The organism is Paenibacillus sp. 2TAB19, assembly GCF_052115185.1.
Taxonomy (GTDB): Bacteria; Bacillota; Bacilli; order Paenibacillales; family Paenibacillaceae; genus Pristimantibacillus.
The window spans coordinates 1-57,671 of the sequence record NZ_JBFRGE010000003.1 but is presented as its reverse complement, the minus strand read 5'-3'; the positions used below and the strand labels follow the sequence as shown (position 1 = coordinate 57,671).

Annotated in this window: 47 protein-coding genes and 1 pseudogene (1 of these 48 running past the window's edge); 36 read left to right on the top strand and 12 right to left on the bottom strand. The window is 50.2% G+C overall.

Annotated features, from left to right (window positions below):
* Both AB4Z33_RS02075 and AB4Z33_RS02070 read right to left on the bottom strand, forming a co-directional pair.
* Positions 1-784, bottom strand: partial view of an AGE family epimerase/isomerase gene (locus AB4Z33_RS02075; RefSeq protein ID WP_442048296.1) — the 5' portion only. Its footprint begins 413 nt before the window's first position; only the first 784 of its 1,197 coding nucleotides appear in the window; the start codon lies at positions 782-784; its stop codon lies beyond the left edge, outside the window.
* Complete coding sequence (locus tag AB4Z33_RS02070; RefSeq protein WP_442048295.1) at positions 781-1,764, bottom strand: glycoside hydrolase family 113; 984 nt, start codon at positions 1,762-1,764, stop codon at positions 781-783. Before AB4Z33_RS02070 ends, AB4Z33_RS02075 begins: the two co-directional genes overlap by 4 nt.
* Before the next feature lie 326 nt (positions 1,765-2,090).
* Here AB4Z33_RS02070 and AB4Z33_RS02065 point away from each other — a divergent pair, with 326 nt between their 5' ends.
* The 5 genes from AB4Z33_RS02065 (at position 2,091) to AB4Z33_RS02045 (ending at position 8,019) form a co-directional block, all read left to right on the top strand.
* Entirely contained in the window at positions 2,091-3,413 is a 1,323-nt protein-coding gene (locus AB4Z33_RS02065) for an ABC transporter substrate-binding protein (protein ID WP_442048294.1), read from the top strand.
* Between the two features lie 93 nt (positions 3,414-3,506).
* Positions 3,507-4,397 (top strand): carbohydrate ABC transporter permease, encoded by an 891-nt coding sequence (locus AB4Z33_RS02060; RefSeq protein WP_442048293.1) that lies wholly within the window; start codon positions 3,507-3,509, stop codon positions 4,395-4,397.
* A gap of 3 nt (positions 4,398-4,400) precedes the next feature.
* The gene (locus AB4Z33_RS02055; RefSeq protein ID WP_442048292.1) at positions 4,401-5,231 is read left to right on the top strand and encodes a carbohydrate ABC transporter permease; all 831 of its coding nucleotides are present in this window, start codon (positions 4,401-4,403) and stop codon (positions 5,229-5,231) included.
* 92 nt (positions 5,232-5,323) lie between these two features.
* Positions 5,324-6,082 carry a response regulator gene (locus AB4Z33_RS02050; protein ID WP_442048291.1) on the top strand — a complete coding sequence of 253 codons (759 nt, stop codon included), beginning with the start codon at positions 5,324-5,326 and terminating at the stop codon, positions 6,080-6,082.
* Between the two features lie 125 nt (positions 6,083-6,207).
* Positions 6,208-8,019, top strand: a complete 1,812-nt coding sequence (locus tag AB4Z33_RS02045; RefSeq protein ID WP_442048290.1) for an ABC transporter ATP-binding protein — start codon at positions 6,208-6,210, stop codon at positions 8,017-8,019.
* A 224-nt stretch (positions 8,020-8,243) separates the two neighbouring features.
* Here AB4Z33_RS02045 and AB4Z33_RS02040 read toward each other — a convergent pair whose 3' ends face one another.
* Positions 8,244-9,080: a LysM peptidoglycan-binding domain-containing protein gene (locus AB4Z33_RS02040; protein WP_442048289.1), complete on the bottom strand. Its 837-nt coding sequence runs from the start codon at positions 9,078-9,080 to the stop codon at positions 8,244-8,246.
* Positions 9,081-9,310: 230 nt separating this feature from the next.
* Here AB4Z33_RS02040 and AB4Z33_RS02035 point away from each other — a divergent pair, with 230 nt between their 5' ends.
* Complete coding sequence (locus tag AB4Z33_RS02035; RefSeq protein ID WP_442048288.1) at positions 9,311-12,418, top strand: glycoside hydrolase family 2 TIM barrel-domain containing protein; 3,108 nt, start codon at positions 9,311-9,313, stop codon at positions 12,416-12,418.
* Between the two features lie 43 nt (positions 12,419-12,461).
* Here the strand turns inward: AB4Z33_RS02035 and AB4Z33_RS02030 are convergent, their stop codons facing one another.
* Both AB4Z33_RS02030 and AB4Z33_RS02025 read right to left on the bottom strand, forming a co-directional pair.
* Positions 12,462-13,154 (bottom strand): AIM24 family protein, encoded by a 693-nt coding sequence (locus AB4Z33_RS02030; protein ID WP_442048287.1) that lies wholly within the window; start codon positions 13,152-13,154, stop codon positions 12,462-12,464.
* On the bottom strand, positions 13,151-13,636 hold the full coding sequence (locus AB4Z33_RS02025) for a hypothetical protein (RefSeq protein ID WP_442048286.1): 486 nt from the start codon (positions 13,634-13,636) through the stop codon (positions 13,151-13,153). The genes AB4Z33_RS02030 and AB4Z33_RS02025 overlap by 4 nt, the downstream gene beginning before the upstream one ends.
* A 180-nt stretch (positions 13,637-13,816) precedes the next feature.
* Here AB4Z33_RS02025 and AB4Z33_RS02020 point away from each other — a divergent pair, with 180 nt between their 5' ends.
* Together AB4Z33_RS02020 and AB4Z33_RS02015 are read left to right on the top strand one after the other, a co-directional pair.
* Positions 13,817-14,425: a GNAT family N-acetyltransferase gene (locus tag AB4Z33_RS02020; RefSeq protein ID WP_442048285.1), complete on the top strand. Its 609-nt coding sequence runs from the start codon at positions 13,817-13,819 to the stop codon at positions 14,423-14,425.
* Entirely contained in the window at positions 14,406-14,948 is a 543-nt protein-coding gene (locus AB4Z33_RS02015; RefSeq protein ID WP_442048284.1) for a GNAT family N-acetyltransferase, read from the top strand. The genes AB4Z33_RS02020 and AB4Z33_RS02015 overlap by 20 nt, the downstream gene beginning before the upstream one ends.
* A gap of 65 nt (positions 14,949-15,013) precedes the next feature.
* On the opposite strand, the gene AB4Z33_RS02010 is transcribed toward AB4Z33_RS02015, so the two are convergent.
* Both AB4Z33_RS02010 and AB4Z33_RS02005 read right to left on the bottom strand, forming a co-directional pair.
* Positions 15,014-16,012 carry an aldose 1-epimerase gene (locus tag AB4Z33_RS02010; protein ID WP_442048283.1) on the bottom strand — a complete coding sequence of 333 codons (999 nt, stop codon included), beginning with the start codon at positions 16,010-16,012 and terminating at the stop codon, positions 15,014-15,016.
* A 130-nt stretch (positions 16,013-16,142) separates the two neighbouring features.
* Positions 16,143-16,505: a LytTR family transcriptional regulator DNA-binding domain-containing protein gene (locus tag AB4Z33_RS02005; protein ID WP_442048282.1), complete on the bottom strand. Its 363-nt coding sequence runs from the start codon at positions 16,503-16,505 to the stop codon at positions 16,143-16,145.
* A gap of 163 nt (positions 16,506-16,668) precedes the next feature.
* On the opposite strand from AB4Z33_RS02005, the gene AB4Z33_RS02000 reads away from it, so the two are divergent.
* The 9 genes and pseudogenes from AB4Z33_RS02000 to AB4Z33_RS01960 all read left to right on the top strand — a co-directional run bounded on the left by AB4Z33_RS02000 (position 16,669) and on the right by AB4Z33_RS01960 (position 29,894).
* A complete protein-coding gene (locus tag AB4Z33_RS02000) occupies positions 16,669-17,769 on the top strand; it encodes a lactonase family protein (RefSeq protein WP_442048281.1) in 1,101 nt (366 codons plus the stop codon).
* 38 nt (positions 17,770-17,807) lie between these two features.
* Entirely contained in the window at positions 17,808-19,046 is a 1,239-nt protein-coding gene (locus AB4Z33_RS01995) for an MFS transporter (protein ID WP_442048280.1), read from the top strand.
* A 190-nt stretch (positions 19,047-19,236) separates the two neighbouring features.
* On the top strand, positions 19,237-20,007 hold the full coding sequence (locus tag AB4Z33_RS01990) for a DUF2087 domain-containing protein (protein ID WP_442048279.1): 771 nt from the start codon (positions 19,237-19,239) through the stop codon (positions 20,005-20,007).
* Positions 20,008-20,034: 27 nt separating this feature from the next.
* A complete protein-coding gene (locus AB4Z33_RS01985) occupies positions 20,035-20,463 on the top strand; it encodes a GIY-YIG nuclease family protein (protein ID WP_442048278.1) in 429 nt (142 codons plus the stop codon).
* A 29-nt stretch (positions 20,464-20,492) separates the two neighbouring features.
* A complete protein-coding gene (locus tag AB4Z33_RS01980) occupies positions 20,493-21,743 on the top strand; it encodes an MFS transporter (protein WP_442048277.1) in 1,251 nt (416 codons plus the stop codon).
* A 137-nt stretch (positions 21,744-21,880) separates the two neighbouring features.
* Positions 21,881-22,858 carry an S-layer homology domain-containing protein gene (locus tag AB4Z33_RS01975; RefSeq protein WP_442048276.1) on the top strand — a complete coding sequence of 326 codons (978 nt, stop codon included), beginning with the start codon at positions 21,881-21,883 and terminating at the stop codon, positions 22,856-22,858.
* 16 nt (positions 22,859-22,874) lie between these two features.
* Positions 22,875-24,146 carry an S-layer homology domain-containing protein gene (locus tag AB4Z33_RS01970; protein WP_442048275.1) on the top strand — a complete coding sequence of 424 codons (1,272 nt, stop codon included), beginning with the start codon at positions 22,875-22,877 and terminating at the stop codon, positions 24,144-24,146.
* Between the two features lie 321 nt (positions 24,147-24,467).
* Positions 24,468-25,043: pseudogene (locus tag AB4Z33_RS01965) on the top strand (Athe_2463 domain-containing protein); the annotation flags it as partial.
* 12 nt (positions 25,044-25,055) lie between these two features.
* Complete coding sequence (locus tag AB4Z33_RS01960) at positions 25,056-29,894, top strand: hypothetical protein (RefSeq protein WP_442048394.1); 4,839 nt, start codon at positions 25,056-25,058, stop codon at positions 29,892-29,894.
* 369 nt (positions 29,895-30,263) lie between these two features.
* On the opposite strand, the gene AB4Z33_RS01955 is transcribed toward AB4Z33_RS01960, so the two are convergent.
* A complete protein-coding gene (locus AB4Z33_RS01955; RefSeq protein WP_442048274.1) occupies positions 30,264-31,424 on the bottom strand; it encodes an ROK family transcriptional regulator in 1,161 nt (386 codons plus the stop codon).
* A 243-nt stretch (positions 31,425-31,667) separates the two neighbouring features.
* Here AB4Z33_RS01955 and xylA point away from each other — a divergent pair, with 243 nt between their 5' ends.
* The 3 genes from xylA to AB4Z33_RS01940 all read left to right on the top strand — a co-directional run bounded on the left by xylA (position 31,668) and on the right by AB4Z33_RS01940 (position 36,518).
* The gene (gene xylA, locus AB4Z33_RS01950; RefSeq protein ID WP_442048273.1) at positions 31,668-32,981 is read left to right on the top strand and encodes a xylose isomerase; all 1,314 of its coding nucleotides are present in this window, start codon (positions 31,668-31,670) and stop codon (positions 32,979-32,981) included.
* A gap of 21 nt (positions 32,982-33,002) precedes the next feature.
* Positions 33,003-34,502, top strand: coding sequence for a xylulokinase (gene xylB / locus AB4Z33_RS01945; protein ID WP_442048272.1), 1,500 nt, complete (start codon positions 33,003-33,005; stop codon positions 34,500-34,502).
* 273 nt (positions 34,503-34,775) lie between these two features.
* The gene (locus AB4Z33_RS01940; RefSeq protein WP_442048271.1) at positions 34,776-36,518 is read left to right on the top strand and encodes a methyl-accepting chemotaxis protein; all 1,743 of its coding nucleotides are present in this window, start codon (positions 34,776-34,778) and stop codon (positions 36,516-36,518) included.
* On the opposite strand, the gene AB4Z33_RS01935 is transcribed toward AB4Z33_RS01940, so the two are convergent.
* Positions 36,519-37,424, bottom strand: coding sequence for a helix-turn-helix domain-containing protein (locus tag AB4Z33_RS01935; protein ID WP_442048270.1), 906 nt, complete (start codon positions 37,422-37,424; stop codon positions 36,519-36,521). It abuts the gene before it with no gap.
* A 176-nt stretch (positions 37,425-37,600) separates the two neighbouring features.
* Here AB4Z33_RS01935 and AB4Z33_RS01930 point away from each other — a divergent pair, with 176 nt between their 5' ends.
* Complete coding sequence (locus AB4Z33_RS01930) at positions 37,601-38,023, top strand: hypothetical protein (protein ID WP_442048269.1); 423 nt, start codon at positions 37,601-37,603, stop codon at positions 38,021-38,023.
* On the opposite strand, the gene AB4Z33_RS01925 is transcribed toward AB4Z33_RS01930, so the two are convergent.
* The gene (locus tag AB4Z33_RS01925) at positions 38,024-39,322 is read right to left on the bottom strand and encodes an NAD(P)/FAD-dependent oxidoreductase (RefSeq protein WP_442048268.1); all 1,299 of its coding nucleotides are present in this window, start codon (positions 39,320-39,322) and stop codon (positions 38,024-38,026) included. It lies immediately after the preceding gene.
* 225 nt (positions 39,323-39,547) lie between these two features.
* On the opposite strand from AB4Z33_RS01925, the gene AB4Z33_RS01920 reads away from it, so the two are divergent.
* The 6 genes from AB4Z33_RS01920 to nadE all read left to right on the top strand — a co-directional run bounded on the left by AB4Z33_RS01920 (position 39,548) and on the right by nadE (position 44,192).
* Entirely contained in the window at positions 39,548-40,402 is an 855-nt protein-coding gene (locus AB4Z33_RS01920; protein WP_442048267.1) for an alpha/beta hydrolase, read from the top strand.
* Positions 40,403-40,516: 114 nt separating this feature from the next.
* Positions 40,517-42,193 (top strand): ATP-binding protein, encoded by a 1,677-nt coding sequence (locus AB4Z33_RS01915; RefSeq protein WP_442048390.1) that lies wholly within the window; start codon positions 40,517-40,519, stop codon positions 42,191-42,193.
* Between the two features lie 89 nt (positions 42,194-42,282).
* Positions 42,283-42,426: a hypothetical protein gene (locus AB4Z33_RS01910; protein ID WP_442048266.1), complete on the top strand. Its 144-nt coding sequence runs from the start codon at positions 42,283-42,285 to the stop codon at positions 42,424-42,426.
* 17 nt (positions 42,427-42,443) lie between these two features.
* Positions 42,444-42,851, top strand: a complete 408-nt coding sequence (locus tag AB4Z33_RS01905) for a DUF3905 domain-containing protein (RefSeq protein WP_442048265.1) — start codon at positions 42,444-42,446, stop codon at positions 42,849-42,851.
* Between the two features lie 78 nt (positions 42,852-42,929).
* A complete protein-coding gene (locus tag AB4Z33_RS01900) occupies positions 42,930-43,364 on the top strand; it encodes a BrxA/BrxB family bacilliredoxin (RefSeq protein ID WP_442048264.1) in 435 nt (144 codons plus the stop codon).
* Positions 43,365-43,382: 18 nt separating this feature from the next.
* The gene (gene nadE / locus AB4Z33_RS01895) at positions 43,383-44,192 is read left to right on the top strand and encodes an ammonia-dependent NAD(+) synthetase (protein WP_442048263.1); all 810 of its coding nucleotides are present in this window, start codon (positions 43,383-43,385) and stop codon (positions 44,190-44,192) included.
* A 67-nt stretch (positions 44,193-44,259) separates the two neighbouring features.
* Here nadE and AB4Z33_RS01890 read toward each other — a convergent pair whose 3' ends face one another.
* On the bottom strand, positions 44,260-45,399 hold the full coding sequence (locus AB4Z33_RS01890; protein WP_442048262.1) for an SGNH/GDSL hydrolase family protein: 1,140 nt from the start codon (positions 45,397-45,399) through the stop codon (positions 44,260-44,262).
* 176 nt (positions 45,400-45,575) lie between these two features.
* Here AB4Z33_RS01890 and AB4Z33_RS01885 point away from each other — a divergent pair, with 176 nt between their 5' ends.
* The 5 genes from AB4Z33_RS01885 (at position 45,576) to AB4Z33_RS01865 (ending at position 52,653) form a co-directional block, all read left to right on the top strand.
* Positions 45,576-48,584 (top strand): EAL domain-containing protein, encoded by a 3,009-nt coding sequence (locus AB4Z33_RS01885; RefSeq protein WP_442048261.1) that lies wholly within the window; start codon positions 45,576-45,578, stop codon positions 48,582-48,584.
* A 128-nt stretch (positions 48,585-48,712) separates the two neighbouring features.
* Positions 48,713-49,798: a DUF4198 domain-containing protein gene (locus AB4Z33_RS01880; RefSeq protein ID WP_442048260.1), complete on the top strand. Its 1,086-nt coding sequence runs from the start codon at positions 48,713-48,715 to the stop codon at positions 49,796-49,798.
* A gap of 14 nt (positions 49,799-49,812) precedes the next feature.
* Complete coding sequence (locus tag AB4Z33_RS01875; protein ID WP_442048259.1) at positions 49,813-51,909, top strand: copper resistance protein CopC; 2,097 nt, start codon at positions 49,813-49,815, stop codon at positions 51,907-51,909.
* 52 nt (positions 51,910-51,961) lie between these two features.
* Entirely contained in the window at positions 51,962-52,354 is a 393-nt protein-coding gene (gene acpS / locus AB4Z33_RS01870) for a holo-ACP synthase (RefSeq protein WP_442048258.1), read from the top strand.
* A gap of 68 nt (positions 52,355-52,422) precedes the next feature.
* The gene (locus tag AB4Z33_RS01865; RefSeq protein WP_442048257.1) at positions 52,423-52,653 is read left to right on the top strand and encodes a hypothetical protein; all 231 of its coding nucleotides are present in this window, start codon (positions 52,423-52,425) and stop codon (positions 52,651-52,653) included.
* 244 nt (positions 52,654-52,897) lie between these two features.
* Here the strand turns inward: AB4Z33_RS01865 and AB4Z33_RS01860 are convergent, their stop codons facing one another.
* Positions 52,898-53,248, bottom strand: a complete 351-nt coding sequence (locus AB4Z33_RS01860) for a c-type cytochrome (RefSeq protein ID WP_442048256.1) — start codon at positions 53,246-53,248, stop codon at positions 52,898-52,900.
* 210 nt (positions 53,249-53,458) lie between these two features.
* Between AB4Z33_RS01860 and AB4Z33_RS01855 the strand changes: the two genes are divergently transcribed.
* From AB4Z33_RS01855 to AB4Z33_RS01840, 4 genes are read left to right on the top strand one after another with little or no spacing between them, the layout of a single operon-like run.
* The gene (locus AB4Z33_RS01855) at positions 53,459-54,352 is read left to right on the top strand and encodes an AraC family transcriptional regulator (RefSeq protein ID WP_442048255.1); all 894 of its coding nucleotides are present in this window, start codon (positions 53,459-53,461) and stop codon (positions 54,350-54,352) included.
* A gap of 8 nt (positions 54,353-54,360) precedes the next feature.
* Complete coding sequence (gene mutY, locus AB4Z33_RS01850; RefSeq protein ID WP_442048389.1) at positions 54,361-55,644, top strand: A/G-specific adenine glycosylase; 1,284 nt, start codon at positions 54,361-54,363, stop codon at positions 55,642-55,644.
* A gap of 25 nt (positions 55,645-55,669) precedes the next feature.
* Positions 55,670-56,308, top strand: a complete 639-nt coding sequence (locus AB4Z33_RS01845) for a bifunctional 4-hydroxy-2-oxoglutarate aldolase/2-dehydro-3-deoxy-phosphogluconate aldolase (RefSeq protein ID WP_442048254.1) — start codon at positions 55,670-55,672, stop codon at positions 56,306-56,308.
* Between the two features lie 15 nt (positions 56,309-56,323).
* Positions 56,324-57,268, top strand: a complete 945-nt coding sequence (locus tag AB4Z33_RS01840; RefSeq protein ID WP_442048253.1) for an alpha/beta hydrolase — start codon at positions 56,324-56,326, stop codon at positions 57,266-57,268.
* Positions 57,269-57,671: the final 403 nt, after the last annotated feature.

Sequence of the window (57,671 nt, the reverse complement as noted above, 5' to 3'; positions counted from 1 at the left end):
CAACGAGCAGCCAACTGCCCTCGATGTCATGCCCGTAAGAGACGTGCTCGGACTTGCTGTTCCATTCCTCGTCGAAGAAAAGCAGGAAGTGCGCGCTGTCGGCATCGATAATATGCTGGATCGTGACTTCGATTAGCTCCTTCAGCTTCGCGCTAAGCTCATCCGACTTCCATACGCGGTACAGATTCGTGTACGCCTCCAGCACATGCAGATGCGTATTCATTGATTTTTTTTCGTTCAAATCTTTGTTGCTTAAGGAAAGATCATCGGTTTGCTCCCATTCGCGGGACAACGCTTCGACATAACCTTTATGGATAGTGTCGTAGCCGTGCTTCTCCAGCACAGAGAAGAGCTCGATGGCTTGTGCGAGCGCCGGCTCGTGCCCGGTGGCGCGATAATATTCGGTCAGCGCATAGATAGCGAACGCTTGACCGTAAATCTGCTTCTTAGACTGGGACGGGCTACCTTCCGCATCCACCATCCAGTACAAGCCGCCGTATTCGCGATCGATGAAATGCTCGGTTACGTAGGCATATGCACGCTCGGCTATTCGCAAATATTGCTCGTCTTTGTAAATGCGATAGGCGGAAGCGAATGTCCATAAAATGCGAGTATTGAGCACCGAGCTTTTGTCTGCCGAGGCATCCGCTTCAAGCTCGCGGCTGATGTAGCCGTAGAAGCCGCCTTTCTTTTCGTCAATGGAATGCTTCATCCAGAAGCCGAGAATATTATCTTTCAGCTCCGTCTCAATGGCAGGCAGCCATTGCTGTTTCCAGTCGCTCATTTAGTTGCCGCCCCTTTCGCCGGTTGCTTTGTTTTGACTGTGTAATAGGAACGAACAGTGCTCTCCGCTTGCTTGCCGTACATGCAGTAATCGTCGTTGGCACCGGCTTCGCTTTCTTCATAAAGCTTTGCTGGCCAATCCCATAACATGAAGCCGCCTACCCAGTCACGCTTGTCGCAAGCCGAGAACATCGCTTCGTAGAAGCTGCGCTGCGCTTCTTCGCTCGGTGCCCCTGCAAGTCCCCAATCGTTCGGGATATAAGGCGAGCCCTCGCGGCTCGGACAGCCCGCTTCCATGAAGAAAAATGGCTTATCATGAGCAGCCACAACACGTTCGATGCGATCAAGCTGCTCCTCCCAATTGTCAATCGGATAGTATCCGCTCGAAGAGATGACGTCGACGGCATCCCACCATTTCACATTGGCTTCCTGATATTTATCGCAGTTGTAAGTAATGATGCCGGAGTAAACGCCTCGAACCTCGGCGATAAGCTTACGCCATTCTTGCTCACGGCGATCCGTCTGTACCATCTCGCAGCCGATACAGAGCATCTCGCAGCCCGTCTCCTCGGCGATTCTTGCATAATGAACGATAAATGCGGTATAGGAGGCGAACCATTCCGACCACTTCGGTTCACAGGGCACGTCGACATCGAAGAAGTTAATATGGGCGCGCCAAGTGCCGTTGGCACAGTTCACGACAGGCTTCATTACAACTTGAAGCCCAAGCTCCTTCGCCTTGCGAATGGCAGAGCGCACCTCGTCATCGGTTACAGTCGGCGCTTCCTTATATTTGATTTCAGTTGCTTGAGGATGATCTTGCAATGCCCCGAGCGTGATGGCCGTCCAGTTCACGTTAAGGCGGCTGGCCATAAGCTCCATCGATTTATCGGCTTGCTCGCCAGTCCAAGTTCCGCGAACGCCGGTCCAACCCCAGGTCATTCCTCCGATGTAGGAGGGTAAAGTGGATAAAGTTGACATAGAATCGCCTCGCTTTGCTGTTAGGTAGATTTGTTATCATAATTAATTAGTTTGTTATATAACAAGTAAACATGATAAACAGGCGTTTTGGCAATACCTTAGTCGCGAAACGAGTAAATTTTATTTTTTCTTCAATAAACGATGCGATATGAAAGCTAAAATCGCACTTAAAGCGATTACATTAAATAAATGTTAGTTAGAAATGAAATTTATGAAGATGTCATTTGAAGACTATAAATCGCATTTTAAACCATTTGCGAACGCTTACGAGTGAGGTAAACTCAATTTGCAAGCGTTACCAAACGATGAACAGGGGGAAATACGAAATGAAGAAAATTGCATCGTTAGCTTTAGTGTCTGCTGTTATGCTAACAACGTTGGCTGCATGTGGCGGAAACAATGGGGACAATGAAACGAACAAAGCGACAAACGCACCGGCAAGCGAGAACACGGCAACGAACAAACCGAGCAACRGCGGGGGCGAGGAGGCTGCTCCCAACATTACCGGCGAGGTTRTGTTCCTAACGAACCGTACCGACATGGTTGACAAGGAGTATGTTGATTACGAGAAACGATTCGAAGAGAAATACCCGGGCGTTGACCTGAAGTTCGAAGCGATCCTCGACTACGACAAGACGCTTAAGATCCGTATCGCTTCCGGCGATTTCCCGGACGTCGTATTCACGCCAACCATTCCGAACAACGAGCTGTCGAACTACTTTGCTCCGCTTGACGACATTCAATTTTCCGACGAGATCTATTTCAAAGACTTGAAATCGTTCGAAAACAAAATGTACGGCGTATCCTCCGGCGGTTCTACAGTAGGTATCGTTTATAACAAAAAAGCGTTCGAGAAAGCCGGCATTACGGCAATTCCAAAAACGTATGACGAGTTCCTTGCGGCTGCGCAGAAGCTGAAGGATGCAGGCATCGTGCCGCTCGCTTCCAACTTCAAGGACAAATGGCCGCTTGATGCATGGGTATATGACGTGACTACGATCGTAGGCGAGGACCCGGCTCACCAGAACAAACGCGCTGAAACGGATACGCCTTACACGCTTGACAACGCATACGGCAAATCATGGGGCATCCTGCGCGAACTGTACGAAAAAGGCTTCCTTGAGAAAGACGTTAACTCGACGAACTGGGAGCAATCGAAGAAGGACGTCGCATCGGGCAACTTCGGCATGTATCTGCTTGGCAACTGGGTTATCAACCAAGTTATCGAGAACGGCGCTGCTGCCGAGGACGTAGGCTTCTTCCCATTCCCTGCCGACAACAGCGGCGTAGCGAAAGCACCTCTTAACCCGGACTTCTTCTACGCGGTTAACAAAAACGGCAACGTAGAAGCGGCTAAAGCCTTCGTGAAATGGATGATTGAAGAATCAGGCTTCGACGACTTCGCGGGCTTCATCCCGACGCTCAAAGGCAAAGAACCAAAATTGCCACAGCTTGCGGAATTCAACACGTACTCGCCGAAATACTTCGAGCCGGCGCAACCAGTGGATGCGGCAACGCAAATCCAGAACAAAGCGCAGCTTGACCAAGCGGCTGTCGTTCAAGAGTTCGTATTGTCGAAGGATCCGCAGAAAGTATTCGATAAGGTGAACACGGCTTGGGCGAAAGCGAAGAAGGACTTAGGTCTGTAACTGTAATTGTTATTCATTAGATAACGAGGCGCGGGCGGATGATCGGGTTGTGGGATCATCCGTCCTAGTCTTTCGGGAAGGAAGGGATACCGTATGTTCAGCAGGCTTTCTTTTAATACGCAGAAGAAGCTCATCATCACTCTGTTCGTGTCGGTGCCGCTGCTGCTGCTTCTGACATTTGCTTATTACCCGGCGCTCGAGCTGTTTCGCATCAGCTTCACGAGCTGGGACGGCTTAAGTCCGGACCGGTCATGGATCGGCTTTGACAACTATAAGGAGGTTTTCTCCAATCCGGGCATCTTCGGCGTGTTCAAGCATAACCTTGCTTACTTCGTCGTCGGTATCGTTCAGAACATCCTGGCTATTTATTTCGCGGTTGTACTTAACAGCAAGCTGAAGGGACGCAACTTCTTCCGACTGCTGCTATTCTTGCCTTATATTCTTAACGGCGTTGCCGTCGCCTACTTATTCGGATACGTATTCGATAYGACGAACGGCTCGCTTAATTACTTATTGGGACAGCTGGGCTTCGGAGCTTTGTCCGAAACGAGCTGGCTTGGCAATGGTTCATTCGTTAACTATACGTTGGCTTCTATCGGCCTATGGAGATTCATGGGCTTCAATATGGTTATTTACTTAGCAGCGCTTCAATCGATCCCTAGTGACCTATACGAGGCCGCATCGATCGACGGAGCGAACGGCTGGAAGCAATTTTTGCATATTACGCTGCCAAACATCTATAAGATTATCGAGTTGAACTTGTTCTTAACCGTTACGGGAGCCTTGGAAGTATTCGATCTACCTTTCGTATTGACGAAGGGCGGACCGGCCGGAGCAAGCGAAACCTTCGTTATGAAAATTATCGAGACCGCATTCCAGTTCAACAACTACGGCCTAGCATCGGCAATGAGTGTAGTCTTGTTGTTATTTGTAGTCATCGTGTTATCGATTCAGCGCTTCCTGTTGAATAGAAAGGGGGAATAAAGGATGCAGCGATCTAGCCGAATCTGGGATAGCGTCAAATATTTATCGCTCCTCGCAGCCGCCTTTGCGATATTGTTCCCGCCATATATTATTATCGTCAATGCGTTCAAGACGAAGGAAGAGTTCCAAACGAAGTCTTCCATCTCCTTGCCGGACAGCTTCCTTAACTTCAGCAACTTCGGCGCGGCATTCAAGTCCGCGGACATGACGACGGCCTTCGGCAATACGATTATTATTATCGTGGTTACGCTCGTGCTTAATATTTTGATCGGCTCGGCTTTCTGTTATGCGGTTGGACGATTCAACTTTAAGTTCAAAGGCGCGCTTGTCGGACTGTTCCTGTTCGCGACAATTATTCCGTCCATTACGACGCAGGTTGTCAATTACAAGACGATTCAAGCGCTGGAGCTGACGAACAATCTGATGGGGCCGGTACTGATCTATGTCGGCGCCGATATTTTGCAAATCTATATTTTCTTGCAATTCATTCGCAACATCCCTTATGAGCTCGATGAGAGCGCCATGCTGGAGGGAGCTTCATTGTTCAGGATCTTCCGCTCGATCATCTTCCCGCTGCTTGCCCCGGCGACAGCGACGATCGTGATCTTGAAGACGATCAGCATCTACAATGATATGTTCATTCCGTACTTGTACTTGCCACGGCCCGAGCATGTCGTCGTATCGACCTCGCTTATGCGCTTCTTCGGCGTCAACAGCGGCGACTGGCAGATGATTTCATCGGCAATCCTGATTATTATGATTCCTACGGCAATCCTCTACATGTTCCTTCAAAAATATATTTTCGCAGGTGTGACAAGCGGCGCGGTGAAGTAACCGCCCGCTTGTTTTTCTTGCAAGCGCTGAGGAAGGGAAGATTGAAGTTTTGCGGATTTTGGCTCAAACTACGAGGGAGGAGCTGAAGTGGTATGAACATCATCATCGTAGACGACGAAGAATTTATTAGGCTCGGTTTGCAAAAGATTTTGCTGAAAATGGACCTCGACATACAAGTGATCGGCTCGTTCAGCAACGGGATGGACGCTTGGACGCATATTGCCAAGCTTGCTCCCGGCGAGCTTGACGTCCTGATTACCGATATAAAGATGCCGATGATGGACGGCTTCCGTCTCATCGAACATATACGCGACAAGTCGATCGCTATGATCGTGCTTAGCGGTTTCAGCGAATTCGAATACGCCCGCAAGGCGCTTAGGCAAGGGGTAAGGGACTATCTGCTGAAGCCGATCGATAAAGCGCAGCTGTACGAACTGCTCACTAGGCTGAAGAGCGAGAGGCAAACGGCGAAGGAGCAGGAGCAGCTAGCCGAAGAAGCGTCGTCGCAATCCCTGTCTGCCGACAAGGAGCATCACGTCATTGAACGGATGAAGGCGATACTGGAGCAGCAGTATGACAAAAACTTCGAGATGGAGAGCATTGCGGAGACGGTTGGCATGAGCGGCAACTATTTGAGCAGGCTGTTCAAGCAGGAGACGGGGGAGACGGTGACCGACTTCCTTATTCGGATTCGGATCGAGAAGGCGAAGCAGTTCATGAGCGATCATCCTTCTTTAAAAAACTATGAAATCTCGCAGCTGGTCGGCTATAGCGATCCGGTCTATTTCAACAAGCTGTTCAAGAAGATGGTCGGCGTAACGCCGAAGGATTATAAGGATAAGCACCGCTGAGCGGATAGAAGCAAAAATCAATATTTTTTTGCAAATTCACACATTTACATAACATCCCGTTAGGAGTTAAGATGAGTGGCGTCAGCACGAAATGATGATACCTAAAGATTATGAGCTGCAGAAGGATGGAGACTATCATGTTGGAGAGTGCCGCAGAGCTTAAGGCACGGAGAGGGTTAGGCAGCACGTTCGAGAACGCGGCGCTTGCAGAAGAAACGACCCCGTTTAAGTTTTTGTTATCGTTATACAAAGGGAACTTTGGCAATTTGTTTATTTCGTTTGTTTTTTTGATTGTGAAAAGCGCGCCGATCTATGTGCTGCCGATCGTTACGGCGAATATCATCAATATCGCCACGAATCCTTCGGCACATTCCATGCGCGGCATGTGGATCAATTTTATCGTTGTGGTCATCGTCATTTTGCAAAATATACCGACTCATGCGGCGTACATATCGTTTCTCAGTCGTGCTGTCCGGCATGTAGAGGCGGGACTTCGCAGCGCAATGGTACGCAAGCTGCAGCAGCTGTCTATTAACTCGCATCGCGAGCTTCCGGCGGGCAAGCTGCAGTCGAAGGTGCTTCGCGATGTCGAAGCGGTCGAGGCGATGTCGAAGCAGTTCATGATCGCTCTCGCTCCGGCAGTCGTCAACATCGTTGTCTCGTTCATCATTACGGTGCAGAGCAGTTGGGTCGTATCCCTGTTCTTCGTTCTTACGATTCCGATGTCAATCTCTATCGTAACGGCGTTCCGCAGGAAGATCCGCCGATCGAACAGCGAGTTCCGCAAGGAGATCGAGCAAATGTCGTCGCGTGTATCGGAGATGGTCGAGATGATTCCGGTCACGCGGGCGCATGGCCTCGAGAAAGTGGAGATTGCGCGCATCGATTCGACGCTGCGCAATATTCAAGGCAAAGGCTATCGCCTTGACCTCGTTGAAGCGTATTTCGGCGCATCGAACTGGGTAACGTTCCAAATCTTCCAGGTGCTTTGCTTAATGTTCACTGCTTATCTCGCTTACAAAGGCGAGATCCAGGTCGGTGACGTCGTCATGTATCAAGGCTTCTTCTCGATGATATTGGGCTCGGTAACCGGTCTAATTAATATTTATCCGCAGATCGCCAAGGGTCTCGAGTCGATTCGCTCGATCAAAGAAATATTAGTGTCCACGGACATCGAGAACAATCGCGGCAAGCAGAAAATGGCGGATGTGAGAGGCGCATTTTCCTTTGAGAACGTAGAGCTCTCCTACCCGGGCAGCGAGCATCATGTGCTCGAGGACGTCACGTTGGAGGTGAAGGCGGGCGAATGTATCGCGTTCGTCGGTGCGTCCGGTGCAGGCAAATCGACGGTGCTTAATCTCGTCATTGGTTTCCTGCAGGCGACCGGAGGCAAGGTGCGCGTCGACGGCATCGATATGAACGATATCGACCTGCGCAGCTACCGCAAGCATCTGGCCGTCGTGCCGCAGACGAATATCCTATTCTCTGGTACGATACGCGATAATATAACATATGGATTAAAAGAGATTAACGAGTCGGACATTGCCCGCGTCGTAGAGATGGCGAACTTGTCCGAGTTCATCCAGAAGCTGCCCAAAGGGCTCGATACGATGGTCGGCGAGCACGGCGGCAAGCTGTCTGGCGGCCAACGTCAGCGGATTGCGATAGCGCGCGCGTTAATTCGCGATCCGAAGGTAATCGTGCTCGACGAAGCGACATCGGCTCTCGACAACGAGTCGGAGTTCCATGTGCAGAAGGCGATGCAGGAGCTCATTAAGGATCGGACGACGTTCATTGTTGCGCACCGTCTGTCCACGATTCGCGATGCGGACAGGATCGTCGTCATGAAGAACGGGCGTGTAGCCGAGATCGGCACATTCGACGAGTTGATGGCAGGCAAAGGCGAGTTCTATAGCTTAAGGCAGCTGTCGCTGTAGGGGATATGCGTCGAGAGTTAAGTTATGAAGAGGCTCACTAATTAATGAACCAAAGCTCACTTTATTACGGTGTATTTCGGAATATATGGAATTAGAATGAGGCAAACCTCACTGCGCGTGAACCTGGGTTCATGGCGAGTGAGGTTTGCCTCATTATTTGTTGGTAGGGCGTTTATTACACTTAAATTTGTGAGGTTAGCCTCACTAATGAGTGAGCAGCTTCACTACTCCCACCACTTCAAGTACAGGAACGGATCGATGGCGGCATATACCGGCGTACGCTTGTAAATGCCAAAGTGCAGATGAGGCAGAAACTTTCCTTCTGTTCCTTCGGGACCGTACCCCGTGCTGCCGACATAGCCGATTAGCTGCCCTGCGGTTACGGTAACGCCTTCCTTGATGCCGGTCGCATACTTGGATAGATGCGCATAATAAAACTCAGTCGATTCATCGACGCGCACCGTGACGCGCCAGCCGCCGTATTCGTTCCATGCGGCTTTGACGATCGTGCCGCCAAGCGCGCTATATACGGGAGTGCCTTTGTCCGCGAATATATCGACGCCTTCGTGCGAACGAGCAGCCGCTCCATCAGGCGACCATGTACGTGAGTCCGCATAAGTATTGGTGAACGGCGTATAGCTTCCTTTTGCAAGCGGAAATACGCCTGTTAAGTAGTTGTCTGGCTTCTTAGGTATGCGAATCTCAAGTCCCATCCATATGTTATTTGGATTCGATATTTGCGGATTGGCATTTATGAGCTTAGCAAGCGGGACATTGTAACGCTGCGCTATCTTCCACAGCGTATCGTTCTGCTGAACCTTAACCGAAGCATATTCCGGCGGGTTCGGCACTTGGAGCGTTTGGCCAATCGTTAGCTCATCGGTTGTCAGGCTGTTTAACGCCTTTAATTGCCCCGCGGTAACGCCGTATTTCGACCCGATTAGCCAAAGCGAATCATTCGGCTGTACGGTGTACGAGGCGGCGAAGCCGATTCCCGGGGCTGCTGTTAGTAAAGCGAGAAGCGCGGCGCTGCAGGCTAACCTTTTCATTCTACCTTTCATGCTGTCTCAACCTCTCTTAAGTGGAATGATCTTCTATTCCATATTAATAGAGAAAGCGCTTTATATTTAGCGGTAAATATTGGGCTGCAGCGAAGGTACAGGTTTTATTGCAGGTCTGCAAATGTTCAAATTTTGATATGATTTATGAATATTGTACAAGGAATACTGAAAACCAATTGTTTTATAATGTGAATATAGTTCTACTACTACGAAGTGAGGAGTCGACATAAATGCGCAAAAAATTCATTTATTCCCCTCCGGCGAACGGTTATCCCGAATGGAATAACAATCCGGATATTTTTCAGTTAAATCGAATGGATGCTCATGCTTCGTTAATGCCGTTCGACACGGTAGAGGGAGCGCTGGAAGGGGATCATGCTTCATCCGCGAATCGTTTGTTGCTGAACGGTAAATGGAAGTTCGCTTTCGCAACGAACGCAGAGGCGCGTATCTCCAATTTCTACGAGGCTAATTACGATCATAGCAATTGGAATGAGATTGCTGTGCCAGGTCATTGGCAGCTGCAGGGCTGCGATTACCCGCAATATACGAATGTGACCTACCCATGGCATGGCAACGAGGATGTGAAGGCGCCGTTCGCCCCGACTGCTTATAATCCTGTCGGCTCGTACGTACGCTCTTTCAACATTCCGGACAATTGGCAAGGCAAACCCGTCTTCATTAGCTTCCAAGGCGTTGAGTCAGCGTTCTACGTATGGTTGAACGGTGAACTGGTCGGCTTCAGCCAAGATACGTTCACGCCGTCGGAGTTCGACCTTACGCCTTATTTGATCGAGGGCGACAACAAGCTCGCGGTTGAAGTATACCGCTGGAGCGATGCGAGCTGGCTGGAGGACCAAGACTTCTGGCGGATGAGCGGTATATTCCGCGATGTGTATTTGTATACGACGCCGGATGTACATATCTACGACTTCTTCGTAAGGACACAGCTCGATGAGCAGTATCGCGATGCGGAGCTTGTTATTGATGCGAAGCTGCTCGATTATTATGCACGCGATGCGGCTAACGTGACCGTCGAGGCCGTTCTGTATGACGTTGCTGGCCAGCCTGTTCTGGCAGAGCCGTTAACCGTTAGTATCTCGACCATTGGTGAGCAGCTTAAGGAAATTCAGCTCGGAGCAAGCCTATCCAATCCGCTCAAATGGAGCGCCGAGCAGCCGAACTTATATACGCTTGTGCTAAGCTTGAAAAACAAGAGCGGCGAGCTGCTTGAGGCAGTCAACTGCAAGGTTGGCTTTCGGAGCTTCGAGCTTAAGGACGGCCTTATGCAAATAAACGGCAAACGGATTATGTTCAAGGGCGTTAATCGCCATGAGTTCAACTGCGATACGGGACGCTCCATTACGGAAACGGATATGCGCAAGGATATTGAATTAATGAAGCTTCATAACATTAATGCCGTCCGTACATCGCACTATCCGAACGACTCGCTCTGGTATAAGCTGTGCGACGAATATGGACTGTATGTAATCGACGAGACGAATTTGGAGACGCATGGCTCTTGGTATTACGGGCAGCAGGAGCTGCTCGAGACCGTACCGGGCAGCCGCCCCGAATGGACGGCTGCGGTGCTTGACCGATGCAACACGATGTTCCAGCGCGATAAGAACCATCCGTCTATCGTCATCTGGTCACTGGGCAACGAATCATTCGGAGGCGACAACTTCATTAAAATGCATGATTACTTACGCGAGGTTGATCCTACGCGAATCGTTCATTACGAAGGGGCCTTCCATTACCGGGCGTCTGACGCCGCTTCAGATATCGAGAGCCACATGTATACGTCGCCTCAAGGTGTAGAGCGCTATGCGCAGAGCAATCCGAAGAAGCCGTTCATTCTATGCGAATACAGCCACGCGATGGGCAACTCTTGCGGCGGTCTGCATGTGTATTGGGAAGTGTTCGAACGATATCCTGTGCTTCAAGGGGGCTTCATCTGGGATTGGATCGATCAGTCGATCCGAATTGTAGATGCGGACGGCACGGTAAAGATGCAGTACGGCGGCGACTTCGGCGAATCGCCGCATGACGGCAACTTCTGCGGCAACGGCCTTATTTTCGCGGATCGGACGGTCTCGCCTAAGCTGCAGGAAGTGAAAAAGGTTTATCAAAATGTGAAGTTCGAAGCGGTCGACTTGGCTGCGGGTACGATTAAAGTAACGAACCGTCATCTGTTTAACGCGCTTGATCAGTATGCGTTTGTGTGGAGCGTATCAGTCGATGGACGCAAAGTGGAAGAGGGAACAGCGTCTGCTGCGGTCGCTCCTGAATCGCAAGAGACGATCACGATCGGCTACCAGTTGCCTATTCTCGCTAACGCATCCGAGCAAGCGGTACTGACCGTTCAGTTGCTGCTTAAGGAAGATACGGTTTGGGCAACGGAAGGCCATGAGATCGCGTTCGAGCAGTTCGTGCTGCCGGCGCAAGCAATCGTTCGCGTCGGTCCTGCTGCGGAGAAACCAAACGTCACGTTGAAGGAGACAGCCGAGCTGTTGACGATTACAGGCGAGTCTTTCGCGGCAAGCTTTAACAAGGCGACTGGCAGCTTAGCCGCTTATGCTTGGAGAGGCAAGGAACGTCTGCGGACGGYGCTGACGCCGAACTTCTGGCGCGCTTACACGGATAATGACCGCGGCAATAAGCATCATGAACGCTGTGCGACATGGCGAGAAGCGGGAGCCGAACGCTCATTGATAGCGCTGGAGTGGGAAGCGACGGGCAGCATTGCTATCGTTCGGGCGAAGTTTAGCTTACCGACGACAAGTGAGTCGGATCTAAGCATCGTATATACGGTAAGTGGAGACGGTGCAGTAGACGTGTATGAGGAGCTGACGCCGGGAGACGGCTTGCCTGAAATTCCGGAGGTCGGCATCATGTTCTCGTTGCCGGCAGAGTTCGATCAATTAAGCTGGTACGGCAACGGGCCTGATGAGACGTATTGGGATCGTCAGACGGGCGGCAAGCTCGGCCGTTATTCAGGTACGGTGAAGGATCAGCTTGTTCCCTACATCCGTCCGCAGGAATGCGGCAACAAAACGGATGTGCGCAGCGCCGCTATAACGAATGCGCAGGGGGAAGGCATCGAGTTGACTGGACAGCCGCATTTTGAACTGAATGTCCTTCCTTACACGCCTTCCGAGCTGGAGTCTTATGATCATTTCTATAAGCTGCCTGCAAGCGACAAAACAGTCGTACGCGTCAATTTCAAGCAAATGGGCGTCGGCGGGAATGACAGCTGGGGACAGAAAGCGGAGCAGGAGTATACGTTGTTCGCTAATCGGACGTACTCGCATCGCTTCTCGTTCCGAGGCATTTAACGCAAAAGGCTTGCCGTTATCCATATGGGACGGCAAGCCTTTGTCATTTAATATATACGCCTCCGAATGGAAGCAGTTCGCGCAGCACGCGCTTAATAATTCCTCCGTTGCTCTGCAACTGCTGCATGAGTTCGGCATCGTGGGAACCCGTCTGAATGARCACCGGCCCGCTTCCGATTATTTCCCACTGCACCTGCATATGCTGGCTGGCCAATTGGTTGCCATATACGGACAGCTTAATGGACGCATGCTCAGGATAAGCGATGAGTGCTCCGGCTTCGACATAAAGCGGTCGATCCTTTTGGAGCTGAATCGCCTTCACGTCGCCAGCTGTGATGACGCCAAGCGTTCCGGGGCCTGTGAATCGCATGCGTACGAATTCGCGCGTAATCCATGCGTTTTTCATTTTCTGAATTCTGGGCTTCAGCTGCATGCCGTCCGAGAAGAAAATAATATGACGCAAATCGAATAATAGATCACTGTCCTTCTCAATCTGGACCGACTCCAGCGAGCAGCCTGGCGGCAAGCCAAGCACGAATTCGGACGGTCCGCTTAGAAGCGAGCGTATCCACTTCCGCTTGCGGTACAGACCGGCCAGGTCCATGAACCGGTCCTCACGCAGATGAGGCAGTCCTTGATAAGCGATAATGGCTTTCGGATGCAGCACATGGAGCTTGTCCGCCGATTCGAGCGTTACATGCACATGGCCGTATGGAGCGGGGACGGTCGTTTTCATCCGCTAATTCCGCGTGCCGCTGCGCTTCTCTGCTTACGCCAAACGGCGAAGCGCCAGATGCGAACCGAGGCTAAATAAAGCACGATAAGGGATACAACGACGACAGCCGCCGTGATGAGCTTGCTGACGAGCGATTGACGCTGCTGCTTCATCTGCTCCATTTCGGCTTGAAGGCTGCTGTTCTGCGCGAGCAGCTCCTCATTTTGCTGGCGATATTGCTCGTTCTGTTCGGTCAATTCAGCTTGCTTCTGCGTTAGCTGCTCGGTTACGATCAGAGATTGCTCCAGCTTCTCTGCTTGGCTCTCGAGCAAATCTTGCGCATCGGAGTACTGCTGCTGCAGCTCATCGAGCTTCTCCGGCGTGTTGTATATGTCCTTAATACGGTCGAACATGCMGGCATGGGCGACAGGCTGCGGCAACGATAAGGTTAGTAGAATAGTAAGTGCGATTAGAAGGGAGGACGTGTAATAAAGTCGTTTCATGATAAGATCTCCTTTCGCGAATGATCGACAATAGATTGCTGCTGTTTCCATTTTACAGTCTTTTTCGACAGTAGTCACCTTTCATGTTATAGCAATTCGATTAAAGAGTAGGGAGGGATAACGACATTCGGTAACGAAAGCATTGAAGAGTTATTTTGGAAGGTTCAGGGAGGGGCTAGTATGCTGTTTACTCGTATTGAGGGTGAAAGAGTTACGTTAATACCGCTTGAGGCTGAGCATGCGGAAGCGTTATTCGAATGTTCGCGCTCTCCTGAAATATGGGAGCATCTTCCTGTGAAGATCGAGAATTTAGATGAGATGAGGAGCTTCGTACAGTCGGCAATCGTCGAGAGTGAGCGCGGTGAGCAATTTCCTTATGCGATTTATGACAAGCTGCTCGGCCGCTTCGTTGGCATGACCCGATATTTGAGAATATCGCGCCCGAACCGCAATTTGAATATCGGTTGGACTTGGTACACGCCGGACGTATGGAGAACCTCAGTGAACACGGAGTGTAAATATTTGCTCCTGTCGCAAGCTTTTGAGGTTTGGCGGGCTGTGCGCGTCGAGCTCATTATGACAACGAGTCATTCCCGTTCGCAGCGGGCAATCGAGAGGTTAGGCGCGGTGCGGGAAGGTATTTTGCGCAAAAAATATAATGGGCTCGATTATGTGGTCTACAGCATTATTGATGAGAATTGGTATGGCGACGAGGGCGTTAAGGCGCGGCTCGAAAAAAAGCTGGGGAAACATGGGAGGGCAGAATCGGATGGCGGAGATCGTAATTAGGAGACCGAATTCAGCCGAATATCCGCGTGTCCATGCGTTTCAGTGCGAATACTTGGATCAGGAGAGTCTCGAAGCGTTCGACAGAAAGCTAGCTGAGGTGACGGGGCATTATTTGGCGGCGTTCGACGGCGAAGAAGTGGTTGGCGTATCCTACGGATGGCAGTCGTTCAGGGATGTAAATACGATGGTGCTGCAAGGCATTGCGGTCAGTCTGGATACAAGCAAGAGTTACGCGAGGACGGGAATAGGGTCTAGGCTCATAGCGGCCTTCGAACAGTGCACGCGGAGTAGCGGTTATGCTCGAATTGGCATTGGCTCGGCTGACGATCTGAAGGTGGAGCGGTTTTATTTGAAAAACGGTTATGTGCCTTATGAGCTGGTTGCCAAGGATGCGGATTATGAAGAGATAACACGTGTAGCTGTCGACGATTATGCGAGCGGCAAGGCGTTGCAGCAGCAACTGCGGGATCAATATCGAAGCGCGACCGAGGTTATATTTATATTCCACAAAAGTTTGGTCTAACGACAAAACAGGCTGCTTAAAGCGTCTCATCGGACGCTTCAAGCAGCCTATTCATTGCACTCGGACTAGGATCTTACATACAGACGGCTTGTCTCTTCCCAGATGCCGCCCGGCTCAAGCGATACGAGACCGATCTGATCGGCTGGCAGATTGACGTTCGGTGCATTGACTAAGTTAAGCTGCGGCTCAGGACAGAAGAAGCCCGGTGTCGCGCCATTGTTCCAAATCATCCATTGCTTGTAAGCTGTACCGACGTCGTAGACAAGCGTAACGCCTGCGCGTGAATCGGTAAGTTCCATTGCATTGCGGCCGTTCTGCGGCTCGCTTGTGTAGTGATTGTCCATCGACTCCCAGATCGGGGACAAGCCTGTCGTCTTCATCGCTTCCTCTTCTGCGGATAGAGGTTGGAAGTTGCCCGTTGGCAGCATGCGCTCGTTAAGCTCCCAGCGCTTGCCTGTCGTCAGCGTGAAGCGGCAGTCGTCCACTGTGCTGTTCGGTGCGAAAGGCGCATTAATCGCCGTATGGAATGCAAGCATGCAAGGCATAGCATCTGTTCCTTCGTTATGAACAAGCACATTCTGCTGCAAGCCGAGATCGCTAAGCGAGTAGCGAAGCTTAATCGAGAACTTGTGCGGCAAGTAGGTATAGATAGGGTGGTTCTCATCAATTGAAATGTTAAGAGCAACGTAGCTCTCCGTTTTCGTTACGCCGAAATCCTCGACAGACCATTCAGCCGTATGGAAGAAGCCGTGCAAATGGTTGCCGGTCTTCGCTTCGTTGACCGGAAATTGATACGTTCTGCCGTTCCAAGTGAAGGTGCCGTCCTCGTATCGGTTCGGAGGAAATAAGACCGGAATGCCGTGAATGCCAGGGTTTGCTTTGAAGCTTTCCATTTCGTCTGCCGCAGGCTCGCGCAGGAAGGTATAATTATTCGTTGTATCGCGGAATGCGATCAGGTTAGCGCCAACCTTCGGCAACACTGCCGCTTCATAAGCGCCCCATTTCAGCCAAACGGCCGGCTCTTGGTGAAATAATTGCTCGAATGCTTGTCCTTGAGTAGACATAAGTTCCTCCTAGAATAATAGTGAGAGTTATGTAGCGATACGTCATATTCAACCTAAGAATAGCAGGACACGGCACAACAAACAACCGCCTTATTCCGCTATTCGCGGAAATAAGGCGGTTGTGTAGACATCATGGCGTCTGGCGTAATTGGCTGTCAGCCGAACGCTGTCTGAACAATTCCTGAATGACGTATTGTTTGCGGCGATTGACGGTTAGCTGTTTCGATTCGGAACAGTCCGTTCCGAAATAAATGGTGCCGCCGGAGATCGATTTGATTTTGCCAAGGTTAATGTAGCAGTTGGAGCTGATCTGATAGAAGCTGCTCTTGCCAATTAGCTGAGTGATGAGCTCGGCAGTCATTCTCTTCTTTATATTGTAGTTTCTGCCGTGGAAGCTGACGAGTCCTTGCATTCCGATTCTGAAATAAAGCACATCCGACTCCAAATCAAAATCCTCATAAACATTCCTTTCGCTCAGTGCTAAATTCATCATTCCATCGTCCCCCTTCAGAAATGTGAACACCTGAATTGTTAGCGCTTACATTGTAACACACTTTGGATGGGTTTGGGAAGTATATTCTAAAAGTCATTGTTTGAACGTAAACCTTGTGCTATGTTCAAATTATTGGCAAGCTGCTGAAAGGGAAGTGAACGTAATGAGTAAACGGCAAACAGAGCTTTTTTCAGGAATGGTATATATCGGATCGTATGGGAGTGCCGATGAATCGACGGTGCGAGTCTGCCGCTTCAACGGTGTCGATGGGAGCTTGCAAGTAACGGAGGCATTCGCGAACGCCGAGAATGCGTCTTACTTGGCGCTTCACCCGCAAGGCAACAAGCTTTATGCGGTTAGTGAGACGGAATCAACGAACGGCGCGGTTGGCGGTGCAGTCATTGCCTATGAAGTGGATCCTGTTACAGGAGGGCTGCTGGGACAGACGAGCAGAGCGTTGACCCATGGCGCACATCCTTGTTACATAAGCGTCGATGCAGCGGGACAATCGGCTTTCGTTGCTAACTATACGGGAGGCAATGTCGCTTTGCTTTCGCTTAATGCTGAAGGCGAGTTAACCGGGACTGCGGCCGTCGCGGAGGACAATGGGCAGCTTGGACCGAACGCGGCTAGGCAGGATGCGCCTCATGCTCACTCGATCGTGCCGATTCCAGGCACGGCATACGTAAGCGTGGCGGATCTAGGCATTGATGAGGTCATCGTATATTTAGTTGATCCGAAGAGCGGCTCACTAACGAAGCATAGCAGCTGTTCCATTCATCGCGGCGCAGGGCCTCGCCATCTCGTATTTCATGGGGAGCTTCCTTTTGCTTATGTCATGAACGAGCTGGATTCGACGATTACAACGCTGAAGGTGGATGCAGAGCAAGGTACACTGACAGAAATCAAATTTGCATCGGCACTTCCGCAAGGGTTTGACGCCTATAACGATGCGGCGGATATTCATATCGCGCCTTCCGGTCGGTTATTATACAGTTCGAACCGCGGACATGACAGTATTGCGGTATTTGCCATTGATCAGAGCAATGGCGAATTGACGCTCATTCAACATATCGGAAGCGGCGGGGGAGCTCCGCGCAACTTCGGGTTAACGCCGGATGGCTCGTATTTGCTTGCGGCGAACCAGAAGAGCGGCAACATTGCAGCGTTCAGCGTCGATGAGGCAAGCGGTGAATTGACTGCTCTCGGAACGGTACTGGAAGTGCCAAGCCCCGTTTGCATCCGCTTCGGGAAGTCGCTGTAGCTCGAAGTACGTAACTATGAAAGGCAGGTCCTATCATCATGTCTGGGCAGCAATCGCAAACGGGCGTTAAGTCTGATGCCGTTAGATCGGCCACCGTATATTCCATTTTATTCGCTATAAGTTCGGTACACATGTTAAATGATTCGATGCAAGCGGTCGTCTCGGCTTTATTTCCGATATTCGAGGATTCATTGAATTTGAATTACGGGCAGATCGGCTGGATTGCCTTCACGCTTAATATGACATCATCGGTCATGCAGCCCGTAGTCGGGCTCGTCTCCGACAAGAAGCCGATGCCTTGGATGCTGCCGCTCGGGATGGTATGCAGCATGATCGGGATGGCGGGTCTTGCTTTCGCCCCCAACTTCTGGCTGCTGCTGCTGTCGGTGGTGTTCGTTGGGTTAGGCTCAGCGGTATTTCACCCGGAAGGCTCGCGAGTCGTGCATCTTGGAGCGGGCAGCCGCCGTGCGTTCGCGCAATCGATCTACCAAGTGGGCGGCAACTTCGGCAGTACGCTGGCGCCGCTCATGACGATCTTCATCTTCGTGCCGCTAGGGCAACGCGGCGCCGCGTGGGGCATGCTGCTTGCGGCTGCCGCAATCGCCGTGCTGTTCAAGGTTGTACCTTGGTATTCGGCACAGCTTGCCGCGCATGCGAACCAATTGCCTAAGAAGAAAGGCCAAGCGGCTGCAGGCGGAGCAAGCTTGGCTCCAATCAGTCAGCGAACGGTAGCGTTCGCGCTGACGATATTGTTCATCGTTGTATTCGCTCGTTCCTGGTATGCGGCGGGCATTGGTACGTTTTATCAGTTCTATGCGGAAGAGCAATACGGACTGTCGACCAAAGGTGCGCAAGTGCCGCTGTTCCTATTCATGGCGGCCGGCGTTGTAGGCACGTTTTTCGGAGGAATGATCGCAGACCGGATTGGCCGCAAAAAAATGATGTTGATCTCGTTGCTCGGCGCTGCTCCGATCGCGCTTATTTTGCCGCATTTGCCGCTTGGCTGGGTGTACCCTGTTATTGCGGTGCTAGGACTCGTGCTGCAATCCGGCTTCTCGGTCAGCGTTGTGTATGCGCAGGATCTTATGCCGAACAAAGTCGGAACGGCCTCCGGACTTATTACCGGTCTTGCCTTCGGGATGGGAGCGCTTGGCTCGGTTGTGCTGGGACATTTTGCAGTTGTTTACTCGCTTGAAGACGTTATAGTGGCAAGCAGTGCGCTGCTTATGCTAGGTCTGCTTGCAATTATGTTACCGAAGGATCGTAAATCGATATAAGTTATGGATGGATAATTAAGTGAGTAAGTGTGAGGATCATCTTCGGCTGGATAGTTGGCTGAGGATGATCCTTTTATGTATGAGCGGAATTGAAAAAATCTAGACGTTTGGCGAATGTGTCTTGATTTATCGCAAACATAATTATATAATGTCTATAAAATTACTAGATGAATCTGCGGGGTGTTTGGTGATGGAGCTTAACGAACGATTCTGGTCCGCTACGCTTAACGATATGAAGCAAGGTTATGTATACGATGAGGCTGCCGCTGCTTATATTTGCCTTGTATGTGGAGAAAGCTTCGAAGATGGCGAAGTGTTCGCCGTGCCTCAATCGAATCGTTGGTTTGAGGCGCGCAAGTTCGCTGCGCATCACGTTCAGACGGCGCATGGCACGATGCTGACCTATTTGCTCGGCMTAGACAAGAAGGCGACCGGACTGACTGATCTGCAGAAGGAGCTTGTGCGCGATTTTGCCGAAGGGCTGTCAGATAACGAGATTGTTAAGAAAACGGGCGCAGGCAGCGCCTCGACGATTCGCAACCACCGCTTCGTATTGAAGGAGAAGGCGAAGCAAGCGAAGCTGCTGCTCGCCATTATGGAACTGATGGATAGCAGGGCGGTCGATGCGCCAAAGTTCGTGCCGATTCATCGGACGGCGACCCAAGTCGATGAACGATACGCGATTACCGAAGCGGAGAACGCGAGCTGGATGAAGCAATATTTTCCGAATGGACCAACCGGACCGTTGGCCTCGTTCCCCCGTAAGGAGAAGCGGAAAATCGTTATTTTGCGGCACATTGCCTCATTCTTTAAAAGTGGCGTGAAGTATAAGGAGAAGGAAGTGAACGCGCAGCTTCGCGTATTCTGGGAGGATGATTATGTAGCGCTGCGCCGTTATATGATTGAATATGGATTTCTAGACAGGGAAGACGATTGCAGTGAATATTGGGTGAAGGAATAGGCACAATTAGGAAGGGGAAGAAAAAGCATGGAACGAAATAAAGAAAAGCGCAAGCAGCTGGTTTCTGAGTACCAGGAGCGGGAGCGCAAGATGGGTATATACCAGATCAAAAACGAGACTAACGGAAAGCTTTTCATCGGAGGATCGACGAATTTGGAAGGTCTGTGGAATAAGGAAACGTTTATCCTCGATCTTGGATCGCATATGAACAAGGAGCTCCAGCGCGAGTGGAAGCAGTTCGGTGCGGAGAAGTTCTCTTTCCTCATCCTTGAGACCATCAAATTCGATCATGAGGTTCGTTACGATTATAAAGACGTATTGTTAGCCGAGGGAGCGGATGCAGGCAATGTCGTTCGCAGTTACAAGCGAGAGATCGACCGGTTAAAGGAGAAGTGGATAGGAGAGCTTCAGCCGTATGGAGAACGGGGATATCATAAGAAAATTGACGGTGGATAGCCGGGGATTTAGGGGAGAGTGTGTTCAGAATGTCAGCTAATGCTGTTACGGCGCCCGCGGGAGGGCTTCTGCGCAACAAGTTTTACCAAACGATTTTACTGTCCAACGTATTGCTTCAAATCGGCATTTGGGTGCGGAATTTTGCGATTTTGTTTTACGTGACGGACCAGACGGATAACGATCCGTTCGCGGTTGGATTAATGGGGTTCGTCGAGTTTTTGCCGATCTTCGTCTTTTCGTTTATCGGGGGAACCTTCGCGGATAAATGGAAGCCTCGGCTTACGATGATATGGTGCGACTTTTTGTCCGCGATATCGGTATTTGTTGTTCTCATTACGTTGTTGTACGGCTCGTGGCATATGGTATATTTCGCAACGTTCGTATCGGCCATATTGTCGCAATTCTCGCAGCCATCGGCGATGAAGCTGTTCAAGCAGCATATCGCGCCCGAGCAGCTGCAGCAGGCAATGGCCATGTTCCAGACGCTGATTGCCATATTCATGGTGCTGGGACCGTCGCTCGGCGTCGTTACGTACCAAAACTTCGGCATTGAAGTTTCGATCGGCGTCATGGGCGTCGCCTTCCTCTTGTCGGCGCTTGTTTTATACCGCATTCCTCGGGACCAAGACATTGTAAGAGCGGAGAACGAGGCTCGCGGCAAGCTGTGGAACGATATGAAGGCCGGAATGAAATACGTGTGGAACAGTCCGGTCCTGAAATCGCTCGGCGGTACGTTCGCGCTGGCAGGCATCGCAGTCGGCATTTCGCAGACGTTAGGGTTGTTCGTCGTTATCGAGCGATTAGGCCAACCAAAAGATTTTCTGAAGTTCATGCTCATGGTGAACGGAGTCGCGATGCTGATCGGCGGCGGCGCCGTCATGGTATTAGCGAAAAAGATATCGCCGCAGAAGCTCCTGGCGCTCGGCATCCTGCTTAGCTCCATCTGCATGATCGGAATGGGCATATCGACAAGCGTCCCGCTTTCGCTCACGCTGCAATTCATTAACGGTCTGGGATTCCCTTGCATTCAGATCGGCATCAGTACGATGATCTTGCAGTGGTCCGAAGAATCTTATGTAGGCCGGGTTAACGGCGTTCTCAGCCCGATGTTCATGGGGATGATGGTTCTTATGACKCTGGTAGCCGGCAAGCTGAAGGAGATTCTCCCGCTCATAGGCATCTATTCGGTTGCAGGCACTCTCATGTTCCTAGGGATGCTGCTGCTCATTCCTTTATTTAAGCATAAGCCGCTGCATGTATTGACAGACAATTCCAATTAAAGTAATATCGGATTAGATAAAGCAGTACGATTAAACGAAGAATAGCGAAGCACGCTTATTCCCTCGGTTGAGGGAGAGGCGTGCTTTTTTGTGTTTGATGTCGATTTTTGCGAGAGCGAAGGAAGGAGTTAGTTGGCATGAGGAAGAAATGGTATAAAGTTCCTTTATCTAGATTAGTTTTATGTCTTATTATTGCGGTGACATTGCTGCACCCAAGCAGAGGCGTTCTGTCTGCTGCGGAAGAAGAGGTTGTCATTACGAAAACCTATGAGCTGCTTGAGAATGCGGCTTATATTTTATTTGAGCTGGAAGGTTACGATGGAAGCTTCAGCTCGTCGATGACGATGCCGAACGGAAAAGTAATAAACAGCGCCAAGAGTACGAAGAAGTTGGATTCTACAGATGCTGTTTATTGGACGAATGCCTACTCCGTAAAGTCGGCTTTAAAGGGCAGCTATGTATTTACGATTTATGCGCCGAAGCGGTCGTATTACAACCTTTTGATCGACTTGCCGCTTTTCTCGGATACTCCGAATCATTGGGCTCGGGCAGCGATTGATGCTTTCGTCGAGAAAGGAATTGCATCGGGTTATGGCAACGGAAGATTTGGCCCGAATGATCCGGTTACGGGTGAAGCGATTTTGAAAATGCTGGTGCTATCGCTTACGGAAGAGATGCCGAACGGGCAGCGGCAATGGTTGAAGTCTTTCCGCTGGCGAGTGACGGATCAAGAGGTTAGCAAGGAGTTAAGTTTCATGGAATTCAACTTTGCTTCTGTCGGCGGTGCGGAGCACTGGTCCGATCCATACAGAATGGCAGCGAACGTTCTTGGCGTTATAACGAATTGGACAGATCAAGACTTAGCGTTGCCATTTAAGCGGAAAGATGCAGCGCTGCTCGCAGCGAATGTGATTAGAATGGTCAAAACGGAAGAAGGGACTTCAAGCTTTACGGATTTGAAACAGCTCTCCGTAGATTATCTGAAAGCAATCGGACTTGTGAGCAATTACAGTATTTTTAATGGCTACCCCGATAGAACGTTTAAGCCGGAAAATCCGGTAACCAGAGCAGAGGCAGTCGCGATCTTAACGCGACTGATCGAATTTTTGAAGTAAACGAGGAGGAATAGGTATGGTCAGAAAGATTGTTAATTGGGTTATTGCATTGACGTTAATCGTTGGAGTAGGCTTCGTTGGTACGGATACTGCACTGAAAGCAGAGGCTGCTGAAGCAAAGCTCCCGTTTAAGGATATTGAGAAGCATTGGGCCAAAGATAATATTATTAGCGCGTATAACAGCGGTCTCGTCGACGGTTTCCCTGACGGCACATTCCGTCCGAATGATGTGGTGAAAGCAGATCAGTTTGTGGTCATGATGCTTAAGGCATTCTCGAAAACGACAGATGGGAAAACGGAGTTTGATGAAGAATGGATAATGGAGCTGGCTGACAAGCGACCGGATATTGCAATGAAACTTGGTTCCCTTGTCCGAAATGGTTTTGACTTCAAACCAGCAAAATCAGGCTATTGGGCAAAGCCATTTATTGATTTGCTCTACGAGATAGATTACTTGCCAACTTTCGATGAGATTTTCCCGAAAAACTACGAGGTGTATAAAAAACAAATAAAACGAGAACAAGCATCCTACCTTCTTGGTGAATGGTATACACAATACGATAATACGCTCGATCCTTATTACGCAGATTTCGTTACTACTCACAGCGGACTAAAAGACTTTAATACGTTTACGAATACATCGGTCAAAAACTATCGCGCTCATGTAATGTTAGCTGGGCTCATGGTTGGTTACCCGAATGGGAATTTCTATCCTCATCGCTTCGTAACCCGTGCCGAAGCACTTACGATGGTGCAACGACTGCGTGATGAAACGCTTCGTACGCCATACAAACCAGACCTTACTGGACAATATTACGCAGAGGTTAAAGGGAACATCTACCTCATAAGCGACAAGTTCAAATACGACATGTATAACAGCATTGTTGCTCTTGCTAAGAAGCACGTTACGAAAGGTTATATATCGCAAGAGGGTTTAGGTTTCGGAGTTTACGACAGTCAAGATACTGCTAAAAAAAATGATTTCCTTGTTCGCATAGGTGATCTAGAAAAGTTAGCTCCAAGGGATTTATCAGTAGGAGTCGCAGAAGGGACGTCGCAGCGAATGGGGGTAGCCTATCCGATTAATAAAAAAATGCCATATGCCGCTGCGTATTTTGATGCATTACTAGATTTGTTTGCTGGCAATAGCAAAGGGAAGGAATTAAAAACCAAATTAGCCGAATTGGAGATCTCACTAGGTTCTAAACCTGTTGAATTTACGTTCAATAACAGAAAGTTCGAACTGTATTCAGAGAAAAGTAATATTACACTGACCATGAAATACTAACATTTGAGAGTAGGTGCTCAATTGAAAAAAAGTAAGAGGATTTTTTCACTCGTACTTATCTTGTGCTTAATTGCTTCATATAGCACGTTAATAATCAATCCAGAGCAGACCAAAGCTGCTGCAACAGCTACACCTGAATATATCAATGGTCAGAAAAATACCTGCAAATATAATCCTGATCTGAATGTAGATGGTCCTATTCCAACCGAAATTAAACCATGTAATAAAGATAATTTCAAGTTCAATTCTAAGTATTATCATCAACAATGGGCTGTTTATAGTTCATCCAGTGGCAACACACCAGTAAGTAATAGTGGACAAATGAAATTTATTATCTACGGAAATCCAAAGGTAGTTCGGGATACAGTACAGTCATTTACTAAGGGGTGGCAGCCTGGGGATTTCGGCACCGTAAGAAAAAATGAAGGCCATTTTTACGGTGAAGACACAGATACAGGGGATATGGCTTGGGGGGAATATCGGTTCTTAGGCTATACACAAGATGGATCTCTTTATTCGAATAACTGGCTCGTTCGAGATGATTCTACGAGCACGAAGGTAGCAGATAAACATTGGATTTACCAACCCTGGCTTAATTTGCCCTCAAGCTACAAATATAAACCAGCAAGTCCAGGTTATGTTTATGAAAATCGTGATGGTTTTTATGAAAGTGTCATGTTAGATAAATTTCTGCAAGTCCGAAACAATATAAATCGCTCAATCGACTTCAAGATTTATAAAGGTGTGTCTTACTCCAATCGTTATGAAGTCTTGCCTAGGAATGAAAGTAACAACGACCCACGCAACTACTTCGCCATCGAACAAAATCCAACGACAAGAGAAGCTGGAGTGGGGAGGTTGTTCCATTTCAGCTGGGATACGGACTCCGTTTGGTATCAGTCATTTCCAATGGAGAAACTTGATCCGCTAGAAAAACTGCCCTCAGCAGCAGCCTGCAAAGTAGAATCGTTAAACGGCGAGCCTATCCCGCTTGGGAAAGAGCGGACGGTGAAGGTGCAGGTGAAAATTACCGGGACGCTTGATGACGCGACGAAAATCGGGGACCTCCAGTACGAAACGATATACTATACGCGGAAGGATATCGCATTTTGGCATTTATCTGTGATGGATCAGAATGGTCAAGAGCTTAAGCTTGCTTCATCCAATAAAAATAGCGGAGTCGTGACGAAGGATAACACGGCCAGCGGGATCGTAACGATGACCATCGATACGGACAAGCTTATTAAGACAAATCCGGATGAGTGGATATACGGCACAAATAACAATAATGATCTTAACGCCAAAGCTACGGTTTACTACAATAATCATACATCAGCGAATCCGTCTAGTGTGGAGAAAGGCTGCCACTTCAATCTGAAGTTCAAGCCAACGACCGGACCGATGCTTTCAGATTTTAGTGTTGCGCCGCAAATCCAATTCGTTAATAAATCTGCTTTCCTGCAATCTCAAATCATGTATAAAGATATGTCTTACGGTAAGGATGTAGATTACTATACGTTTGAGATTAAGAATATTGAAGACGGCACGAAAGTGACAAGGACATTCAATCCTGCTATTCCAGAAGTGAAGTCTCCCAATACGGGTTACTTGGATCAAGCCGCAGTGACAAAGTTTTTGTATGATTTCATTGCTGCTAAGTTTCCGAACGAACTGGTTGAAGAAGCTCCAGTCTATCAATCGTTTCAAATCACACAGACGATTGTCGACAAGAATCAGACAAACAACAATAGCTCTATTGCAGTGAAAAATATTAATGTTAGTCAGTTGCCTACTTCAGACCCAATAATAATTGGATGCCCTGCTATGACGCCTGAGACTGATACCGGTCCTGCTCCGCCTCAGTACATTATGCCGAATGTGGAATTTGCCTTTGACTGGTACGATGTTGTGCCAATGCCTGTAACAGAGAAAGATCCTGATTATATCCCTCATAAACCGTGCGATGAAGCTGCAAAGTATGCCGACTTCACCAAACGGGTATTTGTCGCGGGTGCAGAGGTGGATTCTAAAGCTTTTTTTCGAGGTGAATATGTGTTTGGCGAGGAGCAGATTGGTCTGGTGAAGGTGGACATAACGTTCACAGCACCCGATGGAACGGAATCCATCTTTCGCCGCCATGTAGTTGTGCATGAGACGAAGCCCCGTGTTTCCATAGCGCTTGAGGGGTTGTTCAAAGAAAACAGGACGATGAAAGCCTATGACCGATCGAAGGAGAGCAACGACCAATGGACAGAGAAGCAAGCGCCGCTCACCATCACATCTTTTAGTTTTGTTGACTCCTTAGATCCTAATCTGAAATGCCGGACAGGTTATTGCGAGATCAATCTTAGCGAAAAGATGTACATGTACAAATCGATTGGTAATTACCAGCTCAGCATAGCGGCCAAACGCGTCATAGTTCATAATGGCAAAACCTATACGCGCTACAGTGATCCATATATCGTCGATTACGAAATACTTGAAGATCATAAGCCAGCCATTATTGCGCATGCTTATGGCGATCAAATCAGCCGACTGGAGCAACTGCAGCTTAACTATCAAGTTGAGAGCACTGATGGCGACTACATCGCAGAGAAAAAGCTGCAGGTGTTCTTCGACTCCAAGAACCAAGGAGTTTTCGATACGAAGGTATTTGAGAGTACGGGAGATGTTACAGAGCTTCCTACGCTGGATAAGCTTGGACAATACGAGATCGTTGTGGAAGCGAAGGAAGGCACGAACGAGGAACGGTTAATGGAGTTTATTACAACTTCGGACGATAAAGCCAATACGTCAAGGTCACACTTTTTCATCGACAACTACGCTCCGGCATCCGACTTGTATATCGATGTTCCGACGGAGAAGCCGGACATGGACGTATTTTTCCTTCTCGATAAGAATCTGACCCAAGCATCAACGGACTACGTAAAAAACCAAAAGGTAGCGATCACGAACTCCTTCACGCTCAGCAATATGATGAGCAATATCGGCGTATGGGATATGAAGACCTATACCTACGATCAACCAGTCAGTACGTCAAAAGCGACAGGTGCGGCTTATCCGTCAACAACGATTAACTATACGACAAGCGGGGGATATTCCGGGACTCTGACTCGAACAAGCGTATCCAATTCTCCGTATAGCGTTGATGAGGGTGAGTATGTATCTGTAACAGACCATAAGACGGGTACGGGCTCTTGCAGTAATGATGTAATAACCTATTACGATGAAGACGGCAAAATGTCTAGCCAAACATCAAGGTCAACATGCCCTTCGACCCTGTCTTACAGCGATGGTAAATATTCTGGAACATTAAGTCRAACAGGTCAGTCGCCTAGCGGTTCTTGTCCATCCACCGGAGGTACGCCGAACGGATCATGCTCCAACACCTGGACAGCAAGTTATGCGGGTACGGTGTATTGGACACATAATGTTTGGGTACCTAATATGGTGTCAAAAAATAGTTATACCGGTTTTTACTCAGGTACGGTTTACAAGGATATTCGTCAGCCGTATGACGCTTCGTTCATGAGGGCCGTGCCGTTCAAATATGTAATCTATATATCGGATGGCAAAGTGTCTGAACTGACGGATCTGCAATATCTCATGAGCAGGCATAATGCGAAGTTAATCCTGGTTGGTAGCAGTGATATAGCGACTCAATTACAGCATGATAAGCATATTCTCAATAACAAGCCGATCGACCAGATGATCGATGACGTCATTGCTTATATAGCAGAAAATAACCCGCAAATACCGAAGGTGCTGAAGCTGCTTGGAGAACCGATCGAGACGGTGACGGCGACTTTTGATTACGAAGATGATCCGACTCCTGCCGATACCGATCTGCTGCAAATTACACAAGATCCGAATTATTACGATAATGCGATGGGATACGATTCATTCGCGGGCCAGCCGCTCATATCGGCGAAGCTTGGGAGCAATTGGAGATTATATCAATCGCAAGTGACGTTCCATAAACCTGGGAAGTACGTTTTCTATCGTAAAATCAAAGATTTGCCGACAACCGACCCGAACTTTTCCGGTTATGCTTACCATTCGAACGAAAGCGCAATCGAGGTGTACGTCCATCGTAAGCCGATTGCCGAAGTGACGCTGGATTTCGATTATCTCTCGGCATCGAATACGTATCGTACCACATGGGTCGATATGAGCTATGATCTGGATCATAACGTGACGAGAGCGGCTTCCGACCGAGGCATTCAAGATCGCACTGTTAAGTTCACGAATCAAGAAACAGGAGAAGTATTTACGAAGATACCTAATGAATTGTTGCCAGGCACCTATGTATTGGATTATGCAGCGCAAGACATCGAAGGTGTATGGAGTGATCCGATTCAGAGGACATTCGTGCTGCCGAGCACGGTTCCCGTCCAATTCAAAAGCAATCTGAAAACCGCTTACAGCGGATTCTCGCTAACGAGCATTCCGGCTAGCGAAGGCCTTGTTGCTTATGATCTATGGACGCGTTATCCGTACTCCATATCGCTTGCCATGTCGATGGGGACGCAGCTCTCCCGTAATGTTGCTTATTACACGGGTACGAAGTCGGTTAATGATATTAGCTGGGCAAATGAAAGCTTCACGATACCTGCAACAACGCCGGATGGAAACTATTCATTCGTTATTCGCGCCAACGGTTCTGTAGCTGGTTCGACAGCAGATCATACGTACAACGTCAGAGTGTTAACACCGATAGAATTAAACGGGCGCATAGATGCTGTTACTGGTGAACCAGCTGTGAATGATGTCAGTACGCTTGTCGTTAAGGATTCGTATCAGCTTATTGTGTCAACGACCAAATACCCGACAACTACAACGGTAACAGCGTTCAAAGGATCTTCATATCAGAAAACCATTACACTTACACCTGTCACTGCGAGCACACTTGGATATGGGCAGAAAAACTGGTCGGGAAGCCTTACAGTCGGCACGATGCCAAACGGTACGTATACGTTCGAATGGCGCTCCACAACTCCGAACGGCAATGTAGAGACGGTCGTAAAGACGGTTCAGGTCGTCAATAACCGACCGCCGACTGCGGATTTCGATTGGCTTCCGAAGCCTGTCTACGAAGGAGATACGGTACAATTCAAGTCAATTGTTGCAGATGCAGACGGTGATTCGTTGGCAGTATCGTACGAGTTAGTTAGTCCTAGAGGGACGAAAACCAACTACAGTTATACGTTAACCTCGCCATATCCCGCGACTGCGCCATTAATCCGAATGGTCGATGCAGGTTCGTGGACGGTGACGATGACAGTCAGCGATGGCAAAGCGCCGCCGGTCGTGACAGTCAAAACAGTAACCGTTCTTCCGTTAACGGTGAATGGCTCAGTGAAGCATACTGATCTGTGGAACGAGCATCGCCGCAATTCTAATGAGAAGGAGAGCGGTGATCCAGAGTCGCCTCGCGGATATAACGTATTCTGGGCGGGTGAGAAATTCCTGTTGGAGTCCGCTACCACGGTGACCGGAACGGCTACGAAAGCGGATCGTGTTGAAGTGATGATGGGTAAACATACGGTGTCCTTGTCCAAATTGAATGGAAGCGGGACTAGCTGGGGAGGGGAGCTATGGAATGAAGAGCTTGCGAAGCTTGACGATGGACCGCTGACCTTTACTTTTGTCGCTTACTACAATAATGGTACAACCAAATCAGTCACGGTTACCGTCATTATTGAAGGAGACATGATCGAAATTGTAGGCGTTCATCGAGTTCAGTAAAAGCATTTATATAAGATAAGGCTCGCTGCCGCAACGTAGCGGGCCTTATTGCCGTTTGTGAGAAATTTGAATGGATTTCTTACAGCCCAAAAAGCTAATTTACCCGAAGTTAGTTGTTTGATTGGATTTCATACAGCCTAAAGTAGCGAAAGTGGTGAAAAAGGTCTACAGCKGGGAATTAGATTGGAGGTTTTCCAGTCAAAAGCAGCTCTAACCCGAAAAGACGCTGTTTTGACTGGATAAATTCCATCCAAACGACAAAAGGTGAAAGTAAATACGATCGAAGAAGCCAGAGACAGGACTGCTGTGCTTGCAAGTCCTGTTCTGTTCTGTTCAGTTCAGTTCTGTCGCTTAGCACCTGCATGCCATTTAACTTTTAATTTTCGTGAAAAACTTGCTGATCGCGTAGTAAGCAGCTCCGCGAACCGCTGATTGGTCCTGCAGCTCCGCGAACAAAATAAGCAGCCTTTCTCGGTGGTAGGAGAGCGTTCTGCGGTCTACGGCAGCTTGTACGGATTGCTCCAGCCAAGTCTTCGCGCGGCTCATCCGATTGCCGATAATGACGACATCGGGGTTAAAGACATTGACGATGTTCGCGATTCCTGCCCCTAAATAATCCCCGATCGAGCTAATAAGCTCGCGCACCTGTTCGTTCCCTTCCTCCGCGGAGGTAAGAAGATCCTCTAAGCTGTCGAAGCCGAGCGAAGCAGCACGTTCCAATAGCGCATTCTCTGATGCGTAAAGCTCCCAGCAGCCTAGATTACCGCAGCTGCATGGCTTGCCGTTGTATTCAATAGATAGGTGGCCGAGCTCTCCCGAGAAACCTGAAGCTCCTTTATAAAGCTCCTTGTTCAAAATAATGCCCGTACCGATACCGATGCCCACGCTGACATAAATCTGATTGCGGATACCGCGGCCCGCGCCGTATTTCTGCTCGCCCTGCGCGCCGGCATTCGCTTCATTGTCTATCGTGACAGGCAGTTCGAAGCGCTCCTCTAGCAAGCGCTGCAGCTCGACTTGCCGCCACTTCAGGTTCGGCGCAAACAGAATGCTGCCATGATCGTCGACAATGCCCGGCACGCCTACGCCTATGCCAACAATACCGTAGGCACTCTCCGGCGCTTTCCCCATGAGTACCTCGATACAGCTTGCGAGCTGCTCCAGAGCAAAGTCGGAATCTTGCCGCTTCATGCGCCGTTGCAGCTCCGAGACGACATTGCCCTCCAAGTCGGAGAGAACCCCTCGAATATAGTTGACGCCAAGGTCGATGCCGACCGCATAGCCAGCTGTACCGTTGAACAGCAGCATGACCGGCTTCCGTCCGCCGCTTGATTCGCCCGGACCGATCTCGAGCACCAGATTGCTGTCAATCAAGTCTTGAACAAGACTCGAGACGGTTGCTTTGTTAAGTCCAGTCAGCTCCGATATTTGAGCCCGAGACAGCGGTGCGTGCTTGATTACGGCTTCGAGTACGATTGATGTATTYATTTTTTTGATTAACGCTAAGTCTCCGGTTGGTTTCTGTTTCAATCAAGTAAGCCTCCGTCCGCCTGACAATAACTTCTATTGTATCATGTGTGATGAAAAATCGAATATACAGCTTGCCTGAATCGCATACTGAATAGGGTGAAATTGAGAGCAAGCCAAGTTTTAATCATTTTAACACAAAAACTTAGTTTGTTTAATAGACAAACTAAGTTAAGGCGTGTTATCCTGTGAATAGAACGTTTTCAAAAAAATTATCGAATTTCGTGAAGGAGGATTTTGTTCTCAATGACTTATTTCAAAGGCATCGACACAATCCAGTTTGAAGGTAAAGGTTCGGACAATCCGCTAGCATTTAAACACTATGATCCTAAGCAAGTCATTCTCGGCAAAACAATGGAAGAGCACCTGCGCTTCGCAGTTGCTTACTGGCATACATTCAACGCTAACGGCACTGATCCATTCGGTAACGCAACAATGGTTCGCGGCTGGGATCAATACGACGGTCTTGACCGTTCCAAAGCTCGCGTAGAAGCTAACTTCGAATTCATGAACAAATTGAACATTCCTTTCTACGCGTTCCACGACGTAGACATCGCTCCTGAGGGCGCTACACTGCAAGAAACGAACAAAAACCTAGATGTTATCGTAGCTTTGCTGAAGGACAGCATGAAAGCTTCCGGCAAAAAGCTGCTTTGGAACACGGTTAACATGTTCTCGAACCCACGTTTCGTACACGGTGCAGGCACAACTTGCAACGCTGACGTATACGCATACGCTGGCGCTCAATTGAAAAAAGGTCTTGAAGTCGGTAAAGAGCTTGGCGCAGAAAACTATGTATTCTGGGGCGGCCGCGAAGGTTACGAGACGCTTCTTAACACGGACATGGGCTTCGAGCTTGACAACCTTGCTCGCTTGTACCACATGGCTATCGCTTATGCGAAAGAAATCGGCTTCGACGCGCAATTCCTGATCGAGCCTAAGCCTAAAGAGCCAACGAAGCACCAATACGACTTCGACGCGGCTACAACAATTGCATTCTTGCAAAAATACGGCTTGAAAGATCACTTCAAACTGAACCTAGAAGCTAACCATGCAACGCTTGCAGGTCACACGTTCGAGCACGAAATCCGCACAGCTGCAATCAACGGCATGCTTGGATCGCTTGACGCGAAYCAAGGCGACTTGCTGCTTGGCTGGGATACGGATGAGTTCCCGACTGACCTGTACTCCACGACGCTTACAATGTTCGAAGTGCTTAAAGCTGGCGGCATCGGCCGTGGCGGCGTTAACTTCGACGCGAAAGTACGTCGCGGTTCGTTCGAAGCGGAAGATCTGTTCTTGGCGCACATCGCAGGTATGGACAGCTTCGCTTGGGGCTTGAAAGCTGCTGCGAAACTAATCGACGAGAAAATTCTCGACAACATCGTAGACAACCGTTACCGCAGCTTCAAAGAAGGTATCGGCGCGGAGATCGTATCCGGCAAAGCGACGCTTGCATCGCTTGAGCAATACGCGCTTCAAAACAACCCGATCAAAAACGAGTCCGGACGCCAAGAGCGCATCCGCCTCATGCTTAGCGAAGTTATTTTCAGCGTATAAGCTGGGGAGGTTCTCTTACGAATGAGCTACGTTATCGGTATAGATCTAGGGACGAGCGCAGTTAAAGCGCTGCTCGTCGACAAGAACGGCACGGTAGCAGCGGAAGCATCCCGCAGCTACCCGCTGTTCCATGAACATTCCGGCTGGAGCGAACAGAAGCCGGATGACTGGGTTGATGCTACGATCGAGGCGCTGCGCGAGCTCGCCTCCTCCTCCAGCATCGACGAAACACAAATCGAAGGCATTAGCTTCTCCGGACAAATGCACGGCCTCGTGCTGCTGGACGGCGAGGGCAATCCGGTTCGCAACGCGATATTGTGGAACGATACGCGCACGACGGAGCAATGCCGTGAGATAGAGCGCACGCTTGGCGACAAGCTGCTCAGCATTACGCGCAACCCGGCGCTTGAAGGCTTCACGCTGCCGAAGATTCTATGGGTTCGTCAATACGAGCCGCAAGCCTTCGAGMAAGCGAAGCTGTTCCTGCTGCCGAAGGATTATGTACGCTATCGGTTGACGGGCGAGCTTCATATGGACTACTCCGACGCAGCGGGAACGCTTCTTCTTGATGTTGCCGGCAAGGAATGGAGTCTTGATGTTCTGGACGCATTCAATCTGCCTGCAAGCTTCTGCCCAGCGCTTATTGAGTCGCATGGCCTTGTAGGTGCGCTTCTACCGCAGGTTGCAGCTGCAACGGGTCTTACCGAGGCGACGAAAGTATTCGCAGGCGGCGCAGACAATGCTTGCGGCGCGATAGGATCAGGGATCCTGTCCGAAGGGCTTACGCTTTGCAGTATCGGTACGTCCGGCGTTATTCTTTCCTATGAAAACGACAAATCGAAAGACTTCGCAGGCAAGGTGCATTTCTTCAACCACGGCAAGCAAGACGCCTTCTACGCGATGGGCGTTACGCTGGCAGCAGGATACAGCCTGAGCTGGTTCAAGAAAACATTCGCGCCGAACGAATCATTCGATCAATTCCTTGAAGGCGTTGGCGACGTTCAGCCTGGCGCTGGCGGCCTGCTCTTCACGCCGTACCTTGTCGGCGAGCGGACGCCTCATGCGGACTCCGTCATTCGCGCCAGCTTCGTTGGCGTTGACGGTGCGCATGAGCGGAAGCATTTTGCCCGTGCGGTTATGGAAGGCATTACGTTCTCGCTTAACGAGTCTGTCGACATGTTCCGTAAAGCCGGCAAGACGGTCGATACGATTGTCTCGATCGGCGGCGGCGCGCAAAATCCGGTATGGCTGCAAATGCAAGCCGATATATTCGGAGCGACAGTCGTAGCGTTAGAGAACGAGCAAGGTCCGGGCCTTGGAGCGGCTATGCTCGCTGCATACGGATCTGGCTGGTTCGAAAGCTTGGAGGCATGCGCCGACAAGTTCGTGAAGCACGCGGATCGTTACGAGCCGCAGCCTGAAGCGGTCCAAACCTATGAAGGCATCTTCAAGGTGTACCAACAGGTGTATGCTCAGACACGCAGCTTGAACGAGGCATTGGCGCCTTACCGTACGAAATAACAAAATAGGTAGAAGATAGGGCAGCAGTCGAGATCGTCTCGGCTGCTGCTTCTTTTTGTGCTATTTTTCGACAAATGCTGAGAAAGAGTCATTTGATTTAAAGTTTTAAACTTTTATCCATAAGGATTGAGAAATCGTTATAAGGTCAAGGAAACTATGCCTCTAGTCCCCATTTCATAACCTGTATACGTCTTTGGTCTCATGATTATGTGAGCTATACTGACATAAAGGGTTTGTAGAATTGGTGCGACATTCATCTTGGGGGTGCTGAATATGAAAAAGAAAATGAATATGAAGAGCTTCAAGTTCAATCTAAGTATGACGGTGAGCCGCAAGCTTACGATTTCATTTCTGACTATTTTTATCATATTGATGGCTAACGGTGTCCTGGTATTCAAAATGACGAAGGAGATGAATAGCCAAACGGCACAAATTACCGATACTTGGCTTGCCAATATCGACACGATTCATCAAATCAATTATATGATGGAGCATATTTATACGCTGCAGATGCAGGTGGCGCGGACTAGTATAGCGATTAAGAAGGAAATGCTTCTGGCTGAAGGCGATGCCGCGATAGTGGAGATCGACAAACTGATGAAGGATTACAGCGCGAACAAGTCGGAGGGCGAGGACGAGAGCATGATCCGATCGCTCGACGGCGAATGGAAGTCGTATATCGCGATTTACCGTAAAGTAATGCTTGAAGCAGCCAAGTGGGACAACGAGGTGAAGATTGAAGCGGCGCTTGCAGAATCGGATCAATCGTTCAATACGATGATGACGTATACGAATACGCTGATTCGCACAAATAATGAAGGCGCGGAAGCGGCGAAGCAGATTAGCAAGGAGACGTATGACAGCAGCAACATGTCGATCTTGATTGGACTTGTAATTGCAGGCGTCGTTATAGTAATGTTCATTCTCTACATAAGAAGGGCAATTTCTTCTCCTATACAGAAGACGGCATTGGTGCTGGCAGAAGTGGCAAAAGGCAATCTGCAAGTGAAAGTGCCTACGGTTCGTAATCGTGATGAAGTTGGACAGATGGTAAAGGCTGCGGATACGATGCTGAGTGCATTGCGCGCTTCGATGAATGCGGTCCAGCACGCTTCACTGAACATTACAGGCTCGTCGGATGMTCTAATGACCGTATCGGGCAATAACCGCTCCTCTTCCAAAGCGGCCGCAGACAGCTTCAAGGAAGTTGCTTCGGGCTCAGAGCAGCAGATGCATCGGTTCGAGGAAATTAGCCGGGCAAGCGAAGAGATGTCCGTCGGCGTGTCGCGGATTGCGGAATCAAGCTCATACGTATCGGAGATGTCGGCAGCTGCAACGGAACAAGCGAAGGAAGGCAGCCGAACGGTTCAAAATGTCGTCTTCAAAATGACGTCGATCGACGAGACGGTTCGTCAAGCTGCGGAGCAGGTCCATCGACTTGAGTCTCATACGCGCAGCATCGGAGTCGTCTCTGATCTGATCGGCAGCATCTCGAAGCAGACGAATCTGCTCGCCTTGAATGCAGCGATTGAAGCCGCAAGGGCAGGCGAGCATGGCAAAGGCTTTGCGGTTGTAGCCGAGGAGGTACGCAAGCTGTCGACGCAATCTGCGGAATCGGTCACACGTATAACGGAGCTTCTTGGCAAGGTCATGGAGGATACAACCGTGACGGTTCAAGCGATGCGGGCGAGTGAGCATGAGACGAAGGAAGGACTAGCGAGCATGAAGGAAGCGGGAGAGTCGTTCGAGCAGATCTCGAACGCTTCGATGAATGTGCTTAGCAAAATTCAAGAGGTTGCTGCCGCATCCCAGCAGCTTGCGGCAAGCTCGGAGGAGGTAACCTCCTCGATCATGCACATGACTGATATTGCGAGAAGGACATCGGATATTGCCGGTGCCGTTGCGGAATCGGCCGAGGAGCAATACAAATCCGCAGAGGATATATCCTCTGCGGCGCAAGATCTAGCCGATATTTCGGTTCAAATGCAGCAGGTCGTTCAGCAATTCAAGCTGTAGTTACCGTTTGAAGTTGCTCCATATCATCTCAGGTCTAACCCCAAGCTCGCCGGCGATCAGCTCGGCGGTGAGCCGCTGGGGCTTTTTGATTTTTCCATTGCGAATTTTGGAAATCGTCGTCAGCGATATAAGAGTGGACTGCGCCAGCGAGGTGACGGATACGTTCTTGCTCAGCATCAGCATGCGCAGCTTGTAGGATGGATCCTCCTCTTGCGAGCTAAGCTGCATGTTCATAAGTATAACGACGAAGTTCTTGAAGCTGCGGTTGCCGTTATAGAAAGGCTGAATGAGAGCGCTCGTGGAGTAGCTGCGGTCGCCTAACTTGAGCTGGAAGTCGATTTTCTCTGCCGTGCGATTGTTTTTGGCGTATTCGAATACGCGCTTTGCTTTGCTGCGGTCATGCTCTAGAACCATATCGTAGATGGAAGTTCCGATATACGACGAGGCGGGCTCCTGAACGGGAGCGTAATAATGTTTCAAAGTCTTGATGTTATATTTGTCATCGACGATGGTGGATATCATAATTTTGTTCTGAACGATATAATCGTCAATCCACTTCGTTTCTCTAAGATCTTTGCAAATAAGGACGTAGAAGGTGAGACCGTCGCTTTGAAGCTTGCGGCTGGATAAGCGAATCGGCGCTGGCGTAGATGATTTGGTAACCAAAGCGCATTCTATCGAAGGCGATGACCATTCATCCTCGGAGAGGCTATGAATAACATCGTAGAAGGAGTTGCCTGTATCAGCGGTCGAAATGGCCGAAGAAGGATCCAAATGGAGCAGATCGGATTTCTTAAAGCCCGAGAATTCGGTAAATGCTTGATTAACATCGCGAATATACAGGCGGGATTCCTTTATTTCAATGATAAGCATCGGATCCGAAAGTAAATAAAATAAATGATTCATCGATAACGTCCTCCCATCAGTTCACATGTTTCAAACATAATCATAACTAATTATGTCACAAAAGCTAACATAAAGACATAGTTAAATTTGAAATATTGATGTCCTTAGCAAAAAACAACAATTGAACATGATTAGCCGTACAAATAGGCATACTAATGGAAACGCAGGAAAGGAAGATGAATTTGACCGATCAATCCGCTATTTTGTTCGAATTCAGCGATGCGCGCAGCGCGGCGCTTGCCTCTGATACGCTAGAGGAGCTTGGTTACGCACCCGTATTACATGATAATAATCGTATACATATTCACATTGAAGGCAGCGATTTAACTTCGGCTTTGGAGATTGCGCAAGCGAATGGAGGGAAGCTGGTGGAGCAGTCGCATATTGCGGAGTGGGCCGTAACGAGCAGCGCTTACGCGCTTGATGCGGTTACCATTCCAGCGCATGTCGTTAACGAGGATTGGGTGGATTCCTATGCCGCCGGAGGGCAGGAGGAGGCTGATCTCCTCCGCAACCGTGACGATGATGCTGATTATGACGATGAGTTTCTGCCGGATGCGGGAACGTACGATCATTTCTCCGGCGATGTGCGGATCTAGCTAGCCTAATTCACCCGTTCCAACGCTAAGCGCGGCGTTCGTGCCCGCATTGTAGCCGGTCGTAAAGGCAGCTGTAATATTATAGCCCCCTGTATAACCGTGTATATCGAGTACTTCACCGCAAAAATACAATCCAGGCATGAGCTTGGATTCCATTGTGCGCGGATCGATCTCCTTCAAATGGACGCCGCCGCCTGTGACGAAAGCTTCCTCTAGCGATAACGTACCATTTATCGCTACGGGGAAGCTTTTGATTTGCGCAGCGAGCGCAAGCCAAGGCTCCTTCGGTATGTTGTCGTACGTAATGTCGCCGGAAATGCCGCAGCGATCCAATAGAAACTCGAGCAGCCTTTCTTGCAGGTAGCCGCGCAGGACGTTGCGGATCGCTTTGCGGGGCTCGAGCTTCGCCATACGAAGCGTTTCCTCGTACACCTCCGATTCGGTCCTTCCCGGAAGAAGGTCGATTGTTAAGGAAACGGTTGCTCGTGCAGCATTGCTCGGGTCGGCTGCCTTCGTCTGCTTCAATTCCTTCACGACGAACTGACTGCATCTAAGCGCGGCCGGACCCGATAACCCGAAGTGAGTAAAGATCATATCCCCTTCATGCGAGACGAGACGTTTGCCCTTATGGCTCCATACGGTAAGGATGACGCCGCGAAGCGACAGCCCTTGCAGTTCCTTGGATTGAATCCAAGGTTCGGAGGAAGTAAGCGGCACTTCAGTGGGATATAGCTCCGTAATCGTATGCCCGGCCATCTTCGCCCAAGGATAACCGTCGCCTGTTGAGCCGGTATGGGGTACGGATTTGCCCCCTGTTGCAATAATGACCGCCTTCGCTTTGATCGCTTCACCGCTTGCAAGTCTAACGCCGCTTACGGCGCCATCCTCATAAAGCACCTCATTGACGGGGGATAGCGTTCTTACCGTAACGCGCTGCTCCTTCACCTTGCGTATGAGCGCATCAACGACGGTCTTCGCCTTGTCCGAAACGGGAAACATTCTTCCGTTATCCTCTTCCTTAAGCGCGATTCCCATATCTTCGAAGAACGCGACGATGTCGCGGTTGCTGAAGGTATTCAGGGCGCTGAATAGAAAACGGCCATTGCCGGGTATATGTCTAACGAGCTCGTCAAGCTCCTTCGCATTTGTCACGTTGCATCTGCCGCCGCCGGATATGCCGAGCTTCCTGCCCAGCTTGTCTCCTTTGTCGATGAGCAGTACGTCTGCTCCCCCGCTGCCTGCTGCTGCTGCTGCCATTAGGCCGGAAGGGCCGCCGCCAATAATAATAATGTCGTACATGTTGCACGCTGCCTTTCTGTCTGATCCCTCGGATCGTATCATTTCTTCAAATATAGGAAAGTATCAGTTTCACTCTTATCTTTATGCTTATATTTCTCCGGAATGAAACGAGCCACGCCTCCAAAGGACGGCTTTTGCCGTTTCACCTTCATTGTATCATTCTTTACCGCATAGGTATGCGTTATAATGAAGCCAAATGAAAAGTTAAGAAGGGCGGCGATGCGGATGCTGCGATTGGAAAGGCGTCTGAAAGGTGTAGGGGAAGCACAATTGTACGTGAGGGAGTGGTTGCCGGATGCAGCCGATGACACTGAGGTCAAGGGTGTCGTCTGCGTGCTGCACGGCATGGGGGAGCACGGCGAGCGCTTCTCGCATGTTGCCGAGAGGCTGACGTCCCATGGCTTCGCTGTTGTGGCCATGGATCAGTTCGGCCACGGACATTCATCAGGCAAGCGGGGCCATATGCTGTCGATTGAAGCGACCGTCAGCGAGGCAGGGCTTATGATCGCCGACGCAAGCTCACGGCATCCAGGGCTGCCTCTGTTCTTATATGGGCATAGCATGGGCGGCAATATTGCGCTGAATTGCGCGCTTCGCCTTCATCCGATGCTTACAGGACTTATTCTGTCCAGCCCATGGCTGCGACTGGCGTTTCAACCACCGGAAGTGAAGTTGTGGCTCGCTCGCAGGCTGGCGTCGATTGTCCCGGCGCTGCAGCAGTCAACGGGCTTGAAGACGGAGGACTTGTATCGAAGCGGCAATCCGCATGCAGCCTCCATCATCAATGACGAGCTGTATCATAAGAAAATTACAGTTCGAACTTTTTTGGAAATACAGCGGGCCGGGGAATGGGCGATCGAGCATATCGATGAGCTTGACGTTCCTGTGCTGATTATCCACGGTACGGCGGATCGAATAACGTCCTTTCAAGCGAGCAAGGAGCTAGCGGCTCGGCTCGGGGACCGATGCGATTGGCTTCCGGTCGAAGGCGGGTATCATGAACTGCACAATGATATCGATGGGGAACATACAATTGTGCAAATGATAGACTGGATTGATCGCAGATGTCAAAACAGGTAGTTTATGTTTTTTGGGAATGATAGTATGATAGATTATGTTACGTTGCGTCCGAAGGAAATGACATGCTTGAGACATTTGAATAGCAGTTTAGACGCTAGGGGGATCTGATTGTCTGTGTTGAAGGAGCTGCTGCTACAATTCATCTTATCCTTATTGCCGGTGTTTGCTTATCAGCTATGGTATGACAAAGATCGCGGCAGCAAAGACACATCGCTTATTATGTCGTTGCTGGGCGGAGGCGCAATGGCTCTATGCATGATTACTTCGCAGAGCGTGCACGGTTATGAGCTTGATTTTCGTCTCATTCCTTATACGGTTGCTTCTCTATACGGCGGACTGCCGACCTTAGTCGTATTGACCATCGTATATGCAGTATTCCGCATACCGATGCTTGACAACTTGTCCGAATTCGTAATTTTCAGCGTATTCATCATTATTTTCATGATGGGGATGTCGGCGACATTACGTCATTTTCATCGCGTATCTTCGCTTCGCAAGAAACGGATCGGGCTATTTATCATGTCTTTGATATGCCTCTATTACGCTTTAACCTTCATCTTATATTTTTCAGTTCAGCAAATTCAATTTAACGCAGAGATCATAAGTTCATTATTAATAAGCATTGTTGGAACTTTGCTTGCAATGTGGTTGTCTATCTATATGATCGAAAGCGTCAGGGAGAAGAAGCTTCTGTATGATGAAGTTACCCGCGTGTCGGCCAATTATCGCAACGAGGTGGAGAAGCTTCAGCAATTCATTGACGAGACGTCGTTTGCGGTTGTGCTGCTCGATCGGGAAGGTATTGTTACCCATATTAATGAACTAGCGATCAAGCTTCTTAGGTTGAAGCCGGAGTTCAATAACGTGAAGCTATTGCTTGGGGAATCATACCGCGATATATTCGTACCTGAGTTAGCAGCGGCGTACGAGGAGCTGTTGCAGAAAGCATTGAACGGCGATAGAGAAACGCTCCAGCCCTACATCGAAGGCGATAAAATATTGCTCAAATCCGCGTTCTCGATCCGATCTACGGTTAACGAACAGGTCGCTGGGGCAGCGCTGCTTGCGCATGACGTTACCGAAATTAATCAATTGCGCGACGAGGTTGGCCGCATGGAGCGCCTGAGCCTTGTCGGCCAGATGGCCGCAAGCATAACGCATGAAATTCGGAATCCGATGGCTGTCATTCGCGGCTTTGTTCAACTCATCCAGGAGCGCAGCGGACAGACCCATCATGATTATTTCCGTATTGTGATGGAGGAGTTGGATCGCGTCAACAGCATTATAAGCGACTTCTTATCGCTTGCGCAGAATAGAGCACTAGCTATGGAGATGAGTTCGCTTAATGACATCATTAGGGATATGAAGCCGTTGCTGGAAGCCGATGCGAACTTGCGCGGGCAGTCGCTGCTGGTTGAATTAGGCGAGGATATGCCATCGATTATGGTGAACGATCGTGAAATTAAGCAATTGCTGCTTAATCTTGCACGAAACGGTATGGAGGCCATGGACGAGAAGGGCATTCTCACGATTACTACGGAATATAAGGACAACGTTATCGAGCTTCGTATCGTCGATGTTGGCGTAGGGATCCCGCAGGAGAAGATGAATAAGCTGTTCGAGCCTTTCTTTACAACAAAGACGCGAGGAACGGGACTCGGGCTGCCGCTATGCCTTAGTATTGCAGAACGGCATAACGGCCGAATCGATGCTTATTCCACAGAAGGCAAAGGTACGACATTCGTTGTAAGCTTTAATATACATACGCAAGAGGTCGGAATAGCGACATAAGGTAAGCGGTCAATGCGCATACTAGCTTCGAAACCAACAGGACTGGCTTKAATGATTTCGAGCCGGAAGCTGGAAGGAGGAGAGCAAGCATGGCGCAAAACAATAGGGGCGACAAAGGCAGCTCACGCGAGCAGCGGCAGCAAGCAGCCAACAATACGGCGAAATCCGGCAAGGCTGCTGAAGAAGCAGGCTACGATAAGAAGTTGAACGGCCCGAATCGGCCTTCGATCTAGCAAGGAGGCGCTTGCGAATGGCTGATGAAGAGCAGCAAYGTCATCCCGAACAGAGCGCGATGAAGGATGATCCCGCGCTAGATCCGTATGAGATCGAGTTTCTGCCGGAATTCCGTGAAGGAAGAGGCGAACGCGCCCCTTTCGTCAATGAACATGGTGTCGTGATCGGCGATCACAATTACGAATCCGACCATTCTCCGCTGTCGCAATGGAGCGTGGAGACAGATCCGGCTATCATGGCGGGAGATCAGTGGGTGCATCCATTCAAGGACATCGGCTTCCAAACGGCAGAGAACCGAGATTATTTCGAACGGAAAATCGCTCCGCAGGCAGGCATTTTTATGCATCTTGACAAAAATGCGGCTTACGGTGCGGGTGAGCCGGATAAATCGGCGGATATGGCGATAAATGAGCAACCGGAGTGATGAGCTCCGGTTGCTTTATTTTCGTAAGGGACGGTATAATAGTAGCTAAAATCATGTAATTTAAGGGAGTGTTCTACAATGTCTATGTCCTTCGAAAGATATATGTTAGATATGGTTCAACCGATGCGCGACGATCTTACCCGTATCGGTGTTCAAGAGCTTCGTACACCGGAGGAAGTGGAGGCAGCCGTTCCGAACGCCAAAGGAACAGCGCTTATCGTAGTCAACTCCGTATGCGGCTGCGCAGCAGGCCAATGCCGTCCAGGCGTAGCAGAAGCGCTTCAGAACGAAGTAACGCCTGACCACCTGTACACGGTGTTCGCAGGTCAAGACAAAGAAGCAACGGCGAAAGCACGCGAATATTTCGCGCCGTACCCGCCATCTTCCCCTTCGATCGCCCTGATGAAGGACGGAGAGCTTGTTCATTTCATTGAACGCCACCAAATCGAGAACCGCTCGGCAGCAGACATCGCAGCAGATTTGACCGATGCATTCGACCGGTTCTGCAAATAAGAAACGGAGACGATACTTATGAGCTTGCAGCGCGAAATCATTGAACGTCTTGGCGTAAAGCCGGAAATTGAGCCGGAAGCGGAAATCCGTAAACGGGTCGACTTCCTGAAGCAATACGTCAAGCAATCGGGAACAACAGGATTGCTGATCGCGATCAGTGGCGGCATTGACAGCGCGGTAGCGGCAGGACTGTGCAAACGCGCTACCGACGAGCTCAGCGAGGAGTCGGGCCAAGAATACATTACGCTCGGCGTCTTCCAGCCGTATAGTGACCAAGCGGATATTCACGACAGCTACGCCGTCGCTGAAGCTTTCGGGCTTACGCATAAAGTGGAGACGAATATCGGCGAAGCGGTTGACGAGATCGCGCTCGAAGTCGAACATGGGTTTAAGTCGCTGGGCATTCACCGTCATCTTAGCCGCGGCGGCAAAGGCAATGTGAAAGCAAGAACGCGTATGGTCATGCAATACGCGCTTGCCTTCGATATGAATTTGCTTGTCGTTGGCACCGATCATGCTTCGGAGGCCATTACCGGCTTTTATACGAAGTGGGGCGATGGAGCTGTAGACGTTACGCCGCTTAGCTCGCTGAACAAGCGCCAGGTTCGTTTGCTGGCATCGCATCTCGGCGTACCGCAAAGCGTCCTTGACAAGGCGCCGACCGCGGGACTATGGGACGGTCAGACCGACGAAGACGAACTTGGCATTAAGTACGATGAGAATAGCGCCTACCTCGAAGGCAAAGAAATTAGCGAAGAGGCGCGCGAGAAGCTTGAGAAKCAATATTTGAAAACCGAKCACAAACGATCGCCGATTCCAGGCATCTAACTTGGTTGCAGCACATAGAGAGAAGGCAGCAGAAAACGCTATTCTAGCGTTTCATGCTGCCTTCTCTTTATTTATGATACCAAGCTAGAAAAGCTTCAGCGACATCCGCTCCTGCTCTGCCGTTCGGATGGGGGTCATTGCCCGGACTCATATATTCGTCCTTGAGCTTGTTCTCATGAGGCGCAGCCTGCCCGAGCGCCTTCGCGATATCGAAAACGCGATCCACGCGCGATGGCGCTTGCTGTCTGATCCATTCGTTAACGGTCCGCCACACCTCTTCATGAGCGCCTTCGAAGTTGAAGGCCGGCAGGGTGAAAAGAATAAGGCTGGTTTCGTGATTAGCTGCCTTCAATTGCTCGATAATCGAGGTTAGGTCACCAATCAATTGCTCTGCGCTGCGATTGCCTGTTCCAATGTCGTTGACGCCAAGACATATCGCGACCTCATTACCTTGCTTTGCTTTATATAGCCATGGGCTTTCCGGGGTAAGATCATAGGCGCGGGCCCAACCGCTGCCGATATTCCACACGCCGATGGATGGCGCCAAACCCTCCGCGATTCGAGCCGACCAGAACGAGTAGCCATCCTTTTCCGTACGCACGCCTTGCGTAATGGAATCGCCGAGAAACACAAGATGTTTATCAATGGACCGTTCGTAAGCGATCATGGATGGCAACACCTGCCGATTGCCGGCGGGCAAGAATCCTTCCGCGCTATGTTGCGCCGCAAGATTGCCGGCAGCTTCATAAGCAGAGGCTAGCAGTGTCTCTGTATTGTAAGGAATACCGTCCTCCGGACCGTACGCCGCAATCGCCCATGTAAATACAAGCGAATGCCCCTCGGGAATGAATAAGTCTACCGGATCGCTCCAGAAGCGCTCGCCTGGCAGCACCTGCTTCGAAGCGTCGCCATTGAAGGTGATCGTGTGCAGGCTGCCAGCCTGAGCTGCACCATCAGAGTGCAGGCCGCCATCGCCGATCGTACAGCTCTCGATTCGCCAAGCGCCGCCTTTATCGGAAGCCTTGGATTCAGTGCCGTCTGACCAAGTGGAATCAACGGCGTTGCTATGCCATAATTTCAAGCGAAGCGCGCCATACTCGCGCGGCTTCACATAGGTTCGGAAAGTAATCGTTGTCTCGCCGGTCGGTCTGTACATAAAGTTGGCTGCAGACGACAAGGCGGTAACGGATGTATAAGTACTGGTCACGCTGTTCAACTCCTAGAGTCAAAATAACTGCTGCTAACTCAAACTATCATTTTTCGAAAGGTATGTCACTATTACAGTTATAACCCATACATTCCCAAATTACGGGTAGCGCTTTCATAGTCGAAATGATATGATTCGGTTACATACATTATTCGACATTAAGGGAGCTGTTATCGATGCAACGTAAACCAACAATCGGATTATTGACGTCCTTCCTAGGCGGCAATTACCTTGGTGAAATGATGAATTCGATCCAAAGGGCAGCTTTGCAAAATGACGCAAGATTAGTTGCTATTCGAACAGCGGGAAAAAAATTCGATTGTCCGATTGCGCTTGACTACGTGGATGGCTGGATTATTTTGAACAATGCAGCTACAGACTCCTATATACAGCAATTGTCGAATGAATGGAACAAACCGATTGTAGGCGTAGCGAAGGATCTTGATGCGCTGGATGTGAAAGCACAAACGGTAATCTGCGACAATGAAGGCGGGATTATGGCCGCAGTGCGGCATTTGTATGAGCATGGTCACCGATCCATCGGATTCGTAGGGCATCTGGCGCTTGACGATATGAAGTATCGATTGAATGGTTATAAGAAGGGGCTTGAAGCATGCGGGCTGCGCTTTGATCCGCATTTCGTGATCGATCCGGACGATTTGAGCGTAGACGGAGGCAGGCGGGCAGCGGAGCGGATTGCCCAAGCGGGATTTCCCTTCCGCGCCGTAGTTGTCTGCACGGATATGATGGCGATTGGCATGATTAAGCGGTTCGAGGAGCTTGGCGTTCGTATTCCCGAGGATATGGCGATAATCGGCTTCGATAACACGATTGCAGCTAGATCGCAGCGAAGCGGACTTTCCAGTATAGATCAGAATATTGTGCGTAAAGGCCAGCTTGCGGTTGAATTGCTGCTGAGCCAAATTAACAATCCAGCGGATTCCATTCCGTCATCCATCCATCGGATTGAGTGCACGCTTATTGCACGCGGAACATGCGGCTGTTCAACGCATCTTGAGAGGGAAACGACGACGAAGCAGATTCTTGAAGATCACCGCGATGATAAAAAAAGAGTTACGCAGCTAGGCGTTCACTATGAATTCAATAAATTTATTCTTAATTACAACATTAAACAGTTGAAGAACTTGTCTTGGGCGCTTGCACCGCATTTCCAATGGGGTTGTCTGGGGACATGGAACTTTGATGCTTCTCCCGGGGAAAATGTATCGTTAACCGAGCTCTATCATTTCCAGCGCGATGAGCAGCGGCTGCATGCAGGCAGCATGCCCGTTGAGACCTTCCCGCCGCTTCAGCTTATCGAAAGCATTCAGAAGGAAGAAGACAGCGAGATGATCTATATCATCCCTTATCGGACCGAACCGGACAACTGGAGTGTGCTTGCAGCAGGCACACGGCTCTCGGATACGGTAGAGAATATGGACGATTATATGTCAGTCGTGCATTATCTGGACCTTATTGGAAATACGCTCGACAAGCAGGCTCTGCTTGACGAGGTCAGAGAGCAGGGCATGCAATATCGTCAAATTGCCGAGCAGCTTGAGATCGTTTCGAGAACGACTAACGACGGCATTTGGGATTGGGATCTGGTAACGGGAGAAGTAGCATGGAACCAGCGTTTCTATGACTTGCTGCAGTGCGCTGATGCTCAGACACTGGATTATTTTGTACATAGCGATGACGAGGCATATTATAAGCGGGCGCTAAGCGCCCATATTAACGAACATGTTCCCTTCTCCGTTGACGTGCGGCTCCGCAAGCATTCAGGAGAATATGTATGGACGGCGATATCGGGTGAAGCCTTACATGACTCGAGTGGCACTGCGATTCGAATGGTAGGTTCGGTAAGAGATATTACGGAGCGAAAGCAGTCAGAGGAAAAAATGCGTTTCTTGGCTTATCACGACACGTTGACGGGACTGATGAATCGACGCCGTTTCTTCGAGGAAGTGTCGTCAGCAACGGCGCATCCCGATCAGCCGTTCGCGCTTATCGTTCTTGATTTGGATCACTTCAAAAAAATGAACGACAGCTTCGGGCATCATATGGGTGACCGTCTGCTGCAGCTTGTCGCTGCTGGACTAAAGGAGCTTGTGCGGGAGGGGGATTATATTGCTAGATTCGGCGGCGATGAGTTCGTCGTCCTCTACCGCTTCCGGCATATAGAAGAGATCGAGTCGTTCACTTGCGCATTTGCGACCTATTTGTCTGCGCTCATCTTCGATGAAGGCGTTAATCTGACCATTTCGGCAAGCGCAGGCATTAGCTTGTTCCCTCGCGACGGGACGGATGCAGATTCGCTGTTCAAGAAAGCGGATATTGCGATGTACCATGTGAAGCAAACGGGCAAAAATCATTTCAAAATTTTCTCGGAGCAGATGATTGAGCAAAGGATGTGGAGGCTTAATCTGGAACGCGAGCTGAAGCAAGCGGTGCTTGGCGATGAGTTCGTGCTGCATTATCAGCCGCAGATCGATATGGCGACTGGTCAGCTTTATGGATTCGAGGCGCTGCTGCGTTGGAACTCGCCGACGCTTGGATGCATCTCGCCCATGACGTTCATTCCGCTAGCCGAGGAGACGGGTCTTATCGTTCCGATTGGCGAGTGGGTGCTGCGAGAAGCCTGCTCACAGAACGCCAGATGGCTGGCAGCCGGGCATCGGCCGCTCAAGTTGTCGGTCAATATATCCGGACGCCAGCTTAAGCAGGCTGATTTCATCGAGTCCGTGAAGTCCATTGTCAATGAGACGAGGATGGATCCGAACTATTTATGCTTCGAAATAACGGAAAGCACCGTCATCGACGATCTTGATTACACGATCTCTTTGCTAAGAGATCTGGAGAGAATCGGCATTCAGATTGCGATGGACGATTTCGGGACGGGTTATTCATCGTTATCAATGCTTAGGAAGCTGCCGCTTAACAGCTTGAAGATCGACAAATCTTTTATTCAAGAGTTGTCCTGCGAGCGGCAAGATATCGATATTGTAAAAGCAATCATCTCGATCTCGAATAGCCTTGATCTGCGAATTGTCGCTGAAGGAGTCGAGCAGGCTGAACAATATAAGCTGCTCCAGGAGCTAGGATGCCACTACATGCAAGGCTTCTATATTAGCCAGCCGTTGCCGGCCGAGCAGATTGAGTCCTTCCTGTACTCCCGCACATAGCAAGCTAGAGATTTGTTCTTGTTCATACATCGTTCACAAGCTTATAGCCCGATCGAGTCATGTGCTTATCGACCTTCGTTGATACAATTTGGACATCAAATCCAAATCGACGGAGGTTGTTTCATTTTATGAAGAAAACATTGAGAATCAGAAAAAAACTTGCAGGCGCGGCTCTCGTTGCCGTATTAACGCTCGGAGCGGCCGTTCCCGTCTTCGCGCATGACGGTTGGTCGCAGACGAACACGCCAATCGTCGCACCGGGACAAGTATCCTATGTCGAGCTTATGCTTGGCAATCACTCGAACGATCATAAAAGCTACCGTATTGCCGGCCAGTGGAGTCCGGATACGACAAAGGTGTTCGTAACGACACCAGCTGGCGTTAAGTCGGATATTACAGGTACGCGCTTCTATGCAGGGGAAGCGGCAACGGAGACAGAGCCGGCAGTGAACAATTATTTTGTTACTTCATTTAAATCGAATGTGCCGGGAGCCTATGTTGTTTCGGCAGAGGGTGATACGGTATTCGCCCATGGCGGCGTAGCCAGCCGTACGCTGCGAAGCGCCAAGTCGTTCGTAGCGGTTGGCGATATTCCGGTCGCCGAGCGGGTGAAGTCGTTGACAGGGTTCTCGAAGCAGGTTAGTCCGGATCGCGCGGAGCTTGTTCCGCAATTTAATCCGGCCGCCGTTGCCCCTTCGGAGCAGGTGTCCGTGCAATTGCTGCTGAAAGGCAAGCCGCTGGCGGATACGGCCGTTGATCTCATTCGGCGCAGCAACTCGGAATCGCTGGAATTGACGACCGACGCTAAGGGGATTGTGACGTTCACGACGGGAGCGGCGGATTATTACTTGCTTCGCGCTAAGCCTGTTACAACAGAAGGCAAGGAAGGCGAGTATACGAGCACGAACTATGAAGCGACGATGACGTTCACTGTTCAGAATCGTTCACCGAAGCTGCCAGGAACAGCGGCGTCCGCCGCGCCGAATCTTTATGTGAATGGCAATGCAGTGACGGATGGGACAGCAGCCTCCGTAACGGTGAAGAAAGGCACAACAATGGTCGATGCATCGTTCATCCGCCAATACGTGAACGCTTCATTCAAAGGCAATGGACTTGTTACGCTGCGCGGCTCGGTTGAAGGAGCTGGAGCGATCGTTGAATATTTCCCGGCAGTCGGCGATAATCGGGCAGCCATTGCGATCTATACGAAGTAATGGTTCGAAAAGCGATGATTAAACGACTTAGCCTTATAACGATAACGATTTGGTTCATGTGGGCATGCTTGCCGAGCTTCGTCTCGGCGCATGCCTATCTTTCGCATTCGACGCCGCTGCAGGATGCGGAGCTGCAAGCTTCGCCTGAGGCGATTAAGCTTACGTTCACGGAGAAAATTGATTCGAAGCTTAGCAGCGTCACGCTTACGAAAGCAAGCGATGGCAGCAGCATAGCAGGAAAGCTGAGCGCGGACGGAGAAATGACGCTTGTCTATACGATACCGAAGCTGGAAAGCGGCGAGTATAAGGTAGTGTGGCAAGTGTTGTCGCTCGATACGCATATTACGGACGGGTCGTTCCGCTTCGCGATCGGCGGCAAGCTGACGCAGACGAAGCCGGATGAGACGGTTTCGCTTGATGGCGGCGGGCAAGCTGGGTCGGGGCAGGATGAGCAGAGCGGCGGAGAGAAGCCTTCAGTCAGCAGCAAGCCGTTGCCGTCTGTGAAGCCAAAGCCTACGCCTAGCGACACGATAGACAAGGACGTGGGCGTTTCGGCTAAGCCCTCTGCAACGTCTCCGCCAAAACAAAACGACAATACGAGCGTTAGCTCTGCGGAGGTGGACAGTCAGGAGACAGATTCAGCACTGGCGACTGAGGAACTGCAGGCGAGTGTTGATACGATCAGTGAACCAACTAGTTCGCTGCCGCCAAGCAGCGAACCGACGGCGCCCTTAACTTCAACGAACTCCACGGAAGCCGACGCTTCGGAAATCGAGCAAGAGATGCTGGGAACGGACACGGAGGATAGCGAGCATAACCATGCGGGCGGTCAGAAGCTAATGTCAACGCTTCGGATTGCGGATGTGCTTATGTCCGCTATACTAGCAGCGCTGCTCTTCTTCCGCTATTGCATATGGAGAAATTACACCGAGGATGCTCCTCCCGGTTTCACTCTGCGAGCAGAACGAATCGTGATGGCAATTGCCGTTGCCGTGTGGCTGGCTACGGGGATGTGGAGGCTGACGATGCTTTCAAACGATCTCGGCGGCATCCCGATCGGACAGATTGCTAACGGAACGATGGTTGGCAAGATTGCTGTTCTCCGTCCCTTAGCGGCAGTGCTCTTGCTGCTGCTTGCATTCGCTCCCGTTCGCGAGCAGCGCTTCGCGAATATCGTGAAAGCAGCGGCGGCGGCGGCGATCATCGTCACGTTCCCGCTGACGGGCCATGCTTATGCGGAACTGACGGACGCCGGCTCGGCTATCCTTGCGCATGCGGTTCATATGGGATCGGCCGCTATCTGGCTTGGCGGTCTCGCCGGTCTTGCTGCGCTAACTTATCGGAGGCAGGCGGCGGCCGCCTTGAAGCTCGCTGCAGAGCGATTCGCGGCCTGGGCTTTGCCAAGCATGATGCTTATCATTGTGAGCGGTGTATGGCTGTCCGTTAAGCAGCTTGACTCTTGGAAGCAGCTTATTACTGAAGATTACGGCAACCTTATCCTAATCAAATCGGGCTTACTGCTGCTTGTGCTAGTTCTTGCAGCGCTGCACCGCCTCGTATTCATGCCGAGGCTTGCGCAGACGGAGGAAACGGGGGGCGGCAAAGCGGCGGCTTCTATGAGAGGGCTGTTGATCGGCATCCGAATCGAAATTTTGCTAGCGGTTGTTTTGTTCCTGCTGGCAGGAATGCTCTCGACAACTTCCCCGCCATCCGCAGCGTTAGAGCAATCAGCAGGCATCCCTTTGTATTGGCATGTGATGGGGGAGCAAGCTCATATGACGCTGCGAATCGACGAGGACAGCGACTCCAGATCGAGTAGTCAGAAGGCGATCCTATATTTATGGCTGCCTGAAGACAGCGGGCCTCCAAGTAAGATTGACGTATCGACAGCGCCGCAGTCGGATGGAGAATCGAATTCACAAACGCTTCAAACCATTCCGTTCGAACCGCAACCCGCTGATTCGGATGCCGATTCGTATCCCGGCTTTGTGAAATATACGTATAAGGCAACCGGAGCTTTAATCGATGTTTCGGTCAGCAACGTGATTACGGTGGATGTAATTGACGGGTTAGGCCATTCTATTCATTTTGAGCGAGAGACAAGTTCTTGACTTCCCTACCTGCATCTGCTAATCTCACCATCATATAAAGGCAGGTGTGAGGATGATCATTGGCATCGGGCATGATCTAACGGATATAGGTCGAGTTAAGCAAATAATGAACGGACGAACCGGTGCGAAATTCGTAGAGCGTGTACTCACGGAGGAAGAACGGGAGCTGTCGGCGKGTTACTCGGGGGAACGGCTGGAGCAGTTCACGGCTGGCAGATTCGCGGCCAAAGAAGCGGTGGTGAAGGCGCTAGGCTGCGGAATAGGCCGGGCGGTAGGTTTTACAGATATGACGATTGGTAGAGACGGTTGCGGCAAGCCTGTATGCGTGTTATCGGAACAGGCTTGTAGACGCCTCGGTTTGTCGGCAGCAAATATTCGCATTCACGTGACAATCACGCATGAGCGGACGCTTGCTTCGGCTTTCGCGGTGGTGGAACGCATATAGGTGTAACCTTTTGCCCATACTTGGAATGTAATATACCAAGCTTATGCGGTGAGAGGGAGTTGACGGCGATGAGAGAAGATCGGCAGCAGAAAACAAAGCGCAGATTCAAGACCGGACAATGGGTTCAATATGATGGGCTTTATTCCGACGATTGGGGCGGCGATCTTGTGTTGATGCAGGGCGAGCTGTTTCCTTCGCACCCGCAGATGGGCGATACGAGCTGGACCTACACAGGTCCGTCAGTGCTCGACTATGGCGGCAAATCGCCGAAGCTGAACGGACATCACATCGGATACTAGCTTTTTGAGTGGATTTTGTGCAGTCAAAAGGCTAGTAACGAGACGATATCAGAGTTTGATTGGAAATTATACAGTCAGATGGACGGGGAAGGCTACTGAGGGCAAGAATGCCGGATTTGACTGTATGCTTTCCATGCAAAAGTCGCTTAACAGGCTATTAGGCCCGATTAGATTGTATGAAATACAGGCAAGAAGAGGCTTGGCACGAGTGCCAAGCCTCTTTTTTGATATTCAGCCTTATCGGCTATTTCTTCCCCGCCAGCCACTCGGCCAACCCGTTAATTTCCTCCGCGGTTAGTCGCTCCTTGAACGGCGGCATTGAGCCTTCGCCTTCTTCGATTTGGCTTACAATATCGGCTGCTTCCATTCGAGCGCCAACCTCCTGCAGGTTCGTCACCGGCCCCATGCGTCCTTGCAGCTCGGTACCGTGGCAGCTGACGCAGTTCGCTTTGTAGACAGCCGCGACCTTAGGCGGCGCATCTCGAAGGCCGGCTCCTTTATCATCCCCGCCTCCGCAAGCCGCCAGTGCAAGCGGCAAGGCCGCTGCAATAGCTATTTTACATAGGATAGCGATCCTTTGAAGTTGTTTACTCATGCTGTATATCCCCTCTCTATACTTTCCAATTGCCAATTCGTTAACATTCATATGCATTTATTGCGTAAATCCGTATAATAGATAGGTAGTCTTTCAGCTATATCTAAAAATATACCAAAGTATAAACATCTTATACATACTTTACTGCCAAAATCATTTGCCCGTTCTTTCCTATCCGGGTTATTTGCGGTATAGACAACAGGAGAAACAATGAACCCGACAATCGCAACCATTATGCAAAATCAATTAAATCGCATTCATGCCGACGTGCTTATGACGGCTTATTCAACGAGCAACGTAGGATGGTGTGAGAATAACAGAGAGCCTGACTTCTACCGCTTCTGCTATGTAGATAAGGGCGAGGGTTGGCTAAAGATGGATTCGATCAGCTATAGCGCAACGCGCGGTAAGCTGTTTCTGATGCCGGCCGGCAAGGTGCAATCGTTCGGGACGAAGGGCGACGAGTCGTTCGGACGTTATTGGTGCCATTATCGTCTGGATCCGGCGGATATGCAGTTCATTGAATTGCAGCAATTGCCGGCTTTTATAGAGATTAAGGATGACGAGTATGTGCAGCAATTGTTCATGAAGCTCATCCAGCTCCAAACGACGCAAGGCGTGACTCGCGAGCTTAGAATGAAGGCGGTGCTGCTGGAGCTTTTCGCCTTATATTTCGAGGAGAGCTACAGCCAGAAGGAGCAGCAGAGCATCGAGAGCCCCGATATCAAATGGAATGAAGTCGTGGCTTACATTGAGGAGCATTTGGACCGCAACATTCAGATTGATGAGCTGGCTAAGGTTGCTTTTCTGCATYCAAACTATTTTATTACCTCGTTCAAAAATATGATGGGCTGCTCGCCGATCCAATATGTGACGAATCGCCGGTTGGCGCTTGCGAAGCAGCTGCTTGCGGAGACGGCAGAGCCGATCGCCGAGGTTGCCCGTCATGTAGGGATGCAAAATCATTATTTGTCCCGACTCTTTAAACGGTACACAGGCATTTCGCCTATTCAATATCGCCGTATTGCAAAGTCAAGCGCATCTGGCAAGTCCACTGCGGAGCAGGAGCGCACAACACATCATGAAAAGGGGGATTTAAGCTAGTGACAGAGATGGAGCAAGCAAGTTCATATTTCAGCCGCGAGCTGCTCGTCTGGTATCGTCGTCAGAAGCGCGATCTGCCGTGGCGTCAGAACCGCAATCCTTACCGGATATGGGTGTCCGAAATTATGCTGCAGCAGACGCGGGTGGATACGGTTATTCCCTATTACAATCGGTTCATGGACAAGTTCCCGACCGCTGAAGCGCTGGCTTCAGCACCTGAGGAAGAGGTGCTGAAGTGCTGGGAAGGTCTTGGCTACTATTCGCGTGCGCGAAATCTGCAGGCTGGAGCTAGAGAGGTCGTTCAAAAGTACGGAGGCGTTGTGCCTGATGACAAAACAGCGGTAGCCGGACTGAAGGGTGTCGGTCCTTATACGAGCGGGGCGATCATGAGCATCGCGTTCAACCGCCCCGAGCCGGMGGTAGACGGCAACGTTATGAGGGTGCTGTCGCGCTACTTCTGCTTGGAGGATGACATTGCGAAACCAGCCACTCGCGTTTCTATTGAGAAGCTGGCGGTGTCGCTGATTCCCGAAGGAGCTGCCGGCGACTTTAATCAGGCGTTAATGGAGCTAGGCGCGCTCGTATGCACGCCGAAGTCGCCGGGCTGCTTGACCTGTCCGGTGATGGAGCATTGCAAGGGCAGGCTGGAAGGTCGGGAGGGCGAATTGCCGATTAAGACGAAGGCCAAGCCTCCGCGGCCAGAGCAGCGTGTTGCCGCAATCGTGCTTGGAAGAGGGGCGAATGCGGGCAAAGTGCTCGTAAGAAGACGTCCGGATACCGGACTGCTGGCGCAAATGTGGGAGCTTCCGCATCTGCTGCTATCCAAGGACGAGTCTGGGCTGCTGAACGAGGATATGCCGAAGGAACAGGAGGCGCTGGCCGCCGAGCTTGGCGGAATGCTGCTGGATGAGACAGGGCTGCTCATTCGCCCGCGACGCTGGTTCATGGATGCCGATCACGTATTCAGCCATATACATTGGAAGATGCGCGTTTACTTGACCGACTTGGGCGGGGAAGGGCTGACTGCCGATACGGCGGAGGCTTACGGCATTGCTGCCGAAGCGGCAAGCGGGTATATGGATCAAGAGGGCCAGCCTTCAGCGTTCGGTAATAGTGCTGCCCGTACGGGAATCAGTATAACCTCTGAAGACTCTCAAGCCTACGCTAATACAGTACTTGCTGTAGCCGAGCAAGAGCTGCCTAAGGAATATGCATGGATTGGGCCGGAGGATATGGATACACTTCCGTTCCCGAACTTATTTTTGCGGATTTTACGTGAATTCTGGGAATAGTTGAATAAAGAGCGGAGGAAGAACGATGAGCAAAATGCTTGATTTGCTGCTTAAGCACAAAATTGTGGCTATATTAAGAGGGATTGAAAATAAACACGCGGATAATGCGGCTCAAGCTCTGATCGACGGCGGCATTCATATGATGGAAATTACGATGAATACGGACGGCGCGGCAGCGATGATCGAGCGGTGGCGGAACAAGTTCGATGGCAAGGCGGCTGTAGGCGCTGGAACGGTGCTTGACATGGAGCTTGCGAAGCAAGCCGTTGACGCTGGCGCGCAATTCATCATTTCTCCCAACCTGGACGAGGAAGTCATCGCGTTCGGACGCGAGCGCGGCATCTCTGTCTGGCCCGGCGTCATGACGCCGACGGAAATCGTGAAGGCGGTTAAGGCCGGCGCAGAGGCGGTCAAGCTGTTCCCGATGGGAACGCTCGGAGTCGGCTATTTGAAGGAAATCCGCGGTCCTTTGGATTCCGTTCCGATCATGGCGACAGGCGGAGTGGATCTGCACAACATTGCCGAATACTTCAAAGCCGGAGCCAATGCGGTTGGGATGGGCGGCAAGCTTATTAACTTGGAATGGGTTCGAGAAGGCAAGTTCGATCAAGTGACGGAACGGGCGAAGCTGTTCGCGGACGCCGTCCGTCAGTTGGATCAATAGACGGAGGCCATACGTATGGGAGCCGAAGTATGGATTGCGATGGTTGTCGTTATTGTTTTGGCGTTGGCGGCATACGTCATTTGGAGCATAGGCGCGAAGAGCCAGCAGCCGCGCAAGCTGGCGAATGTTGAGTCGCCTGATGTGGCGACAAAATGGCAGCCGCTATCGTTCGTAAGCGGCGGCTCGCGCATCGAAGGCTGGCTTCTGCAGCCGACTACGCTAAGCAAGTCAGGCGAAGCAGGATTGCCGGTCGTTATTGTGGCGCATGGCTGGGGCTCGAACCGGACGCGCGTGCTGCGTTATACGAGACCGCTATATGAAGCGGGCTTCGCTGTATTCATGTACGATGCGCGCAGCCATGGGAACAGCGAATCGATCAAAGCGCCGTCGGCGCTTATGTTCCGCGACGACATGCTGGCGGCTATCGCCGCAGCGAAGGGAACGCCGGGTCTCGACGCCGAGCGCGTAGCTGTCCTCGGCCATTCGCTTGGCGGTTTCGGCGCACTGCTCGCATTGGATCATGGCGCGGATGTATCCGCCGTAGTGACCGATTCAATGCCCGTTCGCTTCGATACGATGCTGAAGGCCGAGCTCAGAAGAAAGAAGATGCCGATCTTTCCGCTCGCTTATGCGATACCTTCGATTTGGCTTATTCGCGCAGGCATTACGAGGCAGCAGTTCAAGGAAGCTGATATTAAAACCGTATTAGAGAAACATGCGAGGGACAGTTCAGCGACGGCAGGCACAACGAGAGGCATGAAAACGAAAACCCCGGTACTTATGATTCATTCGGAGGGCGATGATTTCATCCGTTCGGAAGACTTGAAGCAACTACAGAGCGAGCTGCCGGCGGGAACGATCGAGACGTTGTTCGTACAGTCAAACGGACATAGCGCATCCGAGCAGGACCCGGGTTTCTGGCACACAGTGCTGCCTTTCTTAGACGCCAACACAAAGTGATTTATAAAATAAATCTGACCAAAACCGTCTTCGTAACTTTTCACAGGTTACGTTAGGCGGTTTTTTACATCCTAATCTTTCCGAAGCAGCTGAGTTTGCTTGCTTAAGCGGGGTTTTGCATCCTATTCTTCGACTGTGAGGAATATTGAAAGGCTTGCGTTGTTTATGTGGAGAAATAGGCCAGGTTATCCAGCTTAACCCTCATGAAAGGGTTATGTCGCCTGATATAAGCCGTATTTTCAATCCTATTCCTATGATAACGAGCCATACTAAAAAAAGACGCCTGCGGCACGAAGCCGCAGGCTACAAGAGATAATATATAATAAGGGGGGTCATGGGATTAGTATATAGGCGCAAGATGAAACCTACCTGAGAGAAATATTACTCTCAGGTAGGTTTCATC

Coding starts and splice junctions, on each gene's coding strand:
- AB4Z33_RS02070 (WP_442048295.1), bottom strand. CDS start 1,764: ATGTCAACTTTATCCACTTTACCCTCCTACATCGGAGGAATGACCTGG.
- AB4Z33_RS02055 (WP_442048292.1), top strand. CDS start 4,401: ATGCAGCGATCTAGCCGAATCTGGGATAGCGTCAAATATTTATCGCTC.
- AB4Z33_RS02050 (WP_442048291.1), top strand. CDS start 5,324: ATGAACATCATCATCGTAGACGACGAAGAATTTATTAGGCTCGGTTTG.
- AB4Z33_RS02045 (WP_442048290.1), top strand. CDS start 6,208: ATGGAGACTATCATGTTGGAGAGTGCCGCAGAGCTTAAGGCACGGAGA.
- AB4Z33_RS02040 (WP_442048289.1), bottom strand. CDS start 9,080: ATGAAAGGTAGAATGAAAAGGTTAGCCTGCAGCGCCGCGCTTCTCGCT.
- AB4Z33_RS02020 (WP_442048285.1), top strand. CDS start 13,817: ATGCTGTTTACTCGTATTGAGGGTGAAAGAGTTACGTTAATACCGCTT.
- AB4Z33_RS02015 (WP_442048284.1), top strand. CDS start 14,406: ATGGCGGAGATCGTAATTAGGAGACCGAATTCAGCCGAATATCCGCGT.
- AB4Z33_RS02010 (WP_442048283.1), bottom strand. CDS start 16,012: ATGTCTACTCAAGGACAAGCATTCGAGCAATTATTTCACCAAGAGCCG.
- AB4Z33_RS02005 (WP_442048282.1), bottom strand. CDS start 16,505: ATGATGAATTTAGCACTGAGCGAAAGGAATGTTTATGAGGATTTTGAT.
- AB4Z33_RS02000 (WP_442048281.1), top strand. CDS start 16,669: ATGAGTAAACGGCAAACAGAGCTTTTTTCAGGAATGGTATATATCGGA.
- AB4Z33_RS01995 (WP_442048280.1), top strand. CDS start 17,808: ATGTCTGGGCAGCAATCGCAAACGGGCGTTAAGTCTGATGCCGTTAGA.
- AB4Z33_RS01985 (WP_442048278.1), top strand. CDS start 20,035: ATGGAACGAAATAAAGAAAAGCGCAAGCAGCTGGTTTCTGAGTACCAG.
- AB4Z33_RS01975 (WP_442048276.1), top strand. CDS start 21,881: ATGAGGAAGAAATGGTATAAAGTTCCTTTATCTAGATTAGTTTTATGT.
- AB4Z33_RS01970 (WP_442048275.1), top strand. CDS start 22,875: ATGGTCAGAAAGATTGTTAATTGGGTTATTGCATTGACGTTAATCGTT.
- AB4Z33_RS01935 (WP_442048270.1), bottom strand. CDS start 37,424: ATGAATCATTTATTTTATTTACTTTCGGATCCGATGCTTATCATTGAA.
- AB4Z33_RS01930 (WP_442048269.1), top strand. CDS start 37,601: ATGAATTTGACCGATCAATCCGCTATTTTGTTCGAATTCAGCGATGCG.
- AB4Z33_RS01925 (WP_442048268.1), bottom strand. CDS start 39,322: ATGTACGACATTATTATTATTGGCGGCGGCCCTTCCGGCCTAATGGCA.
- AB4Z33_RS01920 (WP_442048267.1), top strand. CDS start 39,548: ATGCTGCGATTGGAAAGGCGTCTGAAAGGTGTAGGGGAAGCACAATTG.
- AB4Z33_RS01910 (WP_442048266.1), top strand. CDS start 42,283: ATGGCGCAAAACAATAGGGGCGACAAAGGCAGCTCACGCGAGCAGCGG.
- AB4Z33_RS01900 (WP_442048264.1), top strand. CDS start 42,930: ATGTCTATGTCCTTCGAAAGATATATGTTAGATATGGTTCAACCGATG.
- AB4Z33_RS01885 (WP_442048261.1), top strand. CDS start 45,576: ATGCAACGTAAACCAACAATCGGATTATTGACGTCCTTCCTAGGCGGC.
- AB4Z33_RS01880 (WP_442048260.1), top strand. CDS start 48,713: ATGAAGAAAACATTGAGAATCAGAAAAAAACTTGCAGGCGCGGCTCTC.
- AB4Z33_RS01875 (WP_442048259.1), top strand. CDS start 49,813: ATGATTAAACGACTTAGCCTTATAACGATAACGATTTGGTTCATGTGG.
- AB4Z33_RS01865 (WP_442048257.1), top strand. CDS start 52,423: ATGAGAGAAGATCGGCAGCAGAAAACAAAGCGCAGATTCAAGACCGGA.
- AB4Z33_RS01860 (WP_442048256.1), bottom strand. CDS start 53,248: ATGAGTAAACAACTTCAAAGGATCGCTATCCTATGTAAAATAGCTATT.
- AB4Z33_RS01845 (WP_442048254.1), top strand. CDS start 55,670: ATGAGCAAAATGCTTGATTTGCTGCTTAAGCACAAAATTGTGGCTATA.
- AB4Z33_RS01840 (WP_442048253.1), top strand. CDS start 56,324: ATGGGAGCCGAAGTATGGATTGCGATGGTTGTCGTTATTGTTTTGGCG.